This window comes from Blastocatellia bacterium (assembly GCA_016713405.1).
Classification (GTDB): Bacteria; Acidobacteriota; Blastocatellia; order Chloracidobacteriales; family JADJPF01; genus JADJPF01.
In genome coordinates, this window is record JADJPF010000003.1 from 461,372 (window position 1) to 519,042 (window position 57,671).

Genomic DNA, 57,671 nt, shown 5'->3' on the forward strand with positions numbered 1-57,671 from the left:
CTTCATAAATTGGGGCTAAAACCTTTAATTCGCTGCTAGATGTACTAGGGTTATAGCTTTCCTGAATTTCTTTAAGTAAATCTCTAAAATCATAAAATAAACAAGAGTGCATAGTTTTACTTAAGGCAGCTTTTAATACAGCTACAGCTAAATGAGTTTTTCCTAAACCACATTCTCCAACTAGTAATAAACCAAATTCTACATTAGGATATTCACGTATAAAGGTATTACAATCAAGCTTTGCTTTTGCTTGAGAAAGAATAGAGTCTGAGCCTGGCAAACCTTGAGGCTCATAATTATCTAAAGAGCAGGTTTCATAACGATTTGGTATTCTAGCTTTAGCTAACAAGCGGGAGTATTGAGTTTTTTTACGGCATTCACATTGACGTGCGCCTACACCAATAACCACTTGCCAGCCAGTATCAAAGCAAAGCGGGCAAGGTTCAGGCTTAGGTTGTTCATTTGCAGAAACTTTAGCCAACATTTTAGACCTGTTAGTTAATAATTTATATTTGTATTTTTTGGTATTTTACTACTTTTTTGACAGACGAGATTATAGGAAATAGGTTTTGGAAATGCAAGGAAGATAGCTAGATATTTAGATATATTCCTAGTGTAAGACTTTGGAGGTAAGAATTTAGTTAGGAAAGGTTTGACAATTTTTATTCAAGACACGTAGCATATGTTTTATAACTATTTAGCCATACAAGCTTTTTAGTAGGTTTAGCAAATTAGAGAGGAAAAACTTGTGGATGAAAAATTAAAGCATTTAACTCAAGAGTTGGGCCGCGCAATAGATCAAGCCATAAATGATGCTCCTCAAGTAAAGGAATTGACCGAAAAACTCCGCCAGGCTGGATATGAAACTATTTTAATGGTGGAAGCAACCATATGCTTTGCCAAACGCCCTGAAGCTAAATCAGAAGCTTTTTTTGATGACTCAGATACAAAAGAACCAGAGCTTGAAGGCTTAATGAATCAAGATGATTTACAATTTCTAAAGAAATTAAAAATCAGTCTTGAAGATATGGACAGTTAAAAAAAACTAAAATTTTAAGGGGGCCATATGAGCGCATTCCCGCTAATGTTAGGAGTGCTTTGTATCCTAGCACTTGGTTATCGCTACTATAGTGCTTTTATTGCTGCTAAGGTTTTGGTTCTAAATGATGAAAATATAACCCCTGCTCATAGGATGACTGATGGACAAAATTATGTTCCAACTAATCGGTGGGTTTTATTTGGACATCACTTTGCTGCTATTACTGGAGCAGGCCCGCTAATTGGCCCTGTTTTAGCTGCTCAGTTTGGCTTTTTACCAGGACTACTTTGGATTTTAATTGGTGTTGTATTAGGTGGAGCAGTTCATGATTTTGTTATTATGACTGCTTCTGTACGTAGAAAAGGAAAATCACTTGCAGAAATTGCCCGAACAGAAATAAGCCCTTTATCTGGTATAGTTTGCGCAATAGCAATTCTTTTTATAATTGTAATTGCCCTAGCTGGTTTAGGTCTTGTTGTTGTAAATGCGCTTAATGAAAGCTCTTGGGGAACATTTACTATTGCAATGACAATACCTATTGCCCTATTTATGGGGCTTTATATGTATCGCTTCCGTAGAGGAAAGATTAAAGAAGCAACCATAATTGGAATAATATTATTAATTCTTTGTGTTGTATTTGGAAAATTTATTCCAGAATCTCCCCTACTTCACAGTTATTTTAGCCTCTCAAAAAATAAAATTACTTTTGCAATAGCTCTTTATGGATTTGTTGCCTCGGTTTTACCTGTTTGGATGTTGTTATGTCCTAGAGATTACCTAAGCTCTTTTATGAAAATAGGGACTATTGCCTTTTTAATATTAGGAATTTTAATTGTTAACCCTACCTTAAAAATGCCTGCCATAACACAATATGTTGATGGAGGTGGGCCAATTATTGGAGGAAAACTTTTTCCTTTTGTATTTATAACTATTGCTTGTGGAGCAATTTCTGGTTTTCATTCGCTAATTTCATCTGGCACAACTCCAAAAATGATTAACCAAGAATCCGACATTCGCCCAATAGCTTATGGTTCAATGTTAATTGAAGGTTTGGTGGGAATTACTGCTTTAATTGCTGCCTCAGCACTTTATCCAGCAGATTATTTTGCTATCAATGTGCCACCAGAAAAGTTTGCTACTTTAGGTATGGAGATGCAAAGCCTTCCCAATTTATCAAAAGAAATAGGTGAACAACTTCAAGGCCGCGCAGGAGGCGCAGTTTCTTTGGCTGTAGGAATGGCACAAATTTTTAGTGCTTTGCCAGGAATGAAAGGCTTACTGTCTTATTGGTATCATTTTGCAATTATGTTTGAAGCCCTTTTTATTCTTACAACAATTGATACAGGTACAAGAGTAGCCCGCTTTTTAGTACAAGAGTTTATTGGACGAGTTTATCAGCCTTTTGAGCGTCCTGATTGGTTGCCAGGCTCATTGATTGCTACATCGCTAGTTGTTGTTGGATGGGCATATTTTATCTACACAGGTTCGGTTAGTACAATTTGGCCTATGTTTGGGATTGCTAATCAACTTTTAGCTGTTGTGGCTTTAGCCGTTGGTACCACAATAATTATTAACTCAGGTCGTGCTAAATATGCTTGGGTAACGGTTGCACCTATGCTTTTTGTTGCTTTTACCACTTTATCAGCAGGCTATTTTAGTATTGTAGATATTTTTTATCCTAAACATAATTTCCAAGGTAATTTAAACATTGCTCTGACACTAATAATGATGAGTTGTGTTTTAATTATTTTAGCTGATTGTGCTTGGCATTGGTGGCAACGCCTTACAGAAGTTACATTAGCTAAAGCTGCTACTAGAAGAGAACCTTTATCTTAGAAGAATTTTTTTAATCATATTTTTTCCAAAACAGTTAGAAAAATAGCTAGTTTGCCGTACAATAAGCCTTAAATTTTGGGGGAACTAGCTATGAGTGGATATTTTGATGCTTCGGCGGATTTTTTCTTCTCTGGGTCAGATAATAGGTCTGGGGATACTTCTTTAACTCGTTGGATTGAAAGAGTTTTTGCCGATCCAATCCCTTTAACACACCGAATTTCACCAGATATTTTTAATGCTGAAAATCTAACTACACAACAAGAAACAGCACTTTACTTAGATTGGCAAACACGAGATACTGAGCTTGGTTATAGACTGATTGAGCGTCATAGAGAAGAATTAATCCAAAGTAGCGAGTCTTTTCGTAATGCGTTGGCAAAGAAACGTAAACAAGTCACTTTTACCCGCACTCGACTAGAAGCTTTACAAAAAATTAATGCTACAGAGCTAAACCCATCCTTAAAACACCCCCAACATATTTTTGGACAATTAGAAACAGAAGTCCGCACCGCTCAAGAAGAATTACAAGTTCTACGTTACTATATTGCAAATCTTTCCATTTTAGATATTTTCTTAAAACCTGTTATTGGTGGTACTAGCAACGAATCACAATTTTTATCTGAACAAAGAATGCGACTTCTTGGGCAAAGCTGGCGTGGACGTATGAGACTACAATCTTTTGCTAAAAGTTTTTCTAATTATCAGTTTCCTTTGCCAGTAAATGAAGTAGCCCCAACCCCAATGTTAACAGGCTTTGTTATAACTGTTTCTGAAGGTGTCATTAATCCACTAAAAACAGATATTTTAATTACTCAAGAAGTTGCTGCATATTTACATCATTCTTTACAAGCAATTAGAGTTTTAAGCATAGAAGTAGGAGATTTTTTTTCCTCAGAAGAACGACCAAAATTAAAAGATAATCCTTGGTCAAAATTGATGTTGCTACTTCGTGCTATTACAGAGCTATTTTATTTTTGTTGGTTTGAAATTCCTGTAGCAAGCAATAATTTAATAGTTGATATTGATGAACCAAATAAATTTTGGTTTTATCAAGCCCAAACCCAACAATGGCAACCAACTACTAGCGAAGGATTAAACCTAAAATTAAAACGTGAAGCTGCTACATTAGCAAATTTTATTGTTAATACTCCTAGTTTACTAATGTGGCGTAGTCCAACGGATATAAATATTTCTGCTCTTATAACAGCACAATGTCAACGAGGATTACAACCTTATCATAGTGTTGGACTAGCTAATTTGGAGTTAAACGCTACAAAACACACCCATAAGTTTCAATCTGGCTATAGTTTAGCTGGTAAAATTATTGAGCAAGTAGTTAGTGCTGATAGCAATTTGTCAGAAGCTTTTAACAGCCCATTAGGTGGCCCACTTGAAACACTTACAGCAATGGCACTCTTGGATTATCAAGCTTTTAGCTTACTTCCTAAAAAGGAAGCAATCCCAGAAAATGAGCTTTTGCAATATTTAGCTCAATTTTGGAAATCTATGGGTAAGCGTCGCCCTATGGCACTACTTGGGGAAAAGTATGCTAGAACTGTTGGAGCAAAATTTCAAGAAATAGGTGAACCATCTCCAGAACGTGTAAGCCAAATGTCTATACAGCTTTCTGCTGTATTTTCTCGTACTGCTACCGTTTTTGGAGAGCAATATAAATCAGGTGGTCAAGAGTTATTAGCTGTTGTGGCTTTAACTGACCAAATTCGCCTGGCAGAACTAGTTAATAGCACTTGGAAATTTATTGAAGAAGTTGCAAATATTATTAATTTTGCAGAAGAAGGTTTGTCACTTGTTAGCATAATAAATTTCTTACCAGCTAAATTAGCTGAACATGAAGCAAATATTGGTAAACGCTTTAGCACAAAATGGGTGACGGCTAAACAACCTATTTGGCAAGTCTTATCTGCTAGCGTGCCTATAGTTTGGGATTTTTGGGTAAAATTAGCTGAAAATCAGCCTTGGACGGCTAGCCTTTCTCAACTTGCTCCTGATGATGCAGTTGTAGCATTACTTAGCCTTTGTGCTGATAACAGTCGCCTACTTGCAATCCTAGAATCTAGCAGCCAAATTACTTTAGAACGTCTTGCAACAGATGCAGAAACAGCAGGAAATATTGTTTTAGCTGCTTTTCAACGCTATCAATATAGTGCGGCAGTAATTGAGCTAATGCGCTATTACTATGATACAGAAATTCCTCATGATGGTTGGATAGCTTTTACTAGTAGCTTAAAGCTTTATTTGCAACAACTTCAAGGAGATTTACAAAAATTTGGTGCTACTGCTCAAATAGATATCCTTAACAATATTACTAAACAATTAGAAACAAATTACCCAACACCAGTAATAACTCGTCGCACTTCTAAAAAGGCTGTTAGCATTGGACTAAGAATTGTTGATGCAATGTCATTAAAGCCAGCTATTTTAGGTAAAAACGATATTGAAGCAGTAGAAACAATAATTAATGATCTTATTGGGCAACAATCGTTAGACTCAAGTTTATTTCTAAAATTAGTTGCAAGTTTGCAAATAACTGACAATAAAGCTCATATGCAGTTTTTAGCTAAACATGCAGACTTTCTAAAACAAAGATTTCCAAATAATAGATTTAGGCAGCTATTTTTTAATATGCCAAGTGTAACTCAAACCATTACTAGCTATTTAGCTGGTTTAGGTTTAGAAACTAATCCCTCAGCACTTACTTCAGAAATAGTTTTTCAACTGGAAGAATACTTAACACAACTAGATGTTTTTCATCATTACTTAAAAAATATTTTGTTGGAAACCTCTGCTTGTCCAAGGGAGGATTTATCAGAAATACAAGCACTTGTGCAAAATTTTCGTGCTAACTTAATTCTTTTTCAAGTTTTTGACCAAACATTTTTCTTTATTGTTAGGGAACGTGTTAGCAATACTTTAGAACGTGTTCAAGAATTTTTACAAAGCCTTGCCGTAGGCCAATTAGCTGATTGGAAACCAGAATATCTAATTCTTGGCACAGTTGGAGTTTATAAAAATGAGCAAGGACTAGTTATTGGTAGTTCCGAAGTGCCTTTAGACCCAATATTTACTGCTCCTGATAGCACTTTAGCCGAGCGGATGATGATGACATACCTTCGTAATAAGTACCAATTAATTTTATCTTTATTAAAGCGAGAATTACCAGAAATACAAATACAAGTACAAATTGGCTAAATTAGTTAAAAGCTTGATGCCGTTGCATTAAACAAAGAGCTTTTGCTATATTTCAAAATTCTTTCTATAAAATTTTGAGAAGCTCTAATTTACTATGACAGAAAAATTTAAGGCTATTAGCACTAACCGAGAGGCCTATCATAACTACTACATTGAGGATACTTTAGAAGCAGGGATTGTGCTGACTGGTACAGAAGTTAAATCTTTGCGAGATGGACGGGTAAACCTAAAGGACTCTTATGTAATGGTCAAAGAGGGAGAAATTTGGCTAATTAATGCACATATTAGCCCTTATAGTCATGGAAATAGAGAAAATCACGATCCAACCCGCATTAGAAAACTGCTAATGCACAAAAAAGAGATTATTAAACTTGGCTATAAAGTAAAAGAAAAAGGCTTAGCGTTAGTAATTACAAAACTTTATTTTAAGAAAAATCGCGTTAAAGCAGAGATTGGTTTAGGAAAAGGTAAAAAACTTTATGACAAACGCGAAACAGAAAAACAAAGAGTTGTTGAACGCGAAACACGTTCTATGCTCAAAGAACGTAGAAGTAGAGAATAAATATTTTTTAAGTCCTGAGACGGACAATTTTTTCTTGGCATATGATCAATAACAGGGAGTTTTAGATAGAAAATGGAAATTAAAGTCTTAACAGATAATTTTTATCAAGTTGCCTCAGAAACCTTAGTTGTACCAATTTATGAAGATGAGACTTGCTTAGAAGGTTTTTGTAAAGAGTTAGACGAAGCTGTCAATGGTGTAATAAGCTCGCTTTTTGAAAGAAAAGAATTTCGTGCTAAAGCTAATGAAACTGCATATTTACATTTAGCTCCAGGGCTAAAAGCCCAACGCCTTTTATTAGTTGGCCTAGGTAAACAAACAAAAGTTACTGCAACACAGCTAAGACAAGCAGCAGGCACAGCAGTTAGATTTTTAAGAGCCAAGAAAATTAAATCCCTAGCATTTTTATTGCGCGATGGGGTGACGGCGGCAAAGGCAGGGCAATCTTTAACAGAAGGCGCGATTTTAAGCACTTTTGACCCTGATAGCTATAAAACCCGTGAGCGTGAACGCAATCAAGTTAATGAATTTTCTATCTTAACAACTCCTGATAACCAATCTGCTGTTGAACAAGGCGTAACAGTAGGAAAAATTTTAGGCGACTCTACCAATTTTTCCCGCAATTTAGTTAATGAACCTAGTTCTAACTTAAACCCTGTTGATATGGCTAAACATGCAGAAACCATTGCCAAAGAAGCTAATTTAACCTTTGAAGCACTTGATGAAGAAAAAATGAAAGAATTAGGAATGGGTGCATTGCTTGGCGTTTCTCGTGGATCAGCCCAGGAAGCCAGGTTAATAGTTTTACGTTATCAACACCCAGAAGCAGACCCATCAAAAGTAATTGCGCTTGTTGGAAAGGGCATAACCTTTGATTCGGGGGGGATTTCCATTAAACCTAGCGAAGGAATGGAAAAAATGAAGGGTGATATGGCTGGGGCTGCGGCTGTAATGGGCGCAATGCGGGCAATAGGCTATCTAAAACCTAAAGTCTCAGTGGTTGGAGTAATGGCATGTGCTGAAAATATGCCGTCGGGAACAGCTATAAAACCTGGTGATGTGCTGGTTTCAATGTCGGGTCAAACCATTGAAGTTGTAAATACAGATGCCGAAGGTCGTCTAGTGCTTGCTGATGCAATTACTTATGCTCGTGAAAAACTAGGAGCAACTAAAATAGTTGACCTAGCTACTTTGACTGGTGCTGTAGGCATTGCTCTAGGCCCAGTTTATGCTGGTATTTTAGGCACTTGCCAAGAGTTAGTTAATCAAATTATCGCTACAGGTGCTGAAGTAGGGGAACGCTACTGGCAACTACCTTTAGATGAGGAATATGGCGAACAAATACAAAGCGATATTGCTGATCTAAAAAATAGCGGTGGTCGTCCAGCAGGTACAATTACAGGAGCTTATTTTATTAAAGAATTTACAGGTGATACTCCCTGGGTACACTTAGATATAGCTAGTACTGCTATGTCAAATGACAAAAAACCTTATATAAGCAAAGGTGCTACAGGCATTGGAGTTAGAACTTTAGTTAGCTGGGTAATGTCTCAGTAATTTCTTATAATATAATTCCGTAAAGCTTTTGTGTTGCTCAGGAGAAAGATTTATGTCTTCACAACCAAAAAAAAGTTATACATTAGAAGAATATTTTGAAATAGAACGAAACTCACAAATTAAGTATGAATACTGGGACGGCCAAATTTTTGCTATGAGTGGTGCTAGTCCTGAACATAATAAAATTTCTGTGAATTTAACTATAGACATAGGTTCCCAACTCAGAAGCCGTTCTTGTGAATTGTTTCATAGTGACCAAAGGGTAAAAGTTCCCACTTGGCCTCCTTATCGCTATCCTGATTTAGTCGCTTTATGTGGCAAGCCAGAATACCAAGAAATAGGAGGCGTAAAAGCTTTACTTAACCCAAGTCTAATAATAGAAATACTTTCGCCTAGCACAGAAGCCTTTGATCGAGGTGATAAGTTTAGTTATTACAAATCCATTCCTACTTTTTGCGAATATATTTTAGTTGCTCAACATCGCCCACATATTACCCAAATAATAAAACAGTCTGATAATAAATGGTTACTTTCAGAAGTTAATGAACTAACAGAAAGTATTTACTTAACGTCAATTGATTGTTCTTTGAAACTTAGTGATATTTACTTAGGCGTTGAATTTCCTCCAGCCAATCAAAATCCGGTTGGAGGACTGATAGACTAAAATCTATAAGTTATAGATTTCAATCTTTAATAACCAAAGATCGCTGCTTAAGTTTTTCAATTTGCTTTTCGTTTACTTGATAACCTAAACCTGCTGATGTTGGCACGTTGATAGTGCCGTTTGAATTTACTTCTATTTCTGGCTCAACAATATCTTGTGTCCAATAACGCTTACTAGCAGAAACATCACCTGGCAAAACAAACCCTGCAAGCGATGAAAGCGCGATGTTATGAGCGCGACCAATACCACTTTCTAACATTCCACCACACCAAACCGGGATATTTTTTTTATAACAATAATCATGAATTTCTTTCGCGCTCGCATGACCACCTACACGGCCAAGTTTGATGTTAATAATTTTTCCAGCATTTATAGACAAGGCTTTTCTTGCATCATCAACACTTAAAATTGACTCATCTAAACAAATTGGTGTCGTAATTTGTCGCTGTAACTCGCTATGATCAACTATGTCATCATGTTCTAATGGTTGTTCAATCATCATTAAATTATAGACATCAAAAGATTTTAATAACTCTAGGTCTGATAAGCTATAAGCCGAGTTAGCATCAACCATTAGTTGAATATTAGGAAAGCTATTTCTTACAGCTTTAATCAAACTTTCGTCAAGGCCAGGCTTAATTTTAATTTTAATTCTTTTGTAACCTGCTGATAGCTCTCTTTCTATTTTCTGAAGTAAATCTGTGGTGCTGTCTTGAATGCCTATAGAAACACCGCAAGGAATTTCTTTAAGCGTTCCACCTAAAGCTTGGCTAAGAGAAATATTTTTAGCTTGGCTGTAAAGCTCCCAAACGGCTGTTTCAAGTGCTGCTTGTGCCATTTTATGCCCGCGAAGTTGAGGAAAAAATTGTGTAATTTCGCTTGGATGGGAAAATTCTTTATTAATTAAGCTTGGAGCTAAATATTTAGAAATTATAAGCCAAGCTGTATCAATTGACTCATGATTATAAAAAGGGTGTTCCGGCGCAGTGCATTCACCATAACCAATAACTCCATCCGCCCAAATTTTAATGATTAAAATTCGACGTAATGTTGTACGACCAAAACTAGTTTCAAATGGTGAAATCAGCGGCATAGCGATTTCTTTTAGCTCAATTTGTTCAATTCTCATGGTTTCTATTAAGTAATTCTATAAATGTTTTAAGATGAATATTTTATGACTTTCTAAAAGTGTTAATTTAAGCATAAAAATAAAAAATATTTTATGAAGATCTAAAAAAAGCTGGTATATAGTTATCAAACAAGCCGATTTACTTTTGTTAACTATTTCATCATTTTACACAAATCAAAAATTTATTTTTAACCATTGTAGGAGGGTATATGCCAAGTTCAGTAGGTGGTAATGGAGGATCTAGAGATAGCGGTAATTCACGTAGTTGTGATTCTATGTCATCATCACAACGTAGCAATAGCATTAGTAATTCTAATAGCAACAGCACTAGTAGTAGCCGTAGTAGCCAATCAAGTCAATCTCAAGGCAACTTGGCTGGGATGAATGTTTCCAGAAGTAACTCTCCTAAAGAAAGCCCAGCAGCACAAGCAGCACAAGCAGCAAGATGTAACCCTGCTCGTGGCAACATGAATGGAATGAATGTAGCTAAAAGCACTACTCCAAAAGAAAGTCCAGCTATGCAAGCAGCACAAGCAGCAAGATGTAACCCTGCTGCAAATCGTGCTTCTACACAAGCTAGTAATACAACAAATAATACAGCCAATAACCAAACCGCTAGCCCCAATACAACAAATAATACATCTAGCGCAGCAAAAGCAGCTAACACCCAACAAGCAGCAAATAAAACAGCCGATGCACAACAAGCAGCCAAGCAAGCCGAAGCTAAACAAGCTCAAGCTAATTTAGGAAATTTAAGCGTTGCAAAAACTAATGCTGCTACAGAAAGCCCAGTGTCAAAAACAACTGACGCAGCACAAGCAGCCAACACAACACCAAACGCTGCTGCTATTAGTGCTGCTACTACACCTGCTAGCCAAACTCACACGGTAAAAGCAGGCGAAACCCTTTCTGGCATTGCTTCTAAAGCTAACACAACTGTAAAAGACATAGTTGCTGCTAATCCAGAAATTACCAACCCAAATAAAATTAGTGTAGGTCAACAAATCAATGTTCCAAGCGCAGCTAAAGCAACAGAAGTTGACGCGCTAGCAACAACTCCTACAGCAGTTGAAGCCATTGCAGCTAAACCTAATGCCCCAGTCAATGGTTTGACTGTCCAGCAATTACGTGCAATTGTGCCAAATCTACCTTTAGCTAAAGCTCAAGAATATCTACCACACTTAAATGCTGCATTAGCAGAATTTAAGATCAACACCCCAGCCCGCCAAGCTGCTTTTGTCGCCCAACTAGCGCATGAAAGCGTCGGACTAACAGCATTTGAAGAATTTGCTAGCGGTCGTGCTTATGAAGGCAGACCAGATTTAGGTAACACTCAACCTGGCGATGGTGTACGTTTTAAGGGTCGTGGGCCAATTCAATTAACAGGTCGTGCTAATTATCGAGAAGTTGGAAAAGCTTTAGGTATAGATCTTGAAAATAACCCTAAATTAGCTTCTACTCCAGAAGTTGGTTTTCGCGTTGCAGGTCAATTTTGGGAAAGAAATGGCTTGAATGAGCTTGCTGACGCACAAAAATTTGATTCTATTACCAAGCGTGTAAATGGTGGTTTTAATGGTAAAGCTGACCGAGATCGTTATTATGCCCGCGCTAAAGATGTATTAGATGTTTAAGCTTGTTATATACCCTCCTATTAAAAAAAGCCTAGCTAAATCAGCTAGGTTTTTTTGTTTTGAGAGCTTTCATCAAAATTAATCTTTCCTAATATTTCCCCTATTTTCTTTTTTAATTTATGCTAAAGTAAAACATATCTTTTTACTAATATAACTTAGTCTAATGTATTAATTTAACTACTTAGGGAGAAAAGATATTTTATGAAATTAGAAAAACTCTCGTCTCCCGGATTTCTTCTAGCCTTACTGCTACTTTTGACCAACGATTTTATTTTTAAGCCTATTTTTCATAATTTTATTACAGGAAAACTTTCTGATTTTGCAGGGCTTTTTGTCTTTCCAATTTTTTGGCTAGCACTTTTTCCAAATAGGAAAAAGATAATTTACTTTTTAACAGCCTTTTTATTTGTCTTTTGGAAATCATTCTATTCTCAAGCTTTAATAGACATTTGGAATAGTCTTGAGTTACTAAATATCCATCGTGTTGTTGATTATACAGATTTATTTGCACTGTTAATTTTACTTGTATCATATTACTATGATCAATTTGCTATTTTAATAAAAACAAGTCGATTAGCTTACAGTGTGCTTATTTCAATTTCGTTATTTGCTTTTATTGCAACAAGTTATGTAAGGCCAGAACATTTTTATGAAAATAAAGATTATTATTTTGACTTTTCAAAACAGAGCTAGTAAAAAGAATGAATTATATGAAAAAAGAATGTATTAAACGCTCCATCGAAATTGAGGAGCAAAGGATAAATGAAAAAGAAACTATGTACAACATTACTTTTTGCTCTTGTTTATGTAGACCATACCAAGATAAACTACCCCTATTGTTTGTCACATTGTAGTTAAAAGAGAACAAGAAAAATCACAGATTTCATTAATTTCAATCCCTTATCCTTATGTAGACAAAAATGCTAACCATGATTGCCGTAATGCCACTCCAAAAGGAAGAAAAATCTACAGATGAGGATCAAAAAGAATTTTTATTACGCATTTTTGAGAAAGAATTTATAGATAGGTTAAAATATGGCAGATTTGAAGATTAAAACACAGTCACTTCCAGAACGTTGTGAGATTTGCCATAAAGTGGATCTCTTTGATCCGATAGCTAATTTTTGTCAGCGTTGCAATAACATAACCAAACCATCTAAAAGCCAAAAGTTAATCAATAATTTAGTAAATCATCCTCAACTAAGAAATGTTAATAATTGGAAAATTTTATTTACATTTATCATTAGTCGTTGGGTGACAGAGCCTTTATTCAAATAGGATTTACTTTGGTAAGCCTTTACTTAAAGGTGATGTCATATTTTACATTTTTATTCCGGCAAGCCTTGTAATTGTAATAATAATGGCATTATGGCTTTTGACTTATGAAATTTTTGATCAAAAGCATTTTAATATTGCTATTGCTGGAAGCATTTTAAGTTACATAACTTTGTTATTGTTAGTATGGCTTGAAATAAAGCTACAAATAAATGTCTATTATTCTGGACTAGGGGCTTTTTTTGTTGGTTTATTTGGCTTTGGTTTAATAACAATTAGCGATTTTCGCTTAGAGCTAGCCAAATCTTTTTTAATGACTAACCAAGAAAAAATTGATCATAATAAAATACACATAACTAGTAGTAATTAAAATTTTAACTCACTTTAATATTATTAATCCAAGAAACTACGTAATCTGCATAAGCTTGCCAGAGTTCTGGAAAACGTGTGACATTGGGGATGTGATTAACCTCTAACAAATGTTTGGTTCCTTTTTCAGTAACAATATAGTCATTTGCTAGGATTTCTAGCCCAAAACCTTTTCCTATAGCTTTAGTATCTTCAAGTAATTCTTGGTCTACTTCCATAAAATCAGATGCTTCAGAATGAATAGATTTAAGCCAGCTTTCACCCTCTAAGCGAATTTGCCAGTATTTATCACCAATAATTACAAGTCTAACGGCTTGGCCTGCTAAAAAATCTTCTATGATGCAAGCTTCTGAACTTGTCCAATTGCCTGTAAAACGCTCTTTATTTTCTCCACAATGCCAGTTGCCCCATTTGGCTACTTTTTCTGTGTCTGACTGAAATAATGTTCCAGGCCCAGCATAACCCCTTAACGGTAGGCCAAAACGAGTGTATTCTAAAGCCCGTGCTAGACAAGGAATTTTTAGCCGTGTATCCATCATTGCACGGGCATTTGGTAAACAAGGGCCTCCCCAAAGAACTAAGCCGGCAAAAAAATCTAAGTCATTTTCATAAATCGCATGAAAAACAACTCTGTCTACATTTACCAACCAAGGCCCTTTGCGTGATTCAACTTGTAGCAGGCCGTCTTTAACTATTATTTGTGGTAAAAGTTCATGCGCTACGGCACGGATATTAATTCTGGAAATGATTTCCTCGTGTTCTGTTTTGTCTAAGCCTACAATTAAAACTCGTTCTGACATAATTTATATACTCATATTAAAATTACTTAATATTTGACAAATTAACATCATTTGTTATTTTCTAAAATTATGCCATTCAAAGAAAAATCACAAGTTTATTTTTATATAGTGCTTTGTCGTAAGACTGTTGATAAAATGTAGCTCATATTTATTTCCAAAATAAGGTATTAGACATGGGACAATATTTGTACACGGCAGAAGACAGCGAAGGAAAAAAAGTTACACAAAGAGTAGAAGCCCCTAATTTAGACTATGCAAAGATGCGCTTAGAGCGAGAAGGTTATAGAGCAATAGTTTTTCATGAAGATGAAATGATCGAAGAAATAAAAAAGATGTATGCTACCAACCTTGAGGAGTTACCAAACTATACTCCAGAAATACAACTTAGTGATGTGCAAAAACAAGGTTTTTGGCACAATGTGTTAGTTCAAATAAAAGTTAATAAATCGCTTTTAATTCCTTTATTTGTTTTAACTGCGTTTGGGCTTTGGATGGGTTCAACTCTTCTTTGGGTAAGCCTTGTTTTAGATTTATTAATGATAGCTTTTATAACTATCTTTACTTTACCTAAAATGCTTTTTGATAGCTTAGTGTCGGCTACTCAATGGGCAGAGTGGGATAAAGTCTTTTTTTATGCGGGACTACTTAAAAAAGCAACTAAGTTAATTAATTTAGATATGCTTAATCATGAAATTGACATGCGAGTAGCTACAGCTTTAGCTGGAAAAGGGGATTTGGACAAGGCCTTAAAGTTAGTACAACAATATGAAAGAGACCCTAATGTCCCTAAATGGCTTCACTACGCGCGGTTAGCTTCGGTTTTTATTGCAGTAAAAGACTATAACAAAGCAACAGAATGTCAATTAATGGCAATAGAACTAGGCCCAGATGGTGCAAATACCTTAATAGATTATGCTTTAGGGCTTGCCCGTTATCATAAAGATACAATTAAAGCTAGAGAAGTTTTAGAGCAGATTAGCACAAAAGAAATGTCAGAACTTGCAGCGATTTTTGTTTCTTTTTGTAAAGGCGTTATTTTAGTCGAGGAACAAAACTATTTTGAAGCAAATTTTCATCTTTCTGTAGCTATGAAAAAAATTGCTCCTTATGAAAATTTACCTGATCTTTTAGCAGAAATTAAAGCTTATTGGGCAATTTCACTAGCTAAAATGGGTGAAAGAGAAAAGGCTACAATGTTGTTTCAACAAGCTAAACCAATATTGCTAGCAAACAAAGAAGCTGAACTTATAAAGCACTGCCAACAAGTGTTAAGTTAAAAATATATGACAGATAAAATTAATAGTGCAAATGAGCGTTTAACTAGAGCAAAACTTTCTTTAACAGGGCTTTCCATTGGAGATAGTTTAGGCGATAGATTTTTCTTAGATCCTGCAATTGCAGAAAATTTAATTTCTGAGCGTGCTTTGCCTAAATCCCCTTGGCATTATACAGATGATACTTTAATGGCAATGTCTATTGTATCTATACTAAGAAAATATGAAAAAATAGATCAAGACCAGCTAGCTAAAAGTTTTGGTGAACGTTATGACAATACTCGTGGCTATGGCCCAGCTATGCATGGTTTGTTACATCAATTTAGACTTGGTGAAGCTTGGCAAGATGCTGCTAGTAGCTTGTTTAATGGGCGTGGCTCTTATGGAAATGGTGCAGCAATGCGAATTGCTCCTTTAGGAGCATATTTTGCTGACGATTTGGACATGGCAATTGAACAAGCTGTTTGTTCAGCAGAAGTAACACATACAAATGAAGAAGCAATAGCAGGCGCAATAGCTGTTGCAGTAGCTGCTGCTTGGGCATGGCGAGTTAGAGAAAATAATCCTTTACCCACACGTGCGGAGTTTTTAGATCTTATTTTGCCAGCTATTCCTAAAACTGAAGTAAGCGGAAAAGTTCGTAAAGCTCGTGACATGGATAAAAATGCTTCTTTGGAATTTGCTGTTGCTGTATTAGGTAATGGTGTAATGGTTTCTGCTCAAGATACAGTTCCACTAGCTTTATGGTGTGCAGCAACACACCTTAATGATTTTACAGAAGCCTTTTGGCTAACTGTTAGTGCATTAGGTGATCGGGATACTACTTGTGCTATTGTTGGTGGAATTGTTGCTTTAAGTGCTGGTCAAAAGTCTATACCTAAAGATTGGCTATGTTCTAGGGAAGCCTTACCAAATTGGCCTTTTAGAGATAGTTAAGAATTAAATTCTATAAAAATACTTATCAGAATATACTATTAGATTTAGAAAAGTAATATCGACTAAATTGATCTTGTTGGCCTCTAGCAAAGCCTGTACAAACCAAACCTTTATCAAACATTGCTTGAAAGTCTTTACGGACTCTTAAGCGCCATTCTTTAGTTACAGCCAAGCTATCACCACGAATTATGGAAATATCTGTCGGGATTTCTACGTAAGGAGAACTTAGATCAATTGCTGGGTTTTCGCCTTGGATAGCTTTTTCTACTCGCTCGCTATCTACCCACCATTCAGCCTTTAGCCGATCGGACTCAATCCCTGCATCAAAAATGCTAGTGTTTCCTGTACCATAAAAATTTACTTTGTATTCTTTAACAATACAGCCAAGTTTATTGATATTAAAATGTGCATTAAGTGAGCGCAAAGGGTCAAAAGTCCAAGTTACTTTTTTGAATTGGCGTTTAATTGCTTCTATTCTTTGCCAAAGTTTTAGTTCTCGTCCTAATCCGCTATTGCGATATTCAGGCACGACGGCTAGCATATGAGAGTAATAAATAGGCTGATTTTGTGGGTCAACACCAGCAAAGGAATGTAAAAAGGCTAGTAATTCATTATTTTCAGTAAATGCCCCTATTAAAAAACCTCCGCTATTTTGTGAAATTATATAAATTCGTGCAGGAGTAATTTCAAGATCTGTTGTGTGCCAAACCTTACGTTGCAACTCCATGCATTTTTCATAATCTTCAAAGTTTTCACAACGTCGGATGGTATAATCAGGGACAGACATAAGTTATTATCCATTAATATATTAGCGATTTTGATTTGTACCAAAAGAACCTATTCCAGACAGCGAGAAGGAAAAACTTACTCGTGTTTCGCTAAAACCATTAACATTTATTGTAGTTAGATTTAGCTCAACGCTTCCACAATCACAGGCATAGCCAAAATATGAAGTTGATCGTCGTAAACCTGCACGAGTACGAACACCTGTAATAGTGTCTATTCTATCAGTAAAATCATAGGTAAATGTGCCACCACCATAGTAGCCACGGGCCTCATTACCAAGAGAAATACCTGTCACCAAAAGACTTCCTGGAAATGTTCCTGGCTCAATTTGTCCTGGCGCGGTTTGAAGTGAAGAAATCTTAAAATATCTTTGTGAAATACTAAAATTACGTTGTGAATAAGAAGTTCCTATTGAAAAATTTCTTACCTTATTGCGCTCAGTGTCATAATCCATACGCATATCAGCCGAAATTGTATTTAATGGACGATAGCGAACATTAACATTAAGTGGTGAAAAATCCCGTCTTTGGCTACCAAAAGTAAACCCAGAAAGCGTATTGATTGGGAAAAACTGGTTTCTTACACCTGGTTTTAACGCTCCTCCAAAATCAGGGTCAAAGAAATATTTTTGTGTTAAAGCAATACTTAAAACTTCGTGTGTATTAATACGTCCATCACTTGTTTGCTTAGGCACAAAGAATCTATTAATAACACCATATTCTATTTCATTAGTATTAGCTACTGTATCACGTTCATCAAAACGAATAATTTGAGCAAAATTATCTACACCGCTAATTTTATGATAAGTAAAAGTTGGCTCAATAACATGCTTAAATTTGGGTGAACCATCGCTATTAGTATAAATTTTGGATAAAGAAGGAGGGCGGATATTTAATGAAAATTCAGCATATTTACGAAAAATATTATCTGGGCTAAGTTGATTACGTGAAATAGAAGGTACTAAGGGAATATCGGGCGAAATAGTTCTTAAACTACTAGTGTAGTAAGTAGAGCGCAAACTAAATTCAGGTCTAATTATCCAGCCAGCTAGATCAGGGACTACCAAAGTAAGTTTTGGTGACATGTCAAAGCGTTGGACAATGCTTGGAGTAATAAAAGTTATTGCTTGATTAAGACGTTCACGTCTATATAAACCTTCTATAGCGGTGTTAAATGATAGATAAAGCGGTAGGTTAGCCACTTGTTGCCCATAACCTGTAAGCTCTAATGAGGGTAAGTGACGCACTGTTACATCAGTATTTCTATCTGAAAGAGGATCCAGAAAAGCACCATTATTAAAAACCGTGTCCGATTTACCTTCTGCTAACATATTAAAACTATAATTAGCACCAGCAGAACTAAAGTTATTAATAAGATAAAATTGTGAACGATTTTCAGGGTTAAATACCTGTTCGGCTTCATTAGCAAAAGTACGACGGAAAGCTAGACTAGTGGTAAAGTCTACATCTACACCAGCAAAAAAGCCATTTGGCAAGTATTGAATACCTTTAGCAAAAAATAGCGAACCACCTGCATCTTGTTGAACAGGGAGGTTTTCTTGGTCAAAAAGTCTGTCAACAACGCTAAAAGTTCCTATTTTTATAGAAGAAAGTTCATCAGGACGAGCGCGAAAAGTTGTGCCAAATCCTACACCACGCTTAGTATAAATATCTGTGGTAAATAGTACATCAGCACTACGGCCTAGGGTTTGATAGTAGGCATTTCGGAAAAACCTGCCAGTTTGAGTAGAATTTCCTGTTGTTGGAATAAGGAAACCTGATTGACGTTCACGTTTGCCTATAGGTATAGCTACATAAGGAAGATAAAAAAGAGGGATATTCTTAAACTTAAACAAACCCCCCTTTACAGAGGCCGTTTTATTAATTTGTAAGCCTATGCGATCGCTTGCAAACTTCCAAGCAGGGGTGGCTTGTTCGCAAGCAGTAATACTAGCACCATGTAAAACATAGGAATCTAGACCAGTTTTTTCTACTCGTTCAGCTACAAAATTTAAAGTTGCGCCGTCGGATGTTTGATCTGTAAAGCCTTGAGCCTCATAGAAAGTGCCTTTACGGGTATAAATATTTAGGCTAGCTTTTTGTGCTGTTATTCGTTGTTGTGAGTCTGGGTCATAAATTACATTTCCTTCTGCTTCTGCATCACCGCTAACAGTATTAAAAATTACCTTATCAGCTTGTAATTTGCTTGTGCCGTAATTAATAACTACATAACCAGTAGCAATATAAGTGTCACCTTCTCTACGTTGCTCATCTGATTCAATAATTGCTTCTAGGTTTGCTACAGCAGTTTCTATTTTAGGTTGTTGGCTGTTAGTGTCGCTAGTGTCTTTGCTAGCGTTATTTTCCTCGTTATTTTTATTATTTTTACGTGCTTGGCGGGACTGTCTACGTCGTTCTTTTTCGCTTAAAGAGGGGTTTTCTTTTGGATCTTGTTGTAAAGATTGGATTAAATAGTGGTTTGAATGTGTAGAAGATGTTGGAGGATCATTTTTAGGATCTTCTAAAAGAGTTTTAGCAGTCACATTAAAATGTAAAGCAAAAATAAGAACAAACGACAGAATAACTAAACGGCGGCCAAACAGAACTTGCATAAGTAGGCTTCCAACGCTTTCTCTTTAACTAATTATTTTTTCTGGCTTAGGTAGCAAATCTTATCACGTGATTTAAGATATTCACAACTAACTAAAACCTTGTTTGAAAGAGTAAGGTTCAATTAGTTATTAATACTAGTTAACAAAAAAATACCCTAGCTTGAGCTAGGGTATTAGCCTTACTAAATTTTCAATTTTTAATTGAAGGGATAGGAGAAAAATGGAAAGTAGAAAGTAGAAAACTATTTAATGTGATAATTCATGATTGCGGCATTTATCTCCGCTAGGTACTACATTGACTGTTGGGCTATTGATCTCAAATGCTGTATTAGTATCATCTGTTAAACTATAAACATCAAAACCAAAGGAATCAAAATAAGTAGTTAGGTCAAGTGTAGAAGAGAGGTAAAGCGACTGAGGTTGACCGTAATATTCACATATTTCAAGCAATCTTTCTACTACTTCAATAGGAGCAAAATGTTCTTTAGGATCTTTGAAACTTGCCATGTCTGTATCTCCTCTCTGTAATTCTATGATTTATAAATCAAACTAGTCTTAAATGTTACGCGCTTTTGAGATGCTAGTAAATAAGGGCCAGTTGCTTTTTGGATAAGATTTGTTAAAAAGTTTCCTAGTCTAAAACATAGTAAGATAAATATTTTAGATAAAATTGCAGTAGGAATTTACATTAGCTTATTTGGTGGCTTAATTTAATTAATGATTCTAGTTTTGCAAGTGCTTTTCCTTGGCGGATGGCTTCTTTTGCAAGTGATACAGCCAATGTTAAGCTATTAGCCTTATCACAAAGATATAATACAGCAGCAGCATTAGCAAGAATTACATTGGTAAGGCTATCTTGTCTATGACCTGAAAGAATTTCTTTAAGGATATGGGCGTTTTGTGTTGCATTACCACCAACGATTGATGTTGGAATAACAGGATCGAAACCAAAATCTGCTGGAGAGAGTTCAAGTAAACTTACTATACCTTTATTAACAGATGCTACATGGGTAATACCAGTTAAAGTAATTTCATCTAGTCCATCAGAGCCATAAACTACCCAAGCGCGTTCAGTGCCTAGTTTAGCAAGGACTTGAGCGCATTTTTCAGCAGCAGATTTAGAATAAACGCCTACTAGTTGACGAGGAGTTTTAGCAGGGTTAGTTAGTGGCCCAAGTAGGTTAAAAGCAGTTCTTACTCCTAGTTGACGGCGAATTTCAGCAACTCTTTTTGTAGCACTATGAAAAGCAGGAGCAAACATAAAACAAATACCAATTTGATCTAAACAGCGAGCCGCTATTTCTGGACTAAGCATTATGTTTACACCTAATTGACTTAAGATATCAGCACTACCACATAGACTGGAAACAGCACGGTTTCCATGTTTTGCTACAGGAATGCCAGCAGCAGCAATAACAAAAGCTGCTGCCGTAGAAATATTAAATGTTCCTTGTCCATCTCCGCCTGTTCCAGAAGTATCAACAAAAAGTTGGTGTTTAATGTTAAAAGTGCTAGCACGTTGCCGCATTACTGTGGCAAAACCAGTTAATTCTTCTACGGTTTCGCCTTTCATTGCTAAAGCAATCAAGAGCGCGGAAATTTGAGCATCTGTAACCTCGCCATCAATAATTTCATTTAGTACTAAAATAGCTTGGTCTTGGCTTAGGTGTTTTCCTGCCATCACTTGTTTAATTAGATCTTTGATCATTTGCTGATGTCCAATAAATAATTTACTGATTTATAAGGTAATAAAGTTTTTAAGAAGTTGTTTACCATTATTAGTCATAATTGATTCAGGATGAAATTGTACACCTTCACAAACAAAACGCCGATGTCTAAGGCCCATTACTATACCATCTGGAGTTGTGGCAGAAACTTCTAAATCTGGTGGTATTGCATCACGATCTACAACTAAGGAATGATAACGAGTTGCACGAAAACGATATTCTAGCCCACGAAAAATTGTTAAACCATCGTGGCAAATTTCGCTAGTTTTACCGTGCATTAAATATGGGGCAGAAACTACTTTACCACCAAAAACCATCCCAATAGCTTGATGTCCAAGACAAATGCCTAGAATTGGAATTTTGCCAGCAAATTCTTTAATTAATGTGGGAGTAATTCCGGCTGCTTCTGGCCGACCTGGGCCAGGTGAAATTATTATATGTTTAGGTTTAATTTGTTTAATTTGATCTATAGTGATTTGATCATTTCGGTAAACATAGATATTTGGGTCATACTCACCCAAATATTGAACAATGTTGTAGGTAAATGAGTCATAGTTATCAATTACTAGAATCATTGGTTTTTGGCTCTGTTTCTTTTGGGGTAGTTTCGGCAGGTACTGCCGCTATTTCTTTAATTAGTATTTGTTTTATAGCAACTCGTTGTGCTGGCTTATCAGTTGTTCCTTCAGCAATTTGTAGTAAGGATAATTGATTAACTATTTCCATTCCACTAACAACATGACCGAAAATGCTATATTGATTATCTAGTGAAGGAAATCTTTCAGTACAAATAAAAAAATGTGATGTTCCACCGTCTGGCTCACCATTTGGACGAGCCATAGAAAGACTACCTTTTTCATGCCTAAGTGCTTGATCGTACTAAGCTTTTAGCTTTGGAATATCAAAGCGTTTTTTTAAGTTAGGGTTATTTTCTTCCCATGACCCAGGATTACCACTTTGAACAATATATTTTGGAATCACTCGGCTAATTGACATTCCATTAAAATAACCTGAACGAGCCAGCCAAATAAATTGACGTACATGATTTGGTGCTGATTTAGGATAAAATGCTAGGGTAAATTCTTTGTTTTCGTCTAATTCAACTACAGCTACTAACTTTTCCATTTCCTCTACACTAAGAAGCGTTTCCGGCGGGCGAATGGTTTCTGGCTCTGGTGGCTTAACGGGTGTAGGCGTTGGAGTGGGTGCTGGTGTTGTTGTCTTTGGCTTTGTTACAGGCTTACGTTTTTGTGCTAAAGTTAAGGAAGAAAAATTTAGAGTTATTACTACAGCTAAAACTAAATAACAGAAATTTTGGAGTGTTAATTTATTTTTTAACATAACTAGACACCTCCATCTTTGTTTAATTCTTGGGTTAGTTCTGCTAAGTCATTGTAAACAATTTGCTTATTTTTTAAGAAACTAACACGGTTTGCATAAGTATTTAATTCTGATGATAATAGATCTATTACTTCCACGGATTTACGTAGTAATTTAACGGCAGCTTTTTTATCGCCTTTTACTATTTCACATCGTGCAAGCCCATATAAAGCACGCCATTCAAAGACAGGACTACCAGATTGACGGGAAAGATCTAAAGCATATTTGTAATAACTTTGAGCGTCTTTCATATTGTTAATTGCAGAAAGTGAATCACCTATGCTAACTAGGGTTTCTAGCTCTGTAGGTCTTAGACCTAGTTCTTGAATTAATTTTTGTGCTTTAACAAATTCTGATAGAGCCGTTTCATGATTACCTTGACCCTGGTAAAGTAGCCCAATATTAAGCAAAATAGATGCTTCTGTAGGACGATCAGATGTTTCTTTAGTAATTGCTAAGGCTTGTTGGTAATATTCATAAGCTTCTTGATAGCGCATTTGACGGCGATAATGCTCGCCTATGTTATTAAGAATAGAAGTTTCACGTAGTCTATAACCCATATCACGAGCAACTTTTAGAGCGCGTTCAAAATTTCTTAAGGCATCAGGAAATAGACCAATTTCTAAAAGTATTGCTCCAATCAGGTTATAGCAACGTTCCTGGACTAGTCGATAACCTGTAATGGTACTAATTTCTAATGCTCGTTGTGCTGACTCTTGAGCTTTTTCATATTGACCTAAACGAAAATAAATTACACCCATACCCCAAAGAGCATTGCTTTCCTGGAAGCGATCTTTGATTTTTCTAGCCAACACTAAAGCACCTTCATATTGTTCTAGGGCTTGAGAAAAATGTCCTAATCCTTCATGAGATGCTCCTATTACCATTAAGGCTTGAACTTCCCATTCAGAATCTTCTATTGAGGTAAGTACGGCTAAACCTTGTTCACCATATTCTAGTCCACGTGTTAATTGACCATATTGGCGATAAAGTTCACCAAGTGCAGTAAAAGCACGTCCAACTAGCTTTAATGATTTTACTTGTCTAGCAAGCTCTAAGGTTTGTCTTAATTGGGATTCAGCACGTTGATGATTGCCTAGCTGCATAAAAAGCTGGCCGTAATTTAAGTGATATTGAGCCATGCGGTCAGACTCAATCTGTAAGCCACAAGCAGCAAGCTGAAGGATTTTATTGCCGCCAGTAGTACGATTTAAGCTTTCATCCTTAAGCGAAGCCATTAAATTTTGAATAGATTTTTCTGCCCATTCATAATATTTAGCCGCTTCTGAGAAGGCTAAAGCACGCCATGCTAGATTTCCTGCTTCTACAGCATAGCTTAAAGCATGTTCGTAATCTTCAGCATTATAGTAATGATAGACCAGTTCAGCCGCGATTTTATTGGCACGGTCGGCATAGAGTTCTTCTAATTTATTGCCAATTTGTTGATGCAACCGCTTACGACGACGGCGGCTAGTGCGTTCATATAAAACTTTTCTAACCGTACTATGGTAAAAAGAATAGCGATCTTCTCGTGAGTGTGGTTCTTCTTTTAAGATATGTTCTCTAAGTCCAGCTTCAACAATACTTAAAAGCTTGTCTTCGTCAAAATCTGTAACAGCTTGTAGGATTTCAAAAGTAAATTCATCGCCTAAAATAGCTGCTTGGGTAAAAACTTCTAAATCCTGAGCCGCTAGTTTTACTAAATGAGCCTCTACTAAATCAACTACAGAGGTTGGAAGGTGAATTTCACCTACATCTTTACAATGCCAATGTTCTCCAGTCCATTGAATAGCTTTTTCTTCTTGAAGAAGTCGGACTATCTCCATTATATAAAAAGGATTACCCTTAGTTTCCTGACAAACTTTACTTAGCATTGCTTGAGAAATATTTATATATCCAAACATTGATTCCAAAACTTTAGCAGTTTCAGTCTCAGTTAAAGGTGATAGTTTAATTTGTTCTTGAGATCCATAGCGGCTCATCTGTCTTAGCCAACTACGCACAGGGTTGTTTTCGTTAGTTAATTCCCATTCACGCGAAGTTGCAACAAAAAATAAGCGTTCCCCTGAACTATTACGGATTAAATAAGCTAGAAAATCTAAGGTAAGCTCATCTGCCCATTGTAAATCATCTAAAAATAAAATTATTGGACGTAACTTAGATAAATTTACATAAATTCTTACTAAATAATCAAAAATGCGATATTTTTCCTGCTCTGCATTAGCAACAGCTTCACCACTAAGTAATATAGATAGAGGATCATTACTACTAAAATCTGTAATAACTTGACCTGCCATAGAACCAAAAACTTCTTGGGTCTCTGCTTGGTTATATTCCATCAAGTAATGTATTGATCCTCGAAGAGAATCACAAAAAGCTTTATAAGGAATTGCTCCACCAGATTCATAGAAACGGCCTTGTAAAAATAAAACATCTTTTCCAGCAGACTGACGGCGAAACTCTTCTACTAGACGGGTTTTACCTAGTCCAGCATCACCAGTAATTAATACAAAACGCCCACGTCCAGCTACACTTTGTTCAAAATTACGTTGTATTTTTTCTAGTTCTGTTTTACGACCAACAAAGTTTTCAAACTGAATTTGAGGTTCTACACTATTACTTAGTTGACTAAGCTGGCCGCTTTGACCCTTACGGGCAACTTGGCTATGACCTAAAGTTTTTGCTTTTGCTAAAGATTGTTTGGCAATCTCAAAAAGGTCTGTAGCATCTGTGCTATCCATAGGATAAAAGGCTATTCCTGCTGATAGTGAAACTTCTAGTCCTTCAGGTAATTCTTTAGTAAGTAATCTAGTTTGTTTTACTACGTTAATTAACTTAGTCGCAAGCTGAACTAATAATTCTGGCTGTCTAGTTGCTGCCATAGTAGTCAAACCGTCTCCAGGTGCGCGGCAAAGCGTCATTTGTTCAGGTAGGTTTTGGCTTAGTAGATGTCCTACTTCTCTAATTAATAAGTCACCAAGTAAATAACCATAGGTATTGTTTACTTGTTTAAGCTTATCTACACCAAAAATAATTATTCCAAGAGGCTCATTAAGTTGCGCACAACGGAGCAAATTTTCTTCTAAATTACGAATAAAATAACCATGTGAATGTAGTCCAGTCAAACTATCATAATTAAGAAGTCCGCTTTTACGTGCTGAAGGGTTTGCACCTGTTTTAGGAGATGTAAGAAATTTACTACTAGCTTCAGCAATAGGCTCAATCAAAATGTCTACAGATTCAGTAAGCGTAATACCAGCCAGGGCCTGCTCTAGTTCTTGTCCCATTTCACGAGCGGTTGCTGGGCGTTTATTACGATCGTTGGCAAGTGAACGTAAAATAGGTGTTTCCACTGCTTCGGTAAGATCAGGTCGAACTTTGCGAATCGATGGCGGTGGTTCTGTTGCATGCTGAATAATTACTGCCGAAAGTGTACGACCTCTAAAAGGCACATTTCCCGTAAGCAGTTCATATAGAATAATTCCTAAACTGTAAATATCGGCTCTTGGGTCAAGAGGCTCTCCGCGGCATTGCTCAGGAGAAATATAGTAAGGTGTTCCTACCATCATCCCTGCTTCAGTAAGTTTAGTTAAGGCATCGCTAATAATATGTTCCCGAAGTTCTGCAACACCAAAATCTACAACTTTGATACTTTCAGAATTATCTGAAAGTTTTTCTACCATAATATTTTCTGGCTTTAAGTCACGGTGGATGATTCCTGCTTCATGTGCTGCATGCACAGCATTACAAACAGTGCTAATTAAAGAAATTGCTCTTGGAATAGATAAAGTTTTTTGTTCTTTTAATTCGTCTCTTAAGCTATGACCTCGGATATATTCCATTACCAAAAAAGTATTACCTTCTGGTAAATTTCCCATGTCATGTATTGTTACTACACAATTATGGCGAATACGAGCAGCAGCCTGAGCTTCACGACGAAAACGAGCTACGGCTAAAGGGTTCTTTAAGGATTCTTGATTAAGAATTTTAACGGCGACGTTATCACCTATCTGCATTCTAGTTGCTAGATAGACAGTAGCCATACCACCAATACCGATACAGCTTTCTAAACGGTATTTTCCTTCTAGCAGCTTACCTAACATAGGGTCTGGGCCAGTTTCTAGTGATTGACCATCGTAAGGACACATTGTTACAGCATCGCTATATTCTTGGTGGCAAACAGGACAGCGTTTCATAAATCTTTTAATTTACTAGAGATCTATAGAATTTAAGTTTATTAGTCTATAAACAAAGTAAGTTAGCATTTTTTAATTTCTTGAGTCCTGAAGGGACGAAATAATTGTAGCCTAGGTCGTAAGACCTAGGCATAGTGATTATACATAGCTAGAATCGCGTAGCGACGGCATAATAAACCTAATTAGCACAATATTTTAATTATGTCGTCACATTTGTAACTCTATTATTTTATATCATCATACGTAGGGTTGAAACCCTATGCTACAGTTATGTCGCCCCGTTGGGGCTTAAGATTAAAATATCAGAATATTTAAGTTACAAGGCAAAATAAATATAGCCTAGAAATTTAAGCTTAGGTTTTTTATAATTCTTTTTCTGCAATTTCTACAGCTTTGAGTAAAGCACGGGCTTTATTTACAGTTTCAATATATTCTTTTTCTGGAACTGAGTCAGCAACAATACCTGCTCCGGCCTGGATATAAGCTTTACTATCTTTTACTAGAATTGTACGAATAGCAATACAAGAATCAAGGTTTCCTGAATAATCTAAATACATAACGGCTCCAGCATATGGCCCACGTCTAGTAGGTTCAAGTTCATCAACAACTTCTAATGCTCTTACCTTTGGTGCGCCTGAAACTGTACCTGCTGGAAAACAAGACACTAGAGCATCAAAACAATCATTACCAACCCGCAGTTCGCTACGTAGTTTTGATACCATGTGCATTACATGCGAATAACGTTCAATAGACATTAAATCTAGTACTTCTACAGAGCCAATTTCAGAAACGCGGCCCAAGTCATTACGACCTAGGTCGACTAGCATAATATGTTCTGCCACTTCTTTTTCATCTGCACGGAGTTCTTCACCTAATAAAGCATCATCAATATCATCTACACCTCTTGCCCTAGTTCCTGCAATTGGACGATAATCTAGTTTTCTGTCTTTACAACGAACTAGCATTTCTGGGGAAGCACCTACTAAAGACATATCTCCCAGATTTAAGTAAAACATATAAGGTGAAGGGTTAATCATACGTAAGGCACGGTAGATTTGAAATGCTGGAGTAGAAATATTAGTTTCAAAGCGTTGTGATAAAACAACTTGGAAAATATCTCCAGCTTTAATATGTTCCTTGGCTCGTAATACGGCTGTTTCAAATTGTTCTTTGGTAAAGTTAGAACGTACTAGAAAAGATGCAGTAAGTTTATCTTGACCAGAATAGCTAGTATTTTTGTTAGGAAGGATAAGAGGAGTGCTAAGCTTTTGTTCTATTTGCTCAATTTCTACTAAAGCCTGCTGATACTTTTCTTCTAAGCTTACAGCATCGGTTCTTTGAGTAAATACATTAACAATTATTATTAGCTGTTGTTTTACATGGTCAAAAGCCAAAATAGATGAAAAAAACATAAGTAGCGCATCATCTATCTTTAGGTCATCAGGATTTTTATTAGGTATTCTTTCAAACCAACGAACCATATCATAGCTTAAATATCCAACTGCTCCACCAGTAAAAGGGGGTAGATTAGGTGGTTTTACAGGGATTAAATGCCCTAAATATTGACGTAAAGCATCTAGTAATGTTCCTGGCAAGCGTTCTACTTGACCGTTTTTAATTGTCTCTACTGTGCGGCCACGTACCCGAATAATTAAGTTAGGTTCTACCCCTAGAAAAGAATAGCGAGCAACTTGCTCGCCTCCCTCAATAGACTCTAGTAAAAAACAGTAAGGATTAGACTGTTGAAGTCTTAAGTAAGCTGCTACAGGGGTGAGCAAGTCAGCAGCAATTCTTTTGGCTATAGGAATAACATTTCCTTGGCTAGCCATCTGAGCAAATTCTGAAAAATTTTTTGGGGTGACAAACATGACTTTATGTGTACTTTCGTTCAGTAGCTTTACTAGCACGCTGTTTTAGCTCATTAAATATATCTTCTAAATGTACACCTCGCTCACTCATTAAAACTAGTAGGTGATAAAGTAAATCAGATATTTCTGCTGCCATTTGTTGGGTAGAATGATTTTTAGCTGCAATAATGGTTTCTGCCGATTCTTCCCCAACTTTTTTTAGAATCTTATCTAGTCCAGCATTAAATAGATAAGTGGTATATGAACCTTCTGGACGTTTCTTTTTTCTTTCTTCTATTAGGCGATAAAGTTCATCTAGGAGAATGCCTAATTCTAATGAACTTTGATTTACTAGGGAAATACTTTTTTGCAAATGCTGGTATTCATTTTCTTGTAATTGACGATGAAAGCAACTATCTTCGCCTAAGTGACAGGCTGGGCCCTCAGGGTCAACCATTACTACTAGCGCATCTCCATCGCAATCTAGCCGAATATCTACAACATTCTGGAAGTTACCAGAAGTTCCCCCCTTGTGCCATAATTCTTTCCGTGAGCGACTCCAAAACCAGGTTTGCCCTGTTTGAAGTGTACGAGTTAAGCTTTCCTCATTCATATAAGCAAGTGTCAAAATCTCATTCGTGCGAGAATGTTGGACAACAGCCGGGATTAGCCCTTGCTCGTCAAACTTTAAGTTTTGAATAAGTATTTCGACAGACATAAACAGTTTTTTACTCCTAAAAACAAAATATTCTTTATTTGATTTGTTTGCTATTTTAGCAAAACTTATTTGTTTAGGACAAAGCAGGATAGGATGTTTAATGATTGGAAGAGCTTATTTACCAAACTCTAGTAAAATTTCCCCGATCTTTTTTACCTAACTAATACACCTTGATCAGCTAAATATTTCTTTGCTTCTGAAATGCTAAATTGCCCAAAATGAAATATTGATGCAGCTAAAACTGCTGCTGCTTTGCCAGTTGTTAATGCTTTGTAAAGATGCTCAAGTGTTCCTGCTCCACCAGAAGCAATTACAGGAATTTTAACTGTGTCAGCAATTTGGCTAGTTAAAGCTAGGTCATAACCTTTTTTAGTGCCGTCCATATCCATACTAGTAAGAAGAATTTCTCCTGCTCCTAGCTCTTCGACACGGCTGGCCCACTCTAAAGCATTTAACCCGCTAGCTTTACGTCCTCCATGTGTGTAAACTTCCCAGACATTTGGACTAACTTCTTTAGCATCAATAGCTACAACTATACATTGACTCCCAAAACGGGTTGCTGCTTGTGAAATTAAACTAGGGTTATTTATTGCTGCTGTATTAATAGAAACTTTATCTGCTCCAGCTAAAAGTATTTCTCTAATGTCTTCAAGATTGCTAATTCCACCTCCAACCGTGAAGGGAATAAATACACAATCTGCTACATCTCTTACCATCTTTAATACTGTCTTACGCTTATCTGATGATGCAGTAATATCTAAAAAAATTAACTCATCTGCTCCTTCTTGATCATAACGATGGGCTTGAGTTACAGGATCTCCTGCGTCGGATAAAGAAAGAAAATTAATACCTTTAACCACTCGACCATTATCAACATCAAGACAAGGGATAATTCTTTTAGCAAGCATAAATTTCCTTAGAAGAAAAATAGGCTTGCTATAATCAGCAAGCCTATAAAATTAGATTTTTTAGTGGTCTTGGCTTTTTGCCTCTAAAACAGAGTTTTTATTGTCCTGGAGGGGGAGCAGCCATTTCTTGAAAGATCTTTTCTACAATTTCTTTATAGACAGTAATTTTTCCATCTGCCTTCATTTTTTTCTTAATGTTTTCTAAGTAAGCTTCATAAGTCATTGAGCGGCGTTCTTCTAATAAACGTTCCTCAATTGCATTAGCTTGCTCATTATATTTTTGGTTACTTGGGTCATTACGCTTAGTTACAGCAAAGAGTAAATATTTACCATTGTTAAAGATAGGTTCTTTGGCAACTTCGCCTGCTTTTGTCGCTAATGCCATAGGAGCAACACGACTAATATCATTAAAGTTTTCTAAGGATTGACCATCTTTAAAATCATCCCGGGTAGCTACTTTTAGACCAGCTTTTTCTATGGCTACTTTTAATCCATCAGCAGTATTATTAGCTTCTGCCAAGATGGATTTTGCTTGAACAGCAGCTAAATCTTTGACTTTTGAAGCTTTATATTTTTCTACTACCTTGTCTTTAACTTCTTCAAATACTGCATCATGAGGTTCTTTTATTTCTAAAAGTTTTGCAATTGCAAAACCACCACGAACACCCACTTTAACGCCAACATCACCAACAGCTTTTAAGTTATTTGTAGCTTCTTCAAAAGAGGGGTTATTGCCAATTTCAGGTACATCATCCCCAGCAGCAAAAAAGGGAGTTTGTTTTAAGGTTTCCTCTACTTTTAAGCCTTGTTTTTGTGCTGTTTCTGCTGCAACTGCTTTGATGTCTTTCTTTTCTGTTAATTGTTTAACTATTTCATCTGCTAGGTCTGAAGCTTTTTTATAAGAAAGCCGATTACGTGCAGAAGCTACTAAACTTTCCTTAGCTTCCTCAAAGGTCTTATTTTTACGATCAAGGACTTTAATAATACAATAATTATTTCCATCTGCTAAAGGGTCGCTAATTTCACCTACCTTCATTGTAAACACACGTTGTAAATAGCTACCAGGTTTAACAGTGTCTTTTTTGATTACGATTTCTTTATCTTTTCCTGCATCTTGTGAGTTTCCTCTTGCTAAAGCAGCAAAATCTTCTGCCTGCGCACCTCCTGAACCTTTTGCACGGCCAACTATCTCAATAGCTTTCTTTTGCACAGTTTCTTTATCTGCTTCTGTCAAAACTTTTAATACAATTTGCTGTATTTTTACTTCAGAAACAAACTTTTCTGGATCATAGTCTTTTTTTAATTCTTCATCAGAAATTTCTAGCGTTTTACCTATGGCATCCTGATTGATGTAAATATATTCGACCTTACGTTGGGCTTTATCAATACGAAAATCTGCTTTATTAGTATCAAAATAGCTTTTTAAGTCTGCATCTGTGTAGGTGACTTTATCATTTAGGTTAGTAGTTTCAAGCACTGTATAAAGTAGGTTAAAGGAAGTATTTTCCTTGTTAAACTGCTCCTGCACTTCTTGAGGGGAGACCTGGACAGCACTTGTAATAAAACTGCGTAATTTTTCGTCAGCTACTTGCTCACGTAAAGATTCTTCAAATTGTCCTACAGTTTGGCCGGATCTTTCAATATAACGTTGGTATTTTTCATATCCTACCCATTTTCCATCAACAGTAAACTGTTCTCTAATACGGGTGCGGACTTCTGCATCTGTAGTTTCTAAACCAAGTCGTTTAACTTCCAAAGCTATAATTTGTTTGCGGATTAAGTTTTGTAGTAGGGTTTTATCTAGTCCCATACTACGTACTTGATTAAGATCCATATCCTTACCACTTTGTTTCATAAATTGTTGATACATTTGCATCATATTGGTAAGGCCAAACATATAGTCTTGGACTGTAACTTCTTCTTTATCAATTTTTGCAACTAAATCAGAATCCTTAAGTGACATAGGTCGGCCATCAGCCGTAAGCGCGTTTTGTTGCTGCATTGGAGCATAAAAAACTACCATACCTAGTGTGACTATTGCAGAAGCTACTATCCAAATGGCTTTTTGAGAGCGTTTGCTTTTATTTAATGTTTTTAACATTTAAGAAAGAATACCTCCAGCGTTACTACAAATTAAGTAGTTATAAGTAAGCCTACAAGAAAATATACTATCGATTTAAGTTTAGAATAAATGTATATGTTATTTTAGACAAATAATAGAATGTTTAGATTTAGGGCTTACTTACAAAAAGGCAATTTTAATTTAGCAAATAACGCTTTGCAACGTGTTTTAGTTATCAATAAGCTTAAGCAAAGCAGTTGCTAGTTTTAAGAATTTGCTATTAAGTTGCAAGCTAGCTCTTGACGAACCTTTAGATAAACTTTTATCATCAGAGTTTATTCTTTTTGCCTAGAAATTACTAAATCTATATAAAACACACTAGGTAAAGCTAACTTTAAGTTTTATGAACCAACAAGCTTTTGAACCTTTAGAGTTTAATCAACTACGTAACTTACTATCAATTTATGCCCAAACTCCTATCGGTCGAAAACAACTACTAGAAATTACTCCTTTAACAGATCTTCATGTAATTGAGCGGTTGCATAAAGAAGTCAAAGAATGCAGTGATTATCAACGTGAGTTTGGCCGTATTAGAATTAATGAAATTGCTGATCCTGCTCCACTTTTAGCACGTCTAGCCATCAATAATACCTATCTTTTAGCTGAAGAATTACTCTCACTTCAAAGCATTATTAGCACAGGACACGATCTTAAAGTTCAATTTAGAGAAGTTGAAGGAAATTTTCCTGCACTCTCTACAATTATTAGTCAAATACCTAATTTATCAATACTTTACAAGCGTCTAAAAGATACACTGTTACCCTCAGGGGAAATTAATGAAGATGCTAGCCCAGAATTAAAACGCCTACGCCGAGAAATTAATAACTTACGCAATCGTATTTACAAGCATTTAAGTAATATTTTAGAGTCTGCTGGACAAGAAAATGCTGTCAAAGATGAATTTGTCACCCTTCGTAATGGTCGTTTTGTTATTCCTGTAAGAAATGACTTTCGCGCTCGTGTTCCGGGTGTAGTTCATGGAATGTCTTCTAGTGGTGCTACTGCTTTTGTCGAGCCAATTTCATCTATAGAAGAAAATAATGAAATGGTTAGACTTCAGGAACTTGAAGAAAATGAAATAATAAAAATACTTTTTAGTATTTCTGAGCAATTACGTAAAGAATTACCTGGTCTAAGGGCTTTAGTTAAGGCTCTTTCAGAACTAGATTTAGTAATAGCTAAATCTAATTTTGCTCAAGAATATGATTGTATCAAGCCGGAAATGAACGAGATGGGAGAGTTAAAACTTGTTTCGGCTCGTCATCCAATTTTAGAAAAAACTCTACGAACAACACCTAATAAAATAGTCCCAATTACTTTAGAATTTTCTAAATCCAAGAATGCAATGGTTATTAGTGGCCCTAATGCGGGTGGAAAAACTGTAGTATTAAAAACGGTTGGCCTACTTGCATTAATGGCACAATCTGGAATGCATGTTCCTGCTCATAATGCACGCTTACCTATTTTTAAGGATATATTGGCCGATATTGGAGATCATCAGTCAATAGCAGCTAATTTATCTACGTTTTCTTCTCATATTCGCAATATTAGCGAAATGGCTGCAACTGTTAATTATCCTGCATTAGTAATGTTGGATGAAGTTGGAACAGGTACAGATCCAGAAGAAGGGGCAGCATTAGGTGTAGCAATTGTGGATTACTTTAAGCAAAAAGGCGCAATTGTTTTAGTTTCAACACATTATAATCCGCTAAAATTTTATGCTACAGAAACTCCTGGTGTAATAAGTGCTTCTGTAGAATTTAATGAAACAACCCTCCAACCAACTTATCGCCTATTGATTGACATTGCTGGAACCTCTAGCGGGATAGAAATTGCAAGACGTTTAGGCTTACAGGAAGAAATTTTACAAGTTGCAAGAAAAAGACTTGACCAAAGGGATATTCATCAAGCAAACTTCCTGCGAACCATTAAAACCGAAGCTCAACGCTGGCAAGATCTAAACGTCGCGCTAGAAAGTGAGCGTCAAGCAACAGCAGAAAAATATCATAAACTTAATGATGATTTTGCTGCTCAAGAACTATCACGCCAAAAAGAGTTTGAAAAGAATTTAGCTAATGTAATAAAAGATTTTACAAAACAATCAGAACAATTTCTTGCTGAACTAACAGATAAAACCTTAGCTGCTAAATTGCTTAAAGAACAACAAAAGCGCGTTTTTCAGATAAAAAAACAGGCTCAAGATTTAAGTGTAAAAAGCAAATCTACTATTTCAACTCCAACTAAACAAACGGAGATAAATAAAACTAGTAGTGATGAAAATAAAAAAGCTTTTGTTACTAGTTTTTCCATCGGCGATAAAGTAGAAACCGAACTTGGTCAAAAAGGTATTGTAGAAGAAATTAAGGGCGATGATGTTTTTGTTCGCGTAGGTGCTATGCGCTTTAAGGCTTCTCGTTTTACATTAAAATTCGTAGGCAAAGAAGAGAAAAAAGCTAAAAATTATCGTCTACCTGCTGGCGTAAATTTAACTAGGGAAAAAGAGAACACTGCTAGCAGTGAAATTAATGTTATTGGTTGTACTACAGAAGATGCCTGTGATCGAGTAGACCAATTTTTAGACCAAGCTTTTTTGGAAAACTTTGACCGTGTTCGGGTCGTTCATGGGTCAGGCCAAGGAAGATTACGTAGTGCTATAGGAGCGTTATTAAAGTCGCACCCTCATGTAGCTAACTTTTATTTAGCTACTTCTGCTGAAGGTGGATCGGGTGCAACAATTGTTGAGTTAAGACAATAAAAATTATCCATAAAAAGTTGTTAAAAAGTTGTTAAGAAATATTAAAAATAGATAAATAATAAATTAATTAACCTAGTGTTAACAACACTAGAGAGATAAAAAATGGGTTTTGGTAAAGCCTTTACAGAAGAACTTAAAAGCCAAACAGATATAGTAAAAATTATTTCTGAGTATGTTCCCTTAAGAAAAAAAGGGAAAAATTATTTGGCAAACTGCCCTTTTCATACAGAAAAAACACCTAGCTTTAATGTAAACCCAGTAATGCAAATTTTTCATTGTTTTGGCTGTTCTGTTGGTGGAGATGTTTTTGGCTTTATAAGGCGAATAGAAAGTTGTGATTTCTGGCAAGCTGTAAGAATTGTAGCAGAAAAAATGGGTGTGCCGGTTCCAGAAGTAGAAAAAGTAGATGATCGCCAGCTAACACAAGAACGCGAAGACCTACTACAAGTAAACGCATGGGCAACAAATTTCTTTCAAACACAGCTTTTTGAAGGAGTTGAAGGAAAAAAAGCCCAAGATTATTTTGAGCAGCGTGGTATTACTAAAGAAAGTATTGAGCTTTTTCGATTAGGTTATGCACCGGATAGATGGGACGCTTTAAGTAGCTATTTACGCACTCAAGGTGCAAGTCAAAAACAAATTGAGCGTAGCGGGCTAGTTGTTCTTAAAGAACAAGGCAACAGGTTTTATGACAGATTTCGTGGCCGTTGTATTTTTCCTATTACAGATACACAATCAAGAGTGATCGCTTTTGGCGGGCGAATTTTGGACTCAGGAGAACCTAAATACTTAAATTCTCCAGAAACTCCAATTTATACCAAAGGACGTAATTTGTTTGGTTTAAGCTATGCTAAAGAAGCTATTCGTAAGCAAAAATTTGTAATTTTAGTAGAAGGCTACCTAGATTTTGTGGTTCCATTTCAAGCAGGTATACAAAATATTGTGGCTAGTTTAGGGACTGCTTTAACCGAACAGCAAGTTAAATTGTTAGGAAGATATTTAGAAACACCACAAATAGTAGTTAATTTTGATCCAGATAATGCTGGAATTGCAGCAACAAAACGTAGTTTGGAAATATTGTTAGAATATGGTTATAAAGTTAATGTATTAAGCTTGCCGGATGGCGAAGATCCTGATACATTCATTAAGAAAAATGGTGCAACACAATATCGCCAACTACTCAAAAAATCTCAGCCCTATATTGATTATATTTTAACTCAAGCTATGCGTGAGCATGATATTTCTCGTCCTGCTGGCAAGGTAGAAACACTTAATAGCATTTTACCTTTCTTAAGCAAAATGAGGGATAAAATTGAACGAGCTACTTATGCAGAGCAAATAGCCGACCGACTAAAAATAGAAGGCAGAGTAATTAGAGAAGAATTAAAGCGTGCTGCTGTAGGTAAACTACCACAATTAGATCTAGGAAAAGTTGCTCCAGCCATTAGAGTTTTACCAGCAGAGCGGCAATTGCTTAAGGTTTTATTTTTTAATCAGTCTTTAAGATATTCAATGCTTCCTCTCCTTAAAGTAGAACTATTTAAGGATTTAGCTACGGAGTCGGTTTTTGCAGCATTAATATCTTTGACTAAATCAAGTAAAGAGGTTAACTTTACCAGTCTTTGCGCTGAGATTGAGCCAAACCGATTAGCTCAAAGTGAAAAAATCATTAGCGAAATAATGGTAGAAACTGATAGTTTAAGTAATCTATCTGAAGATGAGCTAATTAGTTATGCTCAAGAAGCCTTTAATGCTTTAAAACGCTTACAGATAGAACAACAACTAATCCGCTTGCAGGGTGAAATAAATGAAGCTCAACGCGATGGTAACAGCAATGAGCTAACGGAGCTTTCATTAAAAAAATTTGCTTTAGCTCAAGAAATGAGACAACTTTTGGGAAAGTAAAAAAGTTGTTATAAAAAGTATAGAAATATCTATACTAAGTTGTTGATTTATAAAATATTTATAAGATATTTATTTGATAATACTTTGTTTTTTTAAGAAGTGTTAAATAGGCTGACCACCTAAATTTTATTTCATATGTAGTTAAGTGAAGGGGGATAGGGTTTTTGTATGGCAATCCACGAGAAGTATCAAGAAGATGTAGATAAGCTCTTAGAAGTAGGAAAAGAAAAAGATTATCTTACCTATGACGATATAAATCGATTGTTGCCACCAGAGGTAAATTCTGCTGATGACATCGAAGCAATTTTTGATGTTCTCAATTCAGAAGGTATCCATATTGGTGATGGTGATGATAAGTTTGGCGATCTTTCAGATTTAGATAAAAAGGAAGGCTTAGAGGATGAAGACATAGAGCTAGATCTTTCTCCAGGACTTTTAGATAAAACTAACGACCCTGTAAGAATGTATCTTAGAGAAATGGCAATAGTACCTTTGCTTACTCGTGATGGGGAAGTTGCCATTGCAAAACGAATTGAGCGCGGCCAACTACGTGCTAAAAAGTCGCTTGCTCGTTCACCCATTGTAGTGGAAGAGTTTTTGCAAGTAGGAAATGAATTAAAAGAAGGCATTCTTTCTGTGCGTGAAGTAGTAACATTTTCTGATGCAGAAGGTTTAACGGAAGATAAAATAGAAGAATACTTAGCACATGTTTTAGGGGCTTTCTATGAAATACAAAAGCTTCACCAAAAAAGACTTAAATTAGTAGAAAAAGCTAAAGTTGATACTAAACGAAATGCTAAACCAAACAAAAACCGTACTAATTTAGCACGACTACGTATAGAAATATCTCAGCTACTTCGCTTAATAGACTTTACCCCCCAAATTCATGACCGTTTTGTTAGCCAAATACGAGGTCATATAAATAAATTAAGATTTGCAAAAGATGAATTACAGCAAGCTCGTCAAACCCTTGATAGTCCTCAACTTAGGGATGAACGTGAGCTAAAACGCTCTTTACGTAACAGAGAAGGCAAGTTAACGGATTTAGAAAAGAAATATAATACTTCTGCTATAGAAATAGAGCGTTCCCTTTCGGCTATTGTTGCAGGGGAAACTCATGCTAACCAGGCTAAACGGGAACTAGTTGAAGCTAATTTACGACTAGTTGTTTCTATTGCTAAAAAATATACTAATCGTGGACTACAATTTTTGGATTTAATCCAAGAAGGCAATATTGGTCTAATGAAAGCAGTAGATAAATTTGAGTATCGCCGAGGTTATAAGTTTTCTACTTATGCAACCTGGTGGATTCGTCAAGCTATAACTCGCGCTATTGCTGATCAAGCACGGACTATTAGAATCCCTGTCCATATGATTGAGACTATTAATAAATTAATCCGTACCTCTCGCGCTTTAGTCCAAGAAATTGGCCGTGAACCTACCTCAGAAGAAATTGCAAGACGTATGGATATCCCAGTGTCAAAAGTTCGTAAAGTGCTAAAAATTGCCCAAGAACCTATTTCTTTAGAAACTCCTATTGGAGAAGAAGAAGACTCACATCTTGGTGATTTTATTGAAGATAAGACTATTGTTAACCCAGCCGAAGCTGTAATTAATACTAATTTACGTGAAATTACTGAGGAAGTCTTAAAGACTCTTACCCCACGTGAAGAAAAAGTAATAAAAATGCGTTTTGGTTTAGGTAATAATAGCTCAGAACATACATTAGAAGAAGTTGGACAGCATTTTGCAGTAACTCGTGAAAGAATTCGTCAAATTGAAGCTAAAGCATTAAGAAAACTTCGTCATCCAAGCCGTAGTCGTAAGCTAAGAGCCTTTTTAGAAGGCGTTCGTTAGTAACTTTAATGTTATGATGAGGTTAGAAAATAATTTTAAGTTTGTAAAAAATAGCCCAACTTACCGAAGTTGGGCTATTTTTTTGCAAAATTTTTAGGAGATAGCAAAGTTGACAAACTTAACATCATCACTTAAAAAAATAGTTAAATTAAGCTTAAAATTTTGCTTAATCTTTTCTTTACTATCATTTACAGTTATTGCTCAAGAACCTACAATTAGCAATAAATCTTTAGATTGGGAAAAAATATATTTAAGTGTACCTAATCCAGAAACAGCAAAACGCCATTTACGAGCTTATACAGAAAAATCCCATATGGCAGGCACAGAAGCCGATTATAAAACGGCTGTTTATACCCGCGATCAGATGCGTGAATATGGAATTGCGGCTGAAATAGTTGAATATCAAGTATTATTACCATATCCAAAAGAAAACATCGTTGAGATGTTAAAGCCTAGCAATTATAAAGCTGTTTTAAGTGAGGCTATTGTTAATGAAGATGGTGATTCTTTTGATCAGTCTATTACACCAATTTTTAATGCTTACTCAACAAATGCCGATGTGACGGGTCAGTTAGTTTATGTAAATTATGGACTTCCAGCAGATTATAAAAGATTGTCTGAACTTGGTGTTGATGTAAAAGGGAAAATTGCTATTGCTCGTTATGGACGGGCTTTTCGTGGAGTAAAAGCTAAAGTTGCTGAAGAAAATGGGGCAATAGGGTTACTAATTTATTCTGATCCCTCGGATGATGGCTATGGTGCAGGAGATGTTTACCCTCGTGGGCCTTATCGTCCGCCGTCTTCGGCCCAGCGAGGAAGTGTTTTATATACTTTTCTTTACCCTGGAGATCCTCTTACACCTGGCATTGCTTCAACTAAAGATAGTAAGCGTTTGCCAACAGAACAAGCTAGCAGTTTGCCAAAAATTCCTGTCCAACCGCTTTCTTATCAAGATGCTGCACCGTTGCTTGAGGCTTTAAGCGGGCCAAATGTGCCAAGAGGTTGGCAAGGAATGTTACCTTTTTCTTATCACCTTGGCCCAGGCCCTACAGAAGTTAGACTAAAGACTAGTTTTGATTTTCAAATCCGTAAAATTTGGAATGTAATTGGAGAAATTAAAGGAAGTAGCGAACCAGAAAAACTAGTTATTTTAGGTAATCATAGAGATGCTTGGGTTTATGGAGCAGTTGATCCAAATAGCGGTTCATCGGCAATGTTAGAAGTTGCTCGCGGACTAGGGGAACTCTTAAAAAAAGGTTGGAAGCCTGAACGCACAATAATTTTAGGTAGCTGGGATGCAGAGGAATTTGGGCTAATAGGTTCTACTGAATGGGTAGAAGAACACGCTGAAAAACTAAGTAAATCAGCAATAGCCTATATTAATGTAGATGTAGCAGTAGCCGGGCCAAATTTTGGTATTTCTGGAGTTCCTAGTTTAATGTCTTTTGCTCATAGTGTGATGGAGGATGTCATAGACCCAAAATCAGGAAAAGTATTTTTGAAACCTGGGTCAAACGCCAAGGGGAAAGACCAAACTCTATTAAAGCAGGAGATACAAATTTTCAATTAGGTAGCTTAGGAAGTGGGTCAGACTATACACCCTTTCTACAACATATTGGCGTACCATCGCTAGATATGGGTTTTAACGGGCCATATGGAGTTTATCATTCGCTTTATGATAGTTTTCATTGGATGGAAAAATTTGGAGATCCTACTTTTAATTACCATACCAATTTAGCAAAAGTTTGGGGATTAATGGCCGTCCGACTTTCAACTATGGCAAAGCTTCCTTTTGAATATAAAAATTATGGTCAACAAATAGAAAGTTTTATAGCTGATCTTGAGCAAAACGCTAAGGAAAAAGGCTTAAAACTAAATCTAAAAGATTTACAACAAGCAGCAATAAATTTTCGTCAAGCAGCAATAGAGTATCAAGATAAAATTAAGGATTTAGATGCTAAGTCTAAGAATCTTAATACTGTTAATGAAACCTTGTTAAAGGTAGAAAGAGCTTTTATTGATCCTAAAGGTTTAGAAAAACGGCCTTGGTATCGGCATGTAATTTATGCTCCTGGAATTTATGCGGGCTATGCAGCAGAAGTTTTTCCATCTATAAAAGAGGCTATTGATGAAAACGATTTAGCTCGCGCTCAAGCAGCAGCAGACCAAGCAAAATTAGCTTTAGAACGTGCTAAAACAGAACTTTTATTTCATGCAAATCCTTGACAGATTTGTTGGTTAACGCCTATAATGCAACCCTCTAATGTAACTTTAATAAAAAAAATAGTTGCGAAAGTTTACGGTAGTTTTTTACTATTTAGTACTTTCTATAAAATTAGTAGCAGATATATTTTTATCTAAAGTAAAGCTTTTTCCTAGTAATTAACATTAGTAAATCACATTATTAAGGGGCGAAAAAAAGTGATCAAGTTAGACATAGTAAATCGAGTTTCCGAAAAAACAGGTGTACCAAAAATTAAAGCAGAAGTAGCAGTTGACGCGCTTTTTAATGCAATGAAAGATGCTATGCAACGTGGTGAACGTATTGAGCTACGAGGCTTTGGAGTATTTGTAGTAAAACCACGTAAACGCGGCATTGGACGTAATCCTAGAACTGGTGAAGTTACAGATATTCCACCAGGAAAAACCATTAGATTTAAACCTGGCAAAGAGTTACAACAATAAGCCAAGAAATTTTGTCCAGATAAGCTAAATTTTTAGGATAAATAGGTGTGGCAAACTTAAGGTTTCCTTTCTTTTCTCGTAAAGACTCAAAAAAAGAGCTTGAGTTATCAGAAAATAATCAGTTCTTTTACTCAAACGATGAGTTTGCTGCATCTTATCTGACTTCTTTAGATACAGGCTTAGGTATTACACCTAGGCAATTTCTTTGGCATCTATTTTTATTTCTTACCACTATTCTTACCACCACAATTGCTGGTGCAATTTTTCCGTATCTTTTACAAGAAGCGGATCTTGACCAAATTTATAATATAGTAACAACTTCTAAAATACCTATTATCAACGGTTTAATATTTTCCTTTACCTTAATGGTAATTTTAGGAACACACGAATTAGGTCATTATATTGCTTGTCTTTACTATCGTGTTAGTGCTACTTTACCTTATTTTATTCCAATCCCGCCGCCTTTAGGAATTGGAACACTAGGCGCATTTATTAAGATTAAATCCCCAATTTATACCAGAAAAGCTCTTTTTGATATCGGTATTGCAGGGCCATTAGCAGGTTTTGTTTTTGCAATTCCTGCTGCGATTGCTGGGATATATTTTAGTCGGCCTGTTTCATCCGCTTTGCCAATAACTTTTAATAATCCTTTGTTATTTACATTAATTGGAAAAATTTTTGGTGTGCAATCTGAATTAGTTTGGAATCCTATCTGGTTTGCTTGTTGGGTAGGAATGCTAGCAACAGCCCTTAATTTATTGCCTGTTGGTCAACTAGATGGTGGACACGTTGTTTACGCTTTGTTTGGCCGTCGTGGACATCGTATAGTCGCTTTAATTGCAACTATTTTACAAGCTGTTATTGCATATTTTGCTTATATTGATTCTAATTGGAGCGGAGGTTTTATCTATGCAATTTTACTGATAGTAATGTTTGCAATGAAACATCCAAAAGTTGTTGATGAAGATGAGCCCCTAGGGTTTTGGCGCGGCTTTTTAGGTTTTATTGCTTTGCTAGTTTTTATCCTCTGTTTTATGCCTATCCCACTAAAAATTTATTAACTACTTTTTAAGTCTAAAAGTATAATTAAGTAAAATTTTAATAAAAATTTTGTTAACTAATTAGGCAATTTGAGATTGAGACAAAAAAGATCTCGGGACTTCTTCAATTAAGTTCATTTGTCTTCTATATTCTTCTAAATAAATAGTCTTACCTTCTTTAATAGAGTTGTAGATATTTAATACCTCTTTTTTATCAATATTTTTTTCAAGAAATCTGAATGCAGATGCTGCAACATACTCAATTTCCATATCAAATGAATACCAATGCCTATTTTCTACTTCAGCAACAAAACCTGTTGTATTTGAACCTGCAAAAATATCAACAACAACATCTTTTGGCTCTGTTAAAAACTTTATAAAAAATTCAGGTAGTTTACTTGGAAATCTTGCAGGATGGCTCTTTGTACCAACCAATTTACAACCTGACATATAAACTCCATTTGACTCAGAATTTGGTATTTGGAGTAAGTTTGATGGTATTGCCCCATTGTTATCTTTACCAAACCCTTTTCCAATATCATGTCCTGAAGGTCTTTTCTTTGGATCATAAAACTTATTTGGGTCTTTAAGCAGTTTTTCATATGATCACTATATTTTGTTAACACATTTGTAATGTTTGCCTTTGGAAATTCTGATTTACTAAACCACCAAACAGTATTCACAGAATCTTTAGCACGGATTTTCCGCTTATTTACCCATTCTATTGGGCTTGGTAATTTTGATGGGTTAAACCAATAAAAGTCTTCTGCAAGGAAAAAACCTAGCTCATCACAAAAATGAATGGGTATTCTAAAGTTATAAAGGCTTCTTGAAGGAACACCTTTTTGGTAGGCCCCACCAAGATCAAGAACAAAACTACCATCTAGGGTAAGTTTTCTTAGAACGACTTTTGCAAACTCTGATAACCATTCAATATATTCATGCTGTTCGTTATTCCCATATTCTTTTTTTTCTTAACAATGCAAAAGGTGGACTGGTTATTACTAAATTGACAGTATTGTCAGTAAATTTTGACAATAAATCTAAGGAGTTACCACAATATGCACTACCCAAATTTGTAGTATATGCAGGTTTAACATTTAGTTTTGGTAAATTTGCTATATCCAATTTTGTTACTCCACCTAGAATGCTACTCATAGTCTGTAGACTTATAGTCATCAAAAAATGATTATAGCTTGATGCAGACTAAGAATACTAGACTTAAAGCCAGAAACATTTTTGCTCAGAAGCTAAGAGAAATTCGGCTGCAACGGGGACTTTCTCAAGAAGAGTTAGCCGCTTTAGCAGGATTACATCGAACCTATGTAGGTTCAGTGGAACGAGGCGAAAGGAATATATCAATTGATAATATGGAGTGTCTTGCAATAGCTTTAAAAATAAATATTAAGGAATTGCTGAATGATGAGTAAAAGCCATCCTGATATTGCTATATTTCAAAAAATTTATCCTCATATACTTCAACTTCAAGAACTAGCCCAAAAACATGGTATAAATGACATATTTCAAGATAATGGAGGAAAACTTCTTCAAGTACTCTTAATTACAGGATTGCAAGTTTTGCCTGGTAGGGAAGGAAATGATGCTAAAGACAAAGATGGAAATGAATATGAGCTAAAATCAGTCAACACGCTTTTAACGAAAAGTTTTTCAACTCATCATCATATGAACCCAGCCATTATTGAAAAATATAGAAAAGTAAATTGGATTTTTGCAGTATATGAAGGAATTAAACTACTGTCCATTCATCAACTTACCCCAACAGACTTAGAACCATATTATTCAGCTTGGACAGCAAAATAGTATGCTGATGGTGGAAAGGACATTAATAATCCAAAAATTCCACTAAAATTTGTATGCGAAAGAGGAACCGTAATTTATAAGGCGTAATCTTAATTAAGAGAAAGTTTTTAATGAATTTAAGCTGCTAATAGACTTGGAGTAATATCTATATTATCAAGCTTTTGCAAGGATGGATAAAGTTTTTCTTGGTGAAAAGCGATTAGTAAGGTTAAGGTTTCTAACAACATTTTTTCTTCTGTTGATAAATTTTCGGGCTTAATTTTGCGTAATCTATAAAATTCTGCTAGATAGCTTTAGTAGTCATCTGATAAACTATTGTATTTATAGCTATTTATTGTAAGAATATTATTATATTTTAAGTTTTCCATAAAATTTTGCCCTCCTTTAACTTTCAAAATAAAGCTTAAGTTTAAGAACCTAATACCTAGTATTTTAATTTAGTAGTTTTTTTAATTTCTGGTTGATAAGAAGTAAACTCGTCATCATCCATTTGCCAAAGTGGGGGAGCAGCAATAGTGGACGGCTTTTTGGTGAATTTTTGCAAAATCTTATCGCCATCAACTAATTTCCAAATTACTAGTCCAATTATGGCGAGTATTGCAAGCGGGATGATTAAACTGATTGTTAGAGCGATTAAGCCAAATGCTAATTTAATAGCGATTATTCCTAATAGTATTAATCCTGCAATTTTTAAGAATTTTTTCATTGTTTTTCCTCCAGCAAAATTCAAAGTTTAGTTGCCGAAGCTAACGCTTAGTTTGTAGAAAGATTTTGGACGATTATTTACTTTTGAGGAGAAAATTAGCAATTACCACAATTTGCCGATGCCAACGCCGCTTTTGCCCATTTGGAGGGTTTGAGCAAGGTTTGTATAGCGATCAGATGAGTTTTGACGGATAGCTTTTTTAATTGCTCCTGTTTGACCTATAAGGATTGCTAATTTTTTAGCACGAGTTAAACCAGTATAAACAATTGAGCGATTAAGTAAATTCCAGTGTTGAAAATGTATAGGCATAATAGTTGCAGGGTATTCACTGCCTTGTGAACGATGAATTGAAATAGCATAAGCTAAGGTCAATTCGTGTAAATCAGCAAAGTCGTAAGTAATACTTCTATCGTTAAAACTAACAGTTATTTGACGGTCTTCTAAATCAATATTTTCAATATGACCTATATCGCCGTTAAATACTTCTAATTTATAGTTGTTAACTTGTTGGATTACGCGATCACCTACACGATAAATAGTAATTCCCCATTTTATTTCTGTTTTATCAGGGTGAGCCGGATTTATGGCTTCTTGAAGCATTATATTTAAGTTTGTAGTGCCAATGCTGCCTCGTTTCATTGGTGCAAGCACCTGAATTTGTTGAGGGCGGATTTGAAAACGTTTTGGAATAGATTGAGTTACTACTTTGACTACAAGAGCATTTATTTTTTCTGGATCAGTTTCTTCTATTAAGTAGCAATCCGAAGTTTCAGCCCCAGGGCGAGCAAATTCTGGCATTTGAGCTTTATTAATTTTATGTGCATAGGATATTATATTGCTTGCTGCTGCTTGACGGAAAACTTGGGTTAACTCAGCTATAGGCAAGGCTTTAGACTGAATCATATCTTGAAGAAATTGCCCTGGCCCAACGGATGGCAATTGATCAGCATCTCCAACAAAACAAATTTGCCCATCGCTTGGAATAGCTTTTAACAGACTATTGGCAAGCAAAATGTCAATCATAGATGCTTCATCAATAATAAAAACATCTCCTTCCAAAGGCATTTCCTGGTTATGTTTAAAGGAAAAAGTGCTAGGGTCAAATTCTAAAAGTCTGTGAATGGTTTTAGCTTCACATCCTGTTACTTCTCCTAGTCGTTGTGCTGCTCGGCCAGTTGGAGAAGCAAGTAAGACCTTTTTTCCCATAGCTTGTAGTAATTTAACCAATGCTCGTACTGTAGTAGTTTTGCCGCATCCAGGGCCACCAGTGATAATGCTAACCCCACTACTAGCAGCAGTTAAAATTGCTTGTTGTTGTTCTTCAGAAAGAGCAAATTTTTCTCGCTGACAAAATCGAGTTAACCATTTAATTACTCTTGCTGAATCCGTTGCCACTGCATGAGTAAAATTTAATAACTTCATTGCTGCGGCGCGTTCTGCTAGAAAGAGAGGAGCTACATAAATTGCTTGTTTTGTGCTAGGGACTTCTACTTGATATAATTCTTTATCTGTTGTCATTGCTGCAATTAGAGGAATAAATTTTTCTTGCTCAGGAATTTCTAAAGCTACCGAAGCACGTTCAAGTAATTCTTCTTGAGGTAAAAAACAATGTCCATCTTCAGTTGCTTCATAAAGAACGTGTGAAAGTCCTGCACGAAGTCGGGCTTCGGAATCCCGCGCTAACCCTAAATTTAATGCGATTTTATCAGCACTCTTAAAACCAATTCCATAAACATCTCGCGCTAATTGATAAGGATTAGTTTCTATAGTTTTGATTGTATCCTGTCCATATTGCTTAAAGATTTTTACTGCAAAATGAGAAGAAATATTATGAGAAGTAAGAAAAGTCATTATATTACGAATTTCTTTTTGTTCTACCCAAGCTTTTTTAATTCGGCTAAGACGAAAAGCAGAAATTCCATGAACTTCGGTTAAGCGTTCTGGATCATTTTCAATAATATCTAAAGTATCTAGTCCAAATTTTTGGACTATTCGGCGCGCTGTCACAGGGCCAACACCTTTAATTAAGCCTGATCCAAGATATTTTTCAATCCCTCCAAGTGTTGCAGGACGAGTAACCTGATAAGTGAGTGCCTTAAATTGATAACCATAAGTAGGATCATTAGACCAATAACCAGAAAGTTTAACGTTTTCACCTGGCGTAATTGATCCAAAGCTTCCCGTGACAGTAATTTCATCTATTGAGCCTTTTACAGTTAAACGCAGCACTGACCAACCATTATTGGGATTATGGAAGGTGACACGTTTAATTGAGCCTAGCAATTCTACCAATGAGTTATTATTAGACATTGCACCTTAAAAAATAATTAGTTTGCTTTAATTTTTCTTTAAGTATGCAAAAAAAATTTAATTAAAAACAAGAGTTATTTGCTTATGGAAATAATAAAGAAAATAGTTTAAGAACTAGACAAGATGACATAATACTTGCGTATTACTGAGCTATAGAAGTTAAAGAACAAAATTCATTAGCAGTAATTTCCAACACTGTACGGACTTTGCCTTCTTTATCTTTCATTTGTTGAGGGCGTAAACGACCTTCTACATAAACTTTGGCACCTTTGGTTAACTGATGTTTGGCACGTTCGGCTTGGCTGCCAAATAAAACTACTTGATACCAGGTAGTTATTTTTTCTTGTTTTATTACTTCATTAGTTGCTACAGCTAAATAGCATATAAATGAACCTTTGGAACTTACTTCTATTCTAGGTTCTCGCCCAACATGTCCAACAATAAAAATTTTATTAAATGACATCTCAAATGCTCCTAAAAGTTAGAGGTTGTTGGTAAGTTATAGACGGAATTTATTCTAAAAATTGGTTAAGGTTTTCATCAGGAGTTGGCATATTGTCGCAATTAAGAAAAAACATTAAACTACTTGTTTAAGAAAAAACAACAATTTAGAGGGTAGTTAGTTATTATGCAAAAGTTTCAGATGGACGCTCTAAAAAAAATAAATACTAGAAAATTACCAAAAATAATAATTTTCCTTGCATTAATCTTAAGTTTAACGATTGTGGGAATATCTTCCCCTAAAACTAAGCTTAAAAATATAACTGCTCAAGGGGATGAAAACGCAAGAATGAGAAATTTAGGGCGAGTACGTGCGCCGGAATTAATTGGTGGACATGGTTGGTTAAACACAGATCGACCATTAAAGCTAGCACAGTTAAAAGGTAAAGTTGTTTTATTAGATTTTTGGACTTATTGTTGTATTAACTGTATTCATATTATTCCTGACTTAAAAAAGCTAGAAGCTAAGTATTCAAAAGAGTTAGTCGTAATTGGAGTGCATTCAGCCAAATTTAAGAATGAGCGAGAATCTGAAAATATACGTCAAGCTATTTTACGCTATGAGATTGAACACCCTGTAGTTAATGACAGTGATTTTGAGATTTGGAGCCAATATTCTGCACGTGCCTGGCCTACTTTATGTTTAATTGATCCAGATGGATATGTAACAAATATTTATTCTGGGGAAGGCCATTATGAGGATTTAGATAAGAAAATAGGTAAGTTGGTAGAAGATTTTCGCGCCAAGGGTAAGCTTAATGAAGAGCCATTACAGCTTTTACTAGAAAAGCATAAAACCGCGCCAGATATGCTTTCTTTCCCAGGTAAAGTAGTAGTTGATGCAAAATCTAATCAACTTGTTATTAGTGATTCTAACCACAATCGCATTGTAATTACTAATCTAAATGGTGAGACGCAAGAAATTATTGGCAATGGGCAAATAGGTTTTGCTGATGGTGATTTTAAGACAGCCACTTTTAACCATCCACAAGGGATTTTTCTTGCTCCTGATGGAAATACTCTTTATGTTGCAGATACAGAAAACCACTTAATCCGCAAGGTAGACTTAAAAGCAAAACAAGTAACAACTATTGCTGGAACAGGCAAACAGGCAATAAATTATAATGAATTTGGCCCCAGCCGACAGGTTGCTATTAATTCGCCTTGGGATGTGGAACTTGTTGGTAATGAACTGTTTATAGCTATGGCTGGGCCGCATCAAATCTGGATAATGGACTTAAAGATTAATGAAATAGGCCCATTTGCTGGCTCAGGTGCAGAAGATGGTATTGATGGATTGCGACATAAAGCTGCGCTTGCTCAACCTTCTGGACTAGCTTTTAATGGTAAAACTCTTTATGTGGCTGATAGTGAAATTAGCAGCATTAGGGCTGTTGATATTAGCGATCAAGGCGAAGTTTCTACTTTAGCAGGTAGTTCAGATCTATTTGGTTTTGGTGATATAGATGGTGTAAAAGATATTGCAAGGCTCCAACATCCTTTGGGAGTAGAATTTGCTAATGGACTAGTTTATGTTGCTGACACTTATAACCATAAAATCAAGGTTATTGACCCTAAAGACAACTCTTGTAAAACTTTTTAGGCACTGGAAAGCCGGGAAAAGAGGATGGAAAAACACCAAAATTTTATGAGCCAAGTGGGTTAAGTTTTGCAAATGATAAGCTTTATATTGCTGATACTAATAATCATGTTATTAGAGTAGCAGACTTAAAGACTAAAGAGGTTACAACGCTAAAAATTACAGGCTTAACACCTCCAAACACGATTGTAGCAAAAGAAATTCTTCCTAATCGTGAAGATGTTTCGCTTGAAGTACAAAAAATTGCTGTAGGCAAAAATGAATTATTGATAGACTTGAAACTCCCATCAGGACAACATCTAAACCCAGAATCTACAAATGTTTACAAGATAAAATTAGCTGATAAAGAGATAGAAATAGCTGAAAATCTTCGTTCTGCATCGCTAAAAAATCCTAAACTACCAATTAAAGTTCCATTTAAGTTAAATCCTGGAGTAGAAAAGGCTAATCTAGAAGTACAGTTTACCTTTGCTTATTGTCCAATTGATGATACTAAAGGAGTGTGTAAACTAAAAACCTTGGTTTGGAATGTTCCAATAGAGATTGATAAGGCATCAAAAGAACATGTTATTAAACTGAGTCATCAAGTTAAATAAGGTTTTAAGCCTTTTTGGTAAGAGTTCTTTTTAGAGGATTGGATAAGCTTAAATTTTTCCAATCCATCTAAAAAAAGTAAAAGTTGCCCCACAAAAAAATAACAATCCAAAAATAAGCATATTATGCTTAGCTATCCAGGCTGGTAAATATATATCAAAATTACTGCTACGATCTTGAGTGTAATTAGCTGCTATTTTGGTTAGTGGACATTTCCATCCATTAATTGCCAAAATTATTACTTCAATCATTATTACTGAAATGGCTAGGAGAGCTTCTTTATAAGCTCTAAAAAAAGCAAATACCCAAATGAGGATTATACAAGTAGCAAAAATTGCCCATACAATCGTATGGCTTATCTTAATGATGGTTAGCAATGATTTAACTTTCATTTTTCTAATACTTCAGGTGCTAACTCGTCGTCTTTCTATTTGGAGACAATTTAGCTCAATATTAATTAAAATAACAATCAAATTTCTTATGTTATAATGCTGTGCAAAGAAAACAAACTTTTTTATAAAAATTTAAATTTACCCAAATAAATTAAACTCTAAATAAAAGGTAGTTTTATGGAGAATTCATTAGAAAACAATAAGTTAGAAGTAGTAAATGATTGTCAAACGGGGGGTTGTGGCTGTCATGTTAAAACTTGTGGAGGAATAGTAGATTTATCCGGCTATAAAGATGATATAGAAGTCAGGCAGCTTATCTATAATGAAAGAAAACAAATTAAGGATAATGAAAAACTATATAAAGAAATTCGCAAAGACTTTAACCCAATGCTTTGGGGTTTTTTAGGTTTAATGGCAGGTACAATGTTAGGCGTTTTAGTAGAAAAATTTTTACAAATAGGAGCTAGTGTTGTTTATACAGCAATCTTTGGGGCATTTTTAGGAGTTACCATTTGTATAAATAAAAATAAAGCTAAAAATAGGGAACATTTTTATCAAGAATAATCTATTTTTCTATTACCTAAAAAGTAGAAGCCTTATATATTCTAGTAGTTACAAGCTTATTTTACTAACTGCCATTTTACCTCAATATAGGTTATCCTAAGAATTTCTTTTCTCTAACTTTATGTGTAAACTACCACTTTTCTAGTTTAATAAGTTGGGGGTTAATTTTATGGGGTTGCAGCAGGTTAAGAATTATGTTTCTGTACGTTATACAGAACATCTTACTCGCTTTAAGGGTGTTAGCAATGAACAGATAGTTAAAAGCTACTCTTTTAATTACGAATTCTTAAAAACTGCTAATCGATTAATAGAAAAAGCTGCTAGCTCAATAGGTACTACTCTAATTGTTGGTAAACGGGGTGTTGGCAAAACCCATATGCTTTCTCTTGTACGTAGCCTTATTAATCAACCTAGCTTAGCTACTATAATTTTAGATTTAGAAGCAAGAGCAGCTTTGCAAAAACATTCCCTCCAAAAAGTTCCTGTGGGTGGAATAGCTTCTTTAACTTTAGGGTTTGATTTAGAGCGAGGAATGGATTTTATTAAAGTCTTTCCTGTTGGTTCTGTACAAACTCTAGCCCTAAGAGGTTGGGTTAATGCAAACGAAATCTTGGAAATAGTTAATATAGGTATAGAAAAATTCCAAGATTATGTTGTATTTGTTGATGGTCTTTCTCCTGCCCTTAAACACCCAGAAAAAAAACAATATGCTTACCACTTACTAGAAACTTTAATCCATGAAGCTAATAAAGGAGCTTTTGCTTTAGTAATTACTTTAGATGAAGATATTATTTCAGGTAGTAATTGGTCAGAATTTTGCCAAATTGAACAAATAGATATTAGTAATTTGGCTATGGTAGTTGAACAAAAACTCTTTCGCAAAACATTAGAACAAAGAAAAGCTCTAACGCAACTTTATCAAGAAATTCTAACCAGTATGCCGCATTTTTCTTGTGAATTAGAGGAGTTTATTAATCTTTATCCAGCGCATCCAATGATTTTATCCGTTAGTCCAGCCATGCAACGTTATGTAAAAAGCTTTTCCTTGCTAGGCTTTTTAACAGAAGTATCTCCTTCTGCTTTAGTACGTAGAGATACAAGCTTAATTAATATTGATGATTTATTTGAAAACCTAGAAGATGAGCTAAGAAAACATCCTTATCTTAAAGAAGTCTTTGGAGTTTATGATAATTTACTTTATTGGTCAGCAATTAATTTAGATACACAAAAAGCTTTATATGCCAAGTTACTACTTAGAGGGTTATTATTACTTTCTTTACGAGGTCAAGGAGCAACTATAGAAGAGATTGCTAATGCTGTAATGCTTAATGATGAACGAAGTAGTAGAAATTTCCTTAGCCAAATGCAGATAATAATGAGTTCTTTAATTGCTGCTGATGAAAGACTTGGGTTAATAGATTTTGGCAAACCTCAATATGTTTTCCGTAGCCTCTTTGAAATGGAACAATTAAACACAGAACAGCTTAACCCAACTAAATTAAGTACAGATCAACTAGCTATAATCCAAGCTAGTTTAGCAGATGAAAAGCCTCCAGCAAAAAGCCTTTCACTAATGGAAATGCTACATAAAACATCAGAGCAAATTGCTGATAATGATCCAAGATTAAGTGAAATATTGTTTTCTGTTGGAAAGAAATTTTTTAAGGATTGGCCCTTTATTTTTGAGCAAAATGGCTTGTTTAAAAGACGAGCAGAACTTAATGTTCGTTGGTCTGGCTCACTACGTAGGGGAATAATTAGTTTGGGTGAAGAAATAGAAATTCTTACAGAAAAAAATAACCCCAATAACCCAATTAATGAATATGACTGGCAAATCATTGTTTTACTACCTAATCAAAAGCATAATGCAAACTTAAGCACCATACCAAATGCACCAAATACTTTAATTTATTGGCAACCAGCAGAATTTAGTAAGGAAGATTTTTTAGTCCTCAAATATTTGTTATTGATGGGTAGCGATGCCGTAAATGATTTTGATACAGAAGAAATTAGCCGTTATCTTGCTGCTTTTGAAACTACATTAGTAGATCTATTTGGGTTAAATTATTTAGATACAGGAAAATTATTTAATCTTTACTATGAAAATTGGTCGCTAAATTATCATTCTAGTAATTTTATTAGCATTATTTTATCTAAATTGTTGGATCAGCCTTTATCAACACGTTATCCACAACATCCAAAGTTTGAAGATTTACTGGATCCAGATTACTTAGATGAAATTATTAGTTGGATCTTTACTAGTGATAAAACACCTACGCCAGACCAATTACTTTATCTTGAGCAATTTGTACGTCCTTTAGGATTAGTTAAGGTAGAAGGAAGAACTTATTCTTTAGATGTAAATGATAAGATTTTTCCTGAAGACAGTGCTATAGCTTTACTTCTAGAGCTATTAGAAAGTAATGGAGATCGTCCAATTACAAAACTACAAGCTTACCGATTGTTAAGAAAAGAACCTTTTGGACTTCAAAGACCTATTTTATTAGTAATTTTAGCTGCACTAGCTGCGGCTGATAAAATTACTTTGGTAGATGAGCAGTCCAGACCCATTCATAATGAAACTGGGTTGCTACCAGATGTAGATATTTCATCCTTTAGCTCTATTTATTTAGCTAAACCAAAAATAAAAATAACTAGTTGGGAAAAGAAAAAAGCCATTGAATCACAATCAACTTTTTCCAATCAAACTATTATGATTGTTGATGATGAGCCAGATATTTTAACTTGTATTGAAATAGCTATTGAGCCGCTAGGTTGTCGAATGAAAACAGCTATTAACGGCATAGAAGCATTAAAACAGCTTTTACAAGACAACAAAGTTGATTTAGTAATTTCTGATTTAATGATGCCGGGAATGGATGGAGTACAGCTATTTTATGAAATGCAAACAAATCCACAACTTAGAGACATACCTTTTATAGTTTTATCCTCAATAGATACAGAGGAAGATATTGCTAAGGCTTTAGAAAGTGGTGTGACAGATTATTGGACAAAGCCTTTTAGTATTAATGAGTTAACAGCTAGAATCCGTAAGTTTTTGCGCCGTCGTCTTGCTAGTGCAGATGCTTATTCAATAACAGCTTGGCCTAATGAAAAAGCCCCTAAATCTGCTCCTTTTGCTTTATCTGAATTTAAGAGCGGGGAAATGAAAGTTTTGCCAACACCCAAAGAAGCTATAACTACTAAACAACCTGAAATTGCTAATGAAACTAATCTTGTTAATTTAATTTTTTCTGACTCAGAACTAGATTTTAACTGCCAAAAGCTTTATGACCAATTTGCTGATATTTATCTACGTAATGGCAATATGTTAGCAATACCTTCTTATGAAGATTTTGAAGCAGAATTAATGCTTAAATTAAATAAACTAAGAAAGCAATTTAGATGTGATAACTTTATTCTTTATGTAGAGATTAAAGAAGGCAAATCTGAAGTTTATTGTCAATTAGTACGTTCAACAGAATATCTTTCTAAAGAGCCAAAGTTTTTGTTAATTTAAGTAGGAATAAATGTCAAAAAAAAGTAAAAATTTTTTTATTAAAAACTATCTAAAAAAGATTAGAAACATTAGTCTGATAACTTTATTTAGTTTAAGTTTAATTTCTTGTGATAATACTTCATCAACTACAGGAACAAAGCCTGTTTCTAGCCCAACACCTATATCTTTTTGTAGTAATTGGGTAGAGCAAAAATCCCCTATAGACCGAGAATTAACAGCAGTAGATTTTATTGATGAAAAAATGGGGTGGGCCGTAAGCGATATTAATGAGCTAGGCGGGGCTATCCTAAAAACTACTGATGGTGGACAAAATTGGTTAGTAGCTAATAATGCACAGGAATTTCTAAGCGATATCGACTTTGTAAACAAAGATTTAGGCTGGACGGTTGGCTATTATGGGACAATTAATAAGACAAATGATGGTGGTGCAACTTGGCAAAATGTACGCCTTGGTCAAGAAAATGATGTCCTAAATTCTTTGTTTTTTATTGATGAAATGAAAGGGTGGGTTGTAGGTTCTAATGGACAAATCCTTAAAACTCTTGATGGTGGCACGACTTGGGAAAAAGTTGACCTAAAAATAGTTGATGATTTATGGAGAGTTCGCTTTTTAAGTGAAAGGGAAGGTTGGATTGTTGGTGAAGAAGGAATTATTCTTAATACTATTGATGGAGGACAAAATTGGCAGCGTCTACAAAGTGGAGTTGATGTAGCATTTTTTGATGTTTGGCCCATTGATAGTAATAATATTTGGGCTGTTGGTTTAGGTGGTACACTGCTAAATAGTACAGATAAAGGAATTACTTGGCAAAAACAAACAACAGGAGTTGAAGCTAGCCTATTTCGTTCAATTAACTTTGTGGACACTAGCCGGGGTTTTATTGTTGGTCGTCCTGGACTGCTACTTTGTACAATTGATGGTGGTAAGACTTGGGAGAAAGTTGCTTTACCTAAAAAATATGATTTAACTGGCTTAAAGGTGTTGTCTAGTGGAAGGGCTTGGATAGTAGGGCGACGAGGCTATATTTTGGCACATCGATAAGTACAGCCTAAACTAAGTAATTAGGTATTTTTAATCTAAAGCCCCAACAGGGTGACATATTTGTAACGTAAAGTTTCAACCCTACGTATTATTATTTTAAAATAAAAACAGCCTAAGAAATTTTCTTAGGCTGTCTAAAAAGCTTAAAACAAAAGGTTTAGCGCATACCAGAAACTTGGTTAAATTGTCCAAGATTTACACCAGGGCCACCAACTAGGGTTGAAGAAGTACCCATAGTAGTTAAGCGTTGGACACGATTGTTAGCAGTATCACCAACAAAGGCAAAGTTTGTAGAAGTAGTTACTATACCTTCAGGAGCATTTACTGCACCAAGAGTATTTCCAGCAGGCATAAATACTGACCAAATACCACCAGATAATTTTTGTATTCTATTGTTAAGTGTGTCAGCTACATAAATTTCGCCAGCACCATTAGCATAAATACCACGTGGTTGATTAAATTTGCCAGGAGCAGTTCCAGCAGTTGCACCAGCTAGAACTTGCCATCCGCCAACCATACCAGTCATATTGACTTGAATACGGCTATTGCCAGTATCAGCAACATAAACTAAACCATTACCATCAACTGCAATACCACGAGGAGCATTAACTTGACCTACAGCAGCACCACCTATTGTGTTAGCAAATAAACTAGGTAGTGGGTTAGTTGTTGAAGCATTCATTATTCTTTGAATACGGTTATTGCCAGTATCAGCAATGTAGAGAATGTTGTTTCGTTCATCATAAGCAATGCTTTGAGGAGCATTTACTGTACCTACAGCAGTACCTGGGCCTGCTAATAGCTGCCAAGTTGAACCACCATTTGTAGAACGTTGAATACGGTTATTACCAGTATCAGCAACGAAAACTATCATATCATTTAGGCTTGAAGAAACGCCTTTTGGAGCATTAAAGCTACCTAAAGCTGTTCCAGGGCCAAATCCTACTGCCGTCCAAGTCATACCGTTACTAGTGCTTCTTTGGATACGGCTGTTATTTGTATCTACAGCATAGACTGTTGTATGGTCTAATCTATCATCATTAGTGATAGTTAAAACAGCAGTGCTAGGTGTACCTAAAGTAGCTCCTGTAGGCATACTTAAAGTTAAGTTAACTGTTTCGTTTGGCTCAGTTAAGTTGTCATTTAGAACTGGAACCATAAAGCTTTGCATAGCACTACCATCTGGGAAGGTTAAAGTACCAGATGTAGCAGTGTAGTCACTACCAGCAGTAGCAGTACCATTACTAGTAGCATAATTTACCATTGCAGTACCTGTTGTGGAACCAGTACGAGTTACAGTAATAAGAGCATTACCGCCATCTTCGTTAATCATATAGTTAGTTGCACTAAATTGTACTGTTGCAACTACAACTTGAGCAGTTGTAATAGTAAGAGAGAAACCACCGTTAAAGTTACCTAAATCACCAGTTAAGTCATCAACAACATATAATGACCAAGTACCATTAGGGCTTACACCATTAAAGTCAGATAGCATTGTTCCATATGGAGCAGGTGGAGCAGGTGCTGCAAAAGTATCTGTTAAACCACTATTAGTAGGTCTAAATGTGCCTGATACTAGCGGGCCGTTGTCAGGTAAAGCCATTGCTGCTGCATCATCAAGGGTAAAGTTTAGGTTAACAGCGTCAGTTGAACCGCCTAGATCAGAAAAGATAACTACTTTTTGGCCTGTTGGAGATACTAACAAGACATCTACGTCATCTGGGAAAGTATGATTAAACATATTTAGCCCAACAGTTACTTTAGTTGTATTTCCAGCTAAACCGCTAACGTTAACAGTTGCT

At 35.6% G+C, this 57,671-nt stretch carries 45 protein-coding genes and 2 pseudogenes (2 of these 47 running past the window's edge); 26 read left to right on the forward strand and 21 right to left on the reverse strand.

Annotated elements, in window-relative coordinates; all coding sequences use genetic code 11:
- A protein-coding gene (locus IPK14_05485) for an ATP-binding protein (GenBank protein ID MBK7992874.1) crosses the window boundary here: on the reverse strand, positions 1-484 show its 5' portion. The gene continues 272 nt to the left of window position 1, outside the view; 484 of the gene's 756 nt are visible here — the first part of the coding sequence; it begins with the start codon at positions 482-484; the stop codon falls past the left edge of the window.
- A 264-nt stretch (positions 485-748) separates the two neighbouring features.
- Here IPK14_05485 and IPK14_05490 point away from each other — a divergent pair, with 264 nt between their 5' ends.
- The 6 genes from IPK14_05490 (at position 749) to IPK14_05515 (ending at position 8,868) form a co-directional block, all read left to right on the forward strand.
- Positions 749-1,039 (forward strand): hypothetical protein, encoded by a 291-nt coding sequence (locus tag IPK14_05490; GenBank protein MBK7992875.1) that lies wholly within the window; start codon positions 749-751, stop codon positions 1,037-1,039.
- Positions 1,040-1,066: 27 nt separating this feature from the next.
- A complete protein-coding gene (locus IPK14_05495) occupies positions 1,067-2,875 on the forward strand; it encodes a carbon starvation protein A (protein MBK7992876.1) in 1,809 nt (602 codons plus the stop codon).
- Between the two features lie 90 nt (positions 2,876-2,965).
- Positions 2,966-6,085: a hypothetical protein gene (locus IPK14_05500; GenBank protein MBK7992877.1), complete on the forward strand. Its 3,120-nt coding sequence runs from the start codon at positions 2,966-2,968 to the stop codon at positions 6,083-6,085.
- A gap of 94 nt (positions 6,086-6,179) precedes the next feature.
- The gene (gene smpB, locus IPK14_05505; protein ID MBK7992878.1) at positions 6,180-6,647 is read left to right on the forward strand and encodes an SsrA-binding protein SmpB; all 468 of its coding nucleotides are present in this window, start codon (positions 6,180-6,182) and stop codon (positions 6,645-6,647) included.
- Between the two features lie 72 nt (positions 6,648-6,719).
- Positions 6,720-8,204 carry a leucyl aminopeptidase gene (locus IPK14_05510; GenBank protein ID MBK7992879.1) on the forward strand — a complete coding sequence of 495 codons (1,485 nt, stop codon included), beginning with the start codon at positions 6,720-6,722 and terminating at the stop codon, positions 8,202-8,204.
- Positions 8,205-8,256: 52 nt separating this feature from the next.
- The gene (locus IPK14_05515; protein MBK7992880.1) at positions 8,257-8,868 is read left to right on the forward strand and encodes a Uma2 family endonuclease; all 612 of its coding nucleotides are present in this window, start codon (positions 8,257-8,259) and stop codon (positions 8,866-8,868) included.
- A 19-nt stretch (positions 8,869-8,887) separates the two neighbouring features.
- On the opposite strand, the gene menC is transcribed toward IPK14_05515, so the two are convergent.
- Positions 8,888-9,997 carry an o-succinylbenzoate synthase gene (gene menC, locus IPK14_05520; protein MBK7992881.1) on the reverse strand — a complete coding sequence of 370 codons (1,110 nt, stop codon included), beginning with the start codon at positions 9,995-9,997 and terminating at the stop codon, positions 8,888-8,890.
- A 209-nt stretch (positions 9,998-10,206) separates the two neighbouring features.
- Between menC and IPK14_05525 the strand changes: the two genes are divergently transcribed.
- The 4 genes from IPK14_05525 (at position 10,207) to IPK14_05540 (ending at position 13,273) form a co-directional block, all read left to right on the forward strand.
- Complete coding sequence (locus IPK14_05525) at positions 10,207-11,628, forward strand: LysM peptidoglycan-binding domain-containing protein (protein MBK7992882.1); 1,422 nt, start codon at positions 10,207-10,209, stop codon at positions 11,626-11,628.
- A gap of 201 nt (positions 11,629-11,829) precedes the next feature.
- On the forward strand, positions 11,830-12,321 hold the full coding sequence (locus tag IPK14_05530) for a hypothetical protein (protein ID MBK7992883.1): 492 nt from the start codon (positions 11,830-11,832) through the stop codon (positions 12,319-12,321).
- 342 nt (positions 12,322-12,663) lie between these two features.
- The gene (locus IPK14_05535; protein MBK7992884.1) at positions 12,664-12,906 is read left to right on the forward strand and encodes a hypothetical protein; all 243 of its coding nucleotides are present in this window, start codon (positions 12,664-12,666) and stop codon (positions 12,904-12,906) included.
- Positions 12,907-12,988: 82 nt separating this feature from the next.
- Positions 12,989-13,273: a hypothetical protein gene (locus IPK14_05540; protein MBK7992885.1), complete on the forward strand. Its 285-nt coding sequence runs from the start codon at positions 12,989-12,991 to the stop codon at positions 13,271-13,273.
- Between the two features lie 4 nt (positions 13,274-13,277).
- On the opposite strand, the gene IPK14_05545 is transcribed toward IPK14_05540, so the two are convergent.
- The gene (locus IPK14_05545) at positions 13,278-14,072 is read right to left on the reverse strand and encodes a hypothetical protein (GenBank protein ID MBK7992886.1); all 795 of its coding nucleotides are present in this window, start codon (positions 14,070-14,072) and stop codon (positions 13,278-13,280) included.
- Positions 14,073-14,245: 173 nt separating this feature from the next.
- Here IPK14_05545 and IPK14_05550 point away from each other — a divergent pair, with 173 nt between their 5' ends.
- Both IPK14_05550 and IPK14_05555 read left to right on the forward strand, forming a co-directional pair.
- Positions 14,246-15,349 carry a hypothetical protein gene (locus tag IPK14_05550; GenBank protein ID MBK7992887.1) on the forward strand — a complete coding sequence of 368 codons (1,104 nt, stop codon included), beginning with the start codon at positions 14,246-14,248 and terminating at the stop codon, positions 15,347-15,349.
- Positions 15,350-15,355: 6 nt separating this feature from the next.
- Positions 15,356-16,282, forward strand: a complete 927-nt coding sequence (locus IPK14_05555) for an ADP-ribosylglycohydrolase family protein (GenBank protein MBK7992888.1) — start codon at positions 15,356-15,358, stop codon at positions 16,280-16,282.
- A 25-nt stretch (positions 16,283-16,307) separates the two neighbouring features.
- Here IPK14_05555 and IPK14_05560 read toward each other — a convergent pair whose 3' ends face one another.
- The 12 genes from IPK14_05560 to IPK14_05615 form a co-directional block, all read right to left on the reverse strand.
- On the reverse strand, positions 16,308-17,069 hold the full coding sequence (locus IPK14_05560) for a GNAT family N-acetyltransferase (protein MBK7992889.1): 762 nt from the start codon (positions 17,067-17,069) through the stop codon (positions 16,308-16,310).
- A 21-nt stretch (positions 17,070-17,090) separates the two neighbouring features.
- Entirely contained in the window at positions 17,091-19,679 is a 2,589-nt protein-coding gene (locus tag IPK14_05565; GenBank protein ID MBK7992890.1) for an LPS-assembly protein LptD, read from the reverse strand.
- A 246-nt stretch (positions 19,680-19,925) separates the two neighbouring features.
- Positions 19,926-20,186, reverse strand: a complete 261-nt coding sequence (locus IPK14_05570) for a hypothetical protein (GenBank protein MBK7992891.1) — start codon at positions 20,184-20,186, stop codon at positions 19,926-19,928.
- 181 nt (positions 20,187-20,367) lie between these two features.
- A complete protein-coding gene (gene trpD / locus IPK14_05575; protein ID MBK7992892.1) occupies positions 20,368-21,387 on the reverse strand; it encodes an anthranilate phosphoribosyltransferase in 1,020 nt (339 codons plus the stop codon).
- Positions 21,388-21,417: 30 nt separating this feature from the next.
- Positions 21,418-21,981, reverse strand: coding sequence for an aminodeoxychorismate/anthranilate synthase component II (locus IPK14_05580; GenBank protein MBK7992893.1), 564 nt, complete (start codon positions 21,979-21,981; stop codon positions 21,418-21,420).
- A complete protein-coding gene (locus tag IPK14_05585; GenBank protein ID MBK7992894.1) occupies positions 21,965-22,246 on the reverse strand; it encodes a peptidylprolyl isomerase in 282 nt (93 codons plus the stop codon). Before IPK14_05585 ends, IPK14_05580 begins: the two co-directional genes overlap by 17 nt.
- A 39-nt stretch (positions 22,247-22,285) precedes the next feature.
- Positions 22,286-22,747: a peptidylprolyl isomerase gene (locus IPK14_05590; GenBank protein ID MBK7992895.1), complete on the reverse strand. Its 462-nt coding sequence runs from the start codon at positions 22,745-22,747 to the stop codon at positions 22,286-22,288.
- Positions 22,748-22,749: 2 nt separating this feature from the next.
- Complete coding sequence (locus IPK14_05595) at positions 22,750-26,982, reverse strand: tetratricopeptide repeat protein (GenBank protein ID MBK7992896.1); 4,233 nt, start codon at positions 26,980-26,982, stop codon at positions 22,750-22,752.
- 362 nt (positions 26,983-27,344) lie between these two features.
- Positions 27,345-28,850, reverse strand: coding sequence for an anthranilate synthase component I (trpE, locus tag IPK14_05600; protein ID MBK7992897.1), 1,506 nt, complete (start codon positions 28,848-28,850; stop codon positions 27,345-27,347).
- Positions 28,851-28,854: 4 nt separating this feature from the next.
- Entirely contained in the window at positions 28,855-29,547 is a 693-nt protein-coding gene (locus IPK14_05605) for a bifunctional phosphoribosyl-AMP cyclohydrolase/phosphoribosyl-ATP diphosphatase HisIE (protein MBK7992898.1), read from the reverse strand.
- A 152-nt stretch (positions 29,548-29,699) separates the two neighbouring features.
- Positions 29,700-30,455 (reverse strand): imidazole glycerol phosphate synthase subunit HisF, encoded by a 756-nt coding sequence (hisF, locus tag IPK14_05610; protein MBK7992899.1) that lies wholly within the window; start codon positions 30,453-30,455, stop codon positions 29,700-29,702.
- Between the two features lie 97 nt (positions 30,456-30,552).
- The gene (locus tag IPK14_05615) at positions 30,553-32,556 is read right to left on the reverse strand and encodes a SurA N-terminal domain-containing protein (GenBank protein ID MBK7992900.1); all 2,004 of its coding nucleotides are present in this window, start codon (positions 32,554-32,556) and stop codon (positions 30,553-30,555) included.
- Positions 32,557-32,920: 364 nt separating this feature from the next.
- Between IPK14_05615 and IPK14_05620 the strand changes: the two genes are divergently transcribed.
- The 7 genes from IPK14_05620 to IPK14_05650 all read left to right on the forward strand — a co-directional run bounded on the left by IPK14_05620 (position 32,921) and on the right by IPK14_05650 (position 42,840).
- The gene (locus tag IPK14_05620; protein ID MBK7992901.1) at positions 32,921-35,332 is read left to right on the forward strand and encodes an endonuclease MutS2; all 2,412 of its coding nucleotides are present in this window, start codon (positions 32,921-32,923) and stop codon (positions 35,330-35,332) included.
- Positions 35,333-35,434: 102 nt separating this feature from the next.
- Positions 35,435-37,237 carry a DNA primase gene (locus IPK14_05625; protein ID MBK7992902.1) on the forward strand — a complete coding sequence of 601 codons (1,803 nt, stop codon included), beginning with the start codon at positions 35,435-35,437 and terminating at the stop codon, positions 37,235-37,237.
- A gap of 168 nt (positions 37,238-37,405) precedes the next feature.
- Positions 37,406-39,094 (forward strand): RNA polymerase sigma factor RpoD, encoded by a 1,689-nt coding sequence (gene rpoD / locus IPK14_05630; protein ID MBK7992903.1) that lies wholly within the window; start codon positions 37,406-37,408, stop codon positions 39,092-39,094.
- A 109-nt stretch (positions 39,095-39,203) separates the two neighbouring features.
- On the forward strand, positions 39,204-40,664 hold the full coding sequence (locus IPK14_05635) for a M28 family peptidase (GenBank protein ID MBK7992904.1): 1,461 nt from the start codon (positions 39,204-39,206) through the stop codon (positions 40,662-40,664).
- Positions 40,665-40,729: 65 nt separating this feature from the next.
- A complete protein-coding gene (locus IPK14_05640; protein MBK7992905.1) occupies positions 40,730-41,320 on the forward strand; it encodes a hypothetical protein in 591 nt (196 codons plus the stop codon).
- Between the two features lie 195 nt (positions 41,321-41,515).
- Positions 41,516-41,779, forward strand: a complete 264-nt coding sequence (locus IPK14_05645; protein MBK7992906.1) for an integration host factor subunit beta — start codon at positions 41,516-41,518, stop codon at positions 41,777-41,779.
- Between the two features lie 47 nt (positions 41,780-41,826).
- Entirely contained in the window at positions 41,827-42,840 is a 1,014-nt protein-coding gene (locus IPK14_05650; GenBank protein ID MBK7992907.1) for a site-2 protease family protein, read from the forward strand.
- A 60-nt stretch (positions 42,841-42,900) separates the two neighbouring features.
- Here the strand turns inward: IPK14_05650 and IPK14_05655 are convergent.
- Positions 42,901-43,977, reverse strand: a pseudogene (locus IPK14_05655) (site-specific DNA-methyltransferase).
- A gap of 41 nt (positions 43,978-44,018) precedes the next feature.
- On the opposite strand from IPK14_05655, the gene IPK14_05660 reads away from it, so the two are divergent.
- The 3 genes from IPK14_05660 to IPK14_05670 are packed head-to-tail and all read left to right on the forward strand — an operon-like array spanning position 44,019 to position 44,727.
- Complete coding sequence (locus tag IPK14_05660; GenBank protein MBK7992908.1) at positions 44,019-44,249, forward strand: helix-turn-helix transcriptional regulator; 231 nt, start codon at positions 44,019-44,021, stop codon at positions 44,247-44,249.
- Positions 44,242-44,640: a restriction endonuclease gene (locus tag IPK14_05665; GenBank protein MBK7992909.1), complete on the forward strand. Its 399-nt coding sequence runs from the start codon at positions 44,242-44,244 to the stop codon at positions 44,638-44,640. The genes IPK14_05660 and IPK14_05665 overlap by 8 nt, the downstream gene beginning before the upstream one ends.
- 21 nt (positions 44,641-44,661) lie before the next feature.
- Complete coding sequence (locus IPK14_05670) at positions 44,662-44,727, forward strand: hypothetical protein (GenBank protein ID MBK7992910.1); 66 nt, start codon at positions 44,662-44,664, stop codon at positions 44,725-44,727.
- Positions 44,728-45,064: 337 nt separating this feature from the next.
- Here the strand turns inward: IPK14_05670 and IPK14_05675 are convergent, their stop codons facing one another.
- The 3 genes from IPK14_05675 to ssb all read right to left on the reverse strand — a co-directional run bounded on the left by IPK14_05675 (position 45,065) and on the right by ssb (position 48,119).
- Positions 45,065-45,346, reverse strand: coding sequence for a hypothetical protein (locus IPK14_05675; GenBank protein MBK7992911.1), 282 nt, complete (start codon positions 45,344-45,346; stop codon positions 45,065-45,067).
- A gap of 102 nt (positions 45,347-45,448) precedes the next feature.
- A complete protein-coding gene (locus IPK14_05680; GenBank protein MBK7992912.1) occupies positions 45,449-47,656 on the reverse strand; it encodes an ATP-dependent RecD-like DNA helicase in 2,208 nt (735 codons plus the stop codon).
- Positions 47,657-47,798: 142 nt separating this feature from the next.
- The gene (ssb, locus tag IPK14_05685; protein MBK7992913.1) at positions 47,799-48,119 is read right to left on the reverse strand and encodes a single-stranded DNA-binding protein; all 321 of its coding nucleotides are present in this window, start codon (positions 48,117-48,119) and stop codon (positions 47,799-47,801) included.
- A gap of 327 nt (positions 48,120-48,446) precedes the next feature.
- On the opposite strand from ssb, the pseudogene IPK14_05690 reads away from it, so the two are divergent.
- Positions 48,447-50,353 (forward strand): annotated as a pseudogene (locus IPK14_05690) (redoxin domain-containing protein).
- Between the two features lie 48 nt (positions 50,354-50,401).
- On the opposite strand, the gene IPK14_05695 reads toward IPK14_05690, so the two are convergent.
- Positions 50,402-50,743: a hypothetical protein gene (locus tag IPK14_05695; protein ID MBK7992914.1), complete on the reverse strand. Its 342-nt coding sequence runs from the start codon at positions 50,741-50,743 to the stop codon at positions 50,402-50,404.
- 177 nt (positions 50,744-50,920) lie between these two features.
- Here IPK14_05695 and IPK14_05700 point away from each other — a divergent pair, with 177 nt between their 5' ends.
- The 3 genes from IPK14_05700 (at position 50,921) to IPK14_05710 (ending at position 55,869) form a co-directional block, all read left to right on the forward strand.
- A complete protein-coding gene (locus IPK14_05700) occupies positions 50,921-51,307 on the forward strand; it encodes a hypothetical protein (GenBank protein ID MBK7992915.1) in 387 nt (128 codons plus the stop codon).
- 169 nt (positions 51,308-51,476) lie between these two features.
- Positions 51,477-54,827, forward strand: a complete 3,351-nt coding sequence (locus IPK14_05705) for a response regulator (protein MBK7992916.1) — start codon at positions 51,477-51,479, stop codon at positions 54,825-54,827.
- A 10-nt stretch (positions 54,828-54,837) separates the two neighbouring features.
- Entirely contained in the window at positions 54,838-55,869 is a 1,032-nt protein-coding gene (locus IPK14_05710) for a hypothetical protein (protein ID MBK7992917.1), read from the forward strand.
- Between the two features lie 157 nt (positions 55,870-56,026).
- Here IPK14_05710 and IPK14_05715 read toward each other — a convergent pair whose 3' ends face one another.
- Positions 56,027-57,671, reverse strand: the 3' portion of a protein-coding gene (locus IPK14_05715) for a hypothetical protein (protein ID MBK7992918.1). It continues 947 nt past the right edge of the window; only the last 1,645 of its 2,592 coding nucleotides appear in the window; its start codon lies beyond the right edge, outside the window; its stop codon occupies positions 56,027-56,029.

Excerpts from the sequence above, each read along its gene's own strand:
- IPK14_05495 (MBK7992876.1), top strand. The coding sequence starts at position 1,067 with ATGAGCGCATTCCCGCTAATGTTAGGAGTGCTTTGTATCCTAGCACTT.
- IPK14_05500 (MBK7992877.1), top strand. The coding sequence starts at position 2,966 with ATGAGTGGATATTTTGATGCTTCGGCGGATTTTTTCTTCTCTGGGTCA.
- smpB (MBK7992878.1), top strand. The coding sequence starts at position 6,180 with ATGACAGAAAAATTTAAGGCTATTAGCACTAACCGAGAGGCCTATCAT.
- IPK14_05510 (MBK7992879.1), top strand. The coding sequence starts at position 6,720 with ATGGAAATTAAAGTCTTAACAGATAATTTTTATCAAGTTGCCTCAGAA.
- IPK14_05515 (MBK7992880.1), top strand. The coding sequence starts at position 8,257 with ATGTCTTCACAACCAAAAAAAAGTTATACATTAGAAGAATATTTTGAA.
- menC (MBK7992881.1), bottom strand. The coding sequence starts at position 9,997 with ATGAGAATTGAACAAATTGAGCTAAAAGAAATCGCTATGCCGCTGATT.
- IPK14_05525 (MBK7992882.1), top strand. The coding sequence starts at position 10,207 with ATGCCAAGTTCAGTAGGTGGTAATGGAGGATCTAGAGATAGCGGTAAT.
- IPK14_05530 (MBK7992883.1), top strand. The coding sequence starts at position 11,830 with ATGAAATTAGAAAAACTCTCGTCTCCCGGATTTCTTCTAGCCTTACTG.
- IPK14_05535 (MBK7992884.1), top strand. The coding sequence starts at position 12,664 with ATGGCAGATTTGAAGATTAAAACACAGTCACTTCCAGAACGTTGTGAG.
- IPK14_05540 (MBK7992885.1), top strand. The coding sequence starts at position 12,989 with ATGGCATTATGGCTTTTGACTTATGAAATTTTTGATCAAAAGCATTTT.
- IPK14_05545 (MBK7992886.1), bottom strand. The coding sequence starts at position 14,072 with ATGTCAGAACGAGTTTTAATTGTAGGCTTAGACAAAACAGAACACGAG.
- IPK14_05550 (MBK7992887.1), top strand. The coding sequence starts at position 14,246 with ATGGGACAATATTTGTACACGGCAGAAGACAGCGAAGGAAAAAAAGTT.
- IPK14_05555 (MBK7992888.1), top strand. The coding sequence starts at position 15,356 with ATGACAGATAAAATTAATAGTGCAAATGAGCGTTTAACTAGAGCAAAA.
- IPK14_05560 (MBK7992889.1), bottom strand. The coding sequence starts at position 17,069 with ATGTCTGTCCCTGATTATACCATCCGACGTTGTGAAAACTTTGAAGAT.
- IPK14_05565 (MBK7992890.1), bottom strand. The coding sequence starts at position 19,679 with ATGCAAGTTCTGTTTGGCCGCCGTTTAGTTATTCTGTCGTTTGTTCTT.
- IPK14_05570 (MBK7992891.1), bottom strand. The coding sequence starts at position 20,186 with ATGGCAAGTTTCAAAGATCCTAAAGAACATTTTGCTCCTATTGAAGTA.
- trpD (MBK7992892.1), bottom strand. The coding sequence starts at position 21,387 with ATGATCAAAGATCTAATTAAACAAGTGATGGCAGGAAAACACCTAAGC.
- IPK14_05580 (MBK7992893.1), bottom strand. The coding sequence starts at position 21,981 with ATGATTCTAGTAATTGATAACTATGACTCATTTACCTACAACATTGTT.
- IPK14_05585 (MBK7992894.1), bottom strand. The coding sequence starts at position 22,246 with ATGGCTCGTCCAAATGGTGAGCCAGACGGTGGAACATCACATTTTTTT.
- IPK14_05590 (MBK7992895.1), bottom strand. The coding sequence starts at position 22,747 with ATGTTAAAAAATAAATTAACACTCCAAAATTTCTGTTATTTAGTTTTA.
- IPK14_05595 (MBK7992896.1), bottom strand. The coding sequence starts at position 26,982 with ATGAAACGCTGTCCTGTTTGCCACCAAGAATATAGCGATGCTGTAACA.
- trpE (MBK7992897.1), bottom strand. The coding sequence starts at position 28,850 with ATGTTTGTCACCCCAAAAAATTTTTCAGAATTTGCTCAGATGGCTAGC.
- IPK14_05605 (MBK7992898.1), bottom strand. The coding sequence starts at position 29,547 with ATGTCTGTCGAAATACTTATTCAAAACTTAAAGTTTGACGAGCAAGGG.
- hisF (MBK7992899.1), bottom strand. The coding sequence starts at position 30,455 with ATGCTTGCTAAAAGAATTATCCCTTGTCTTGATGTTGATAATGGTCGA.
- IPK14_05615 (MBK7992900.1), bottom strand. The coding sequence starts at position 32,556 with ATGTTAAAAACATTAAATAAAAGCAAACGCTCTCAAAAAGCCATTTGG.
- IPK14_05620 (MBK7992901.1), top strand. The coding sequence starts at position 32,921 with ATGAACCAACAAGCTTTTGAACCTTTAGAGTTTAATCAACTACGTAAC.
- IPK14_05625 (MBK7992902.1), top strand. The coding sequence starts at position 35,435 with ATGGGTTTTGGTAAAGCCTTTACAGAAGAACTTAAAAGCCAAACAGAT.
- rpoD (MBK7992903.1), top strand. The coding sequence starts at position 37,406 with ATGGCAATCCACGAGAAGTATCAAGAAGATGTAGATAAGCTCTTAGAA.
- IPK14_05640 (MBK7992905.1), top strand. The coding sequence starts at position 40,730 with ATGGGTTTTAACGGGCCATATGGAGTTTATCATTCGCTTTATGATAGT.
- IPK14_05660 (MBK7992908.1), top strand. The coding sequence starts at position 44,019 with ATGCAGACTAAGAATACTAGACTTAAAGCCAGAAACATTTTTGCTCAG.
- IPK14_05665 (MBK7992909.1), top strand. The coding sequence starts at position 44,242 with ATGAGTAAAAGCCATCCTGATATTGCTATATTTCAAAAAATTTATCCT.
- IPK14_05675 (MBK7992911.1), bottom strand. The coding sequence starts at position 45,346 with ATGAAAAAATTCTTAAAAATTGCAGGATTAATACTATTAGGAATAATC.
- IPK14_05680 (MBK7992912.1), bottom strand. The coding sequence starts at position 47,656 with ATGTCTAATAATAACTCATTGGTAGAATTGCTAGGCTCAATTAAACGT.
- ssb (MBK7992913.1), bottom strand. The coding sequence starts at position 48,119 with ATGTCATTTAATAAAATTTTTATTGTTGGACATGTTGGGCGAGAACCT.
- IPK14_05695 (MBK7992914.1), bottom strand. The coding sequence starts at position 50,743 with ATGAAAGTTAAATCATTGCTAACCATCATTAAGATAAGCCATACGATT.
- IPK14_05700 (MBK7992915.1), top strand. The coding sequence starts at position 50,921 with ATGGAGAATTCATTAGAAAACAATAAGTTAGAAGTAGTAAATGATTGT.
- IPK14_05705 (MBK7992916.1), top strand. The coding sequence starts at position 51,477 with ATGGGGTTGCAGCAGGTTAAGAATTATGTTTCTGTACGTTATACAGAA.
- IPK14_05710 (MBK7992917.1), top strand. The coding sequence starts at position 54,838 with ATGTCAAAAAAAAGTAAAAATTTTTTTATTAAAAACTATCTAAAAAAG.